This is a genomic window from Duganella sp. CF402, assembly GCF_900109645.1.
Classification (GTDB): domain Bacteria; phylum Pseudomonadota; class Gammaproteobacteria; order Burkholderiales; family Burkholderiaceae_D; genus Rugamonas.
The window spans coordinates 1-57,671 of record NZ_FOBG01000007.1 but is presented as its reverse complement, the minus strand read 5'-3'; the positions used below and the strand labels follow the sequence as shown (position 1 = coordinate 57,671).

Here is a 57,671-nt window from a genome sequence, read left to right as displayed (position 1 = left end):
ATCGACGGCGTGATGTGCAGGTTGCGCCCTTCCAGCGGGAAGCTCTCCGCCAGGGCTTCGATGATTTTTTCCGCCACCTGCGCCGCTTCGTCGGCAGTGCGGATGCCCGGCACCAGCACCACGAATTCGTCGCCGCCCAGACGGGCCACAGTATCGCTGGCGCGCACTGCGCGGCACAAGCGGTTGGCCACTTCCTTCAGCAACTGGTCGCCGATCATGTGGCCGAGCGAATCGTTGATGGTCTTGAAGCGGTCAAGGTCGATGAACATCACGGCCAGTTTGCGCTCGGTGCGCTGCGCGGCCAGCATGGCGCGGTCCAGCCGGTCCGACAACAGCGCGCGATTCGGCAGGCCGGTCAGGCTGTCGTGATACGCCATGTGGTGCACGCGCGCCTCGGCCTGGCGGCGCTCGACAATCTCGCCCTGCAGCTGGGCGTTGGCGCCCGCCAGTTCGGCGGTGCGCTCCTGCACACGCAGCTCCAGTTCGTCGCGCGCGCGGGCCACGGCTTCGGCGGCTTCGCGCCGCGTGGTGATGTCATCCACCAGCCACACCGAACGGCCGCTGTTTTCTGCCAGATCGAACGGACGGCCCGACAGGCGCGCCCAGAAGGTGGTGCCGTCCTTGCGCACCAGTTCATATTCGGACACGTTGACCTGGCCGGCACGGAAGTCGCGGATGGTCTCGGCGCGCGCCTGCTCCCACGCTACCTTGTCGGCGTAGAAGGCCTGCACGCTCAGGTGATTCATCTCGCCCGGCCCATAGCCGAACAGCTCTTCCATCTTGCGGTTGCAACGCAGGTTGCGGCCGTTCTCGACCACCGAGATGCCCAGCACCGCGCTGTCGAGAATCGCCTGGTTTTCCAGCAGCGCGTTGCGCAGCGCTTCCTCCGCGCGTTTTTGTTCGGTGCGGTCTTCGATCACCCAGATGGTGCCGGCGGCCGGATCGTCCGGATTGACCACGTAGCCGATCAGCTGCGCCCACAGGATGGTGTCGTCGGCGCGGCGCATCTCGATCTCGGTCTGGAACGGCTTGCCGATCGAGAGGAAAGGATAGGCCTCGGCGCCGAGGCGTTCGTATGCCTCCTGCGACGGATACAGCGCGCGGCCCGGCAGGCCCAGGCCGGAATCGCCGGTGTAGCGGAACATCTCGGCAAAGCCGCGGTTGTAGCGCGTGATGACGCGGTTCTTGGTGAACAGGATGCTCATCGAGGCGTTGGTCATGATGGCCTCGACCTCCATCTGCGTCTGCAGCGAGTGCGTCACGTCTTCCAGGATCCAGATGGTGCCGCCGCCGCGATGCTGGTCGTCCACCGCGCGGGCGCGCACGCGGCACCAGAACAAGCTGCCATCCTTGCGCCGGAATTCGTAGGCGTCTTTTTCAAAAGGCTGGCCCGCACCAAGCGTCGGCCCGGCGTCCTTGCCGAAGTCCTCGTAATGCTGCTGCGACTGGAACAATATGACCGACGGCTGCCCTTCCATCTCGCCCGGCGCAAAACCGAACATCTCCGCCATACGCGCGTTACAGCTCAACATCACCTGCGCCTTGGTAAACAGGATGCCGACCGATGCGTTATCGAGAATCGCCTTTTGCTCCAGCAGCATGCGGCGCAGTTTTTCCTCGTCCAGCCGGTGCTCGTTGATGTCCTCCATGATCCACATATTGCCGTCGGCAGTATGCATCGGATCGATGGCGCGGCCGAACAGACGGGCCCAGAACAGCGTGCCATCCTTGCGACGCACCTGGATCTCGGTGGTGTAGGACTGGCCCTGCGACAGTTTCGGCCCAGCCTCCTGTCCCAGCTTGATGAAGTCCGCCTCACTCGGATAGATCATCACACTGGATGCGCCTTCCAGTTCGTGGCGGCTGTAGCCCAGCATTTCGGCGCAGCGGATATTACATTCGAGGATGACGCCGTCCTTGCTGAACAAGATGCCGACCGCCGCGTTCTCGAGGATGGCCTGCTGCTCGAGCAGTGTCTTGCGCAGCGCGCGCTGGCCGCGCTGGACTTCGGTGATGTCGTGGAAGACGATGGTTACGCCCTCCACATCGGCAGACGGCGGCAGCGGCTTGGACCAGGCTTGCACCGAGACGTACTGGCCGTCGGCACAGGTCAGGCAGCTGTCCCAGCGCTCCGTATGGTGCAGGCTGTCCAAACTGGCGGCGCGCACATGGCGTGCAAACAGATCTCCGACCGGACCGCCGCATGGATCGACGCCCAGTAAATCTGTCAGTTCGGAATTCGCGGCCAGCACCATGCCATCCGCGCTGCAAGCGCAGGCAGGCACGCCGATCAGCGCAAGCGCGTCGGCTACAAAATCCGGAGTGGTGGACACACGATACCTAGGCAACATAGTTGGCAGATGATAAACCACATTATCTGCCGCCGCTATTAAAGCCTGTTCGGCGCACTCCTAAAAACGACAATGCCCGGCGTACCGGGCATCATCGTATCACTTAACGTTTTTCTATCAGTGGGCGGTAGCGCCGGCCGCGCCGATACCGGTTTCGGAGCGCATCTGCTGCGCTTCAAAGCCGGCGCGGTCGATGCGCGCGCGGCCGCTCTTGTCCAGCAGCGAGAACACCACAATGCATAGGAAGGCCAGCGGCATCGAGAAGATGGCCGGCGAGGCATACGGGAACAGCGCGTCCGCGTGACCCAGCACGTCCACCCACACCGACTTCGACACCAGCGTCAGGCCGACCGCAGTGATCAACCCGACAAAGCCGCCGATGGTGGCGCCGCGCGTGGTGCAGTCCTTCCACAGCACGGACATGAACAGCACCGGGAAGTTGGCCGACGCCGCAATCGCGAATGCCAGCGACACCATGAAGGCGATATTCTGCTTCTCGAACACGATGCCCAGCACCACGGCGACGATGCCGAGGATGATGGTGGTGATCTTCGACACTTTCAGTTCGCTGCCGGCGGCTGGCTTGCCCTTCTTGATGACGGTGGCGTACAAGTCGTGCGACACGGCCGACGCGCCGGACAGGGTCAGGCCGGCAACCACGGCGAGGATGGTGGCGAAGGCCACGGCCGAGATAAAGCCGAGGAACACGTTGCCGCCGACGGCTTTGGCCAGGTGCACCGCCGCCATGTTGTTACCACCCAGGAGCTTGCCCGCTGCGTCCTTGAATTCCGGATTGGTGCTCACCAAAACGATGGCGCCGAAGCCGATGATGAAAGTCAGTACGTAGAAATATGCAATCCACGTCGTGGCCCAGAACACCGACTTGCGCGCTTCCTTCGCGCTAGGCACGGTGAAGAAACGCATCAGGATGTGCGGAAGGCCGGCGGTGCCGAACATCAGCGCCATGCCGAACGAGATCGCCGAGACAGGATCCTTGATGAAGGTGCCTGGACCCATGATGGCGTCCTTCTTCGCATGCAGTTCCACCGATTTGGCGAACAGCGCCTCAGGGCTGAAGTTGAACTGCGCCAGTACCGCGAATGCCATGAAGCTGGCGCCGCCCAGCAGCATCACCGCCTTGATGATCTGCACCCAGGTGGTAGCGGTCATGCCGCCGAACAGCACGTAGATCATCATCAGCGTACCGACCAGCACCACCGCGATCCAGTACTCAAGGCCGAACAGCAGTTTGATCAGCTGGCCAGCGCCGACCATCTGCGCGATCAGGTAGAACGCCACCACCACCAGCGTGCCGGAAGCCGAGAAGATGCGGATCGGCTGCTGCTTGAAGCGATAGGCCGCCACGTCGGCGAAGGTGAAGCGGCCCAGGTTGCGCAAGCGCTCCGCCATCAGGAAGGTGATGATGGGCCAGCCGACCAGGAAGCCGATGGCGTAGATCAGGCCATCGTAACCGTTGAGGAACACCGAGGCGGAGATGCCGAGGAAGGATGCCGCCGACATGAAGTCACCGGCGATGGCCAGGCCGTTCTGGAAGCCGGTGATGCCGCCGCCGGCGGTGTAGAAGTCCGACGCGGAGCGCGTCTTCGCCGCCGCCCACTTGGTGACGAACAGCGTGAAGATCACGAAGGCTGCGAACATGATGATCGCGGTCCAGTTGGTTGGCTGCTTGTCGGCCTGGCCGAGGTCACCGCCCGCCGCAAATGCCGCGCCGCTGGCGGCCAGCAGCATCAGTGCTGCTGCCTTGCGCTTGGCGGCGTTCATGCTTTCACCTTTTCTTGAATGGCGTGGGTCAGTTCGTCGTAGCGGCTGTTGGCACGGCGCACGTACACGCCGGTGACCAGCACCGTGAACACGATCACGAACAGGCCAATCGGCATGCCCCAGGTCATGACGCCGTCGCCGGTTTTCTTGGCGAGGAATTCTTTGTCGAATGCGATCAGCAGGATGTAGCCGTAGTAGACCAGCATCATGAGCGCGGTGAGCGCCCAGCCGAAACGGGAGCGCGATTTGACCAACTGATGATAGTTGGGATCGCGCTTGATTTTTTGTACGAGGTCGTCGTGCATGGTGTGTCTCCTTTTATAGTGAGGCCAGAATAAAGCCGGAGACTTACCGCTTGCTTACGCGCGCAATTAATTTTGCAGCACCCGCTCGATCTGCTGCAACGATGATGGATCTTCGATCGACGTGAGGTCGCCGGGACTGCGGCCTTCGCAGATCGCCTGTATCGAGCGGCGCAGCAGCTTGCCCGAGCGCGTCTTCGGCAATTGCGTGACGAAGTACACGCGCGCAGGCCGCGCCACCGCGCCGAGCTGGCGGTCCACCACGGCCATCACGTCCTGCTCGCTGGTGGCGGCGTTGGCGTCTTTAAGAATCGCAAACGCCACGGCCACCTGCCCTTTGACCTTGTCCTCCACGCCGACCACCGCAACCTCGGATACATTCGGATGACTGGTGATGGATTCCTCGATCTCGCGCGTGCCGAGGCGATGGCCGGCGACGTTAATTACATCATCGGTGCGGCCGAGGATGAAGTAATAGCCGTCCGCATCGCGCACGCCCCAGTCGAAGGTGGAGTACAGCATCTTGCCGTTCGATTCGGTCCAATATGTGTCGACGAAGCGCTGGTCGTCGCCGTACACGGTTTGCATGCAGCCCGGCGGTAGCGGGCCTTCGATCATTACCACGCCTTTTTCATTTGCGCCGCATTCCACGCCGGTGGATTCGTTCACCAGCTTGACTTTGTAGCCGTACATCGCCACGCCGGGACTGCCCAGCCGCGTCGGCGCATCCTCGATGCCCTTGGCGATGGAGAGGATGGGCCAGCCGGTTTCGGTCTGCCAGTAGTTGTCGATAATCGGCACGCCGAGTTCTCCGGCGATCCAGCTGGACGTGGTTTCATCGAGAGGTTCGCCGGCCAGGTACAGCGCCTTGAGCGAAGACTTGTCATGCTTGCGCATGAACTCCGGCGCCTGCTTGCGCAGCACGCGGATCGCGGTCGGCGCGGAGAACATGCGCGTGACCTTGTGCTTCTCGACGATGCTCCACCAGATGCCGGGATCAGGACAGAGCGGCGTGCCTTCGTACATGACGGTGGCCATGCCTGCGATCAGCGGACCGTAGACGATGTAGGAATGCCCCACCACCCAGCCGATATCGGAAGTGGCAAAGAACGTTTCACCGGCCTGGGCGCAGAAGTTATGCTTCATCGATGCCGCCAGCGCCACCGCGTAACCGCCGACGTCGCGCTGCACGCCTTTCGGCTTGCCAGTAGTGCCGGAGGTGTAGAGGATGTAGGATGGCTCGCTCGATTCCAGCCATTCGACCGGCACTTGCGCAGCGAGGTGCGAGGCACGCAGCGCAGCGTAGTCCACATCACGCCCTGCCACACGCTCCATCGGCGCCAGCCCGCGATCGACCAGCAGCACGCGCGCCGGCTTGGCGGACGACAGCGTGATTGCTTCATCGAGCAGCGGCTTGTAGGGAATCGCCTTGCCGTTGCGCGAGCCGGCATCGGCCGACACGATCAGCACCGGCTTGGCATCGTCGATGCGGCTGGCGAGGCTGTTGGCGGCAAAGCCGCCGAACACCACCGAGTGCACCGCGCCGATGCGGGCACAGGCCAGCATGGCGAATGCCGCTTCGGCGATCATCGGCATGTAGATCAGCACACGGTCGCCCTTGCGCACGCCGAGCGATTGCATCATCGCCGCGAAACGCTGGACTTCTGCGTGTAGCTCTTTGAAGGAGTAGCTGCGCTCCGTGTTGGTTTCGGTGGAGATGGCGATCAACGCAGGCTTGTCGCCTTGGGTCGCACACCAGCGGTCCACCGCGTTGTAACACAGGTTGGTCCGGCCGCCCACGAACCAGCGGGCGAACGGCGGCCGGGAGTAATCCAGCACCTGCGTGAACGGCGTATTCCAATCGATGAGCGCAGCTTCGTCTTGCCAGAACTGTTCGGGCGCGACGATAGAGCGCTGATAAAAATCAGCGTACCTCATGTCTCCTCCATTTTTTTCTGCTTAAGCGGGTACGCGTACCCAGCCTTCCATCAGTACCCGCGCGCTGCGGCTCATTACCGCTTTTGTCACGCTCCATTCGCCATTCTGCTGTACCGCCTCCGCGCCGACCCGCAAGGTGCCGGATGGATGGCCGAAGCGCACAGCACCGCGCTCGCCGCCGCCCGCCGCCCGGTTCACCAGCGTGCCGGGAATGGCGGCCGCCGTACCGATAGCCACCGCAGCGGTGCCCATCATGGCGTGATGCAGCTTGCCCATTGATAGCGCGCGTACCAGCAGATCCACATCGCCCGCCGCCACTGGCTTGCCGCTGGACGAGGTGTACGCCTTCGGCGGCGCCACAAACGCCACCTTCGGCGTGTGCTGACGCGTCGCCGCCTCGCTCAGGTCCTTGATGAGCCCCATGCGCAGCGCACCGTGGGCGCGGATGGTTTCGAACATCGCCAGCGCCTTGGCGTCGCCGTTGATCGCGTCCTGCAGTTCCGTGCCGGTGTAGCCGATGGCGTCGGCGTTGATGAAGATGGTCGGAATACCGGCGTTAATCATCGTCGCTTTCAGCGTGCCAACGCCGGGAACATCCAGATCGTCCACCAGTTGGCCGGTCGGGAACATCGAACCGCCTGCGCCCTCCTCGTCCGCCGCCGGGTCCATGAATTCCAGTTGCACTTCGGCCGCCGGGAAGGTCACGCCATCGAGTTCGAAGTCGCCGGTTTCCTGCACTTCGCCGTTGGTCATGGGGATGTGCGCAATGATGGTCTTGCCGATGTTGGCTTGCCACACACGCACCACCGCCACGCCGTCGCGCGGGACACGTGCGGCATCGACCAGGCCGCCGCTGATGGCGAACGCGCCCACCGCTGCGGACAGGTTGCCGCAGTTGCCGCTCCAATCCACGAAGGCCTTGTCGATGGAGACCTGGCCGAACAAATAGTCCACATCATGATCAGCCCGCGTGCTCTTCGCCAGGATCACCGTCTTGCTGGTGCTGGACGTTGCGCCACCCATGCCGTCGATCTGCTTGCCGTATGGGTCAGGACTGCCGATTACGCGCAGCAGCAGCTGGTCGCGCGCAGCGCCCGGCTGCTGCGCCGCTTCCGGCAAGTCCTGCAAGCGGAAGAACACACCCTTACTGGTGCCGCCACGCATATAGGTGGCGGGGATTTTGATTTGCGGTTGGTGGCTCATCACGCTGCCTTTGCCGATTCAAGGAAGTCCTGCGCGAAGCGTTGCAGCACGCCGCCTGCTTCGTAGATCGATACATCTTCCGACGAATCGAGGCGGCAGGTCACCGGCACTTCCACGCGCTCGCCGTTGCGGCGATTGATCACCAGCGTCAGCGTGCCGCGCGGTGTGCGCTCGCCGATCACGTCGAAAGTCTCGGTGCCATCGATGCCCAGCGTCAGGCGGTTCACGCCCGGCTGGAACTCCAGCGGCAGCACGCCCATACCCACCAGGTTGGTGCGGTGGATGCGCTCGAAGCCTTCAGCCACGATCACTTCAACGCCCGCCAGGCGCACGCCCTTGGCCGCCCAGTCGCGCGACGAACCCTGGCCATAGTCGGCGCCGGCGATCACGATCAGCGGCTGCTTGCGCTCCATGTAAGTCTCAATGGCTTCCCACATGCGCGTCACTTTGCCTTCCGGCTCGATGCGCGCCAGAGAACCGGCTTTCACCTTGCCGTCCGCATCGCGCACCATCTCGTTCTTCAGCGTTGGATTGGCGAAGGTGGCGCGTTGCGCGGTCAGGTGGTCGCCACGGTGGGTGGCGTAGGAGTTGAAGTCCTCTTCCGGCAAGCCCATTTTGTGCAGGTATTCGCCGGCCGCCGAATCCATCATAATCGCGTTCGATGGCGACAGATGGTCGGTGGTGATGTTATCGCCCAGCACAGCCAGCGCGCGCATGCCTTTCAGCGTGCGTTCGCCTGCCAGCGCGCCTTCCCAGTACGGCGGACGGCGGATGTAGGTCGATTGCGGACGCCAGTCGTACAGCGGTTCGGCGCGTTCCGCCTCGCCTTCGCTGCGCGCGAACATCGGGATGTAGACTTTGCGGAACTGCTCCGGCTTGACCGACGACGCCACGATAGCGTCGATTTCCTCGTCGCTCGGCCACAGATCCTTCAACGTGATAGCTTTGCCGCTGGCGTCATGGCCCAGCACATCCTTCTCGATATCGAAGCGGATGGTGCCGGCGATGGCATAGGCCACCACCAACGGCGGCGATGCCAGAAAGGCCTGCTTGGCGTATGGGTGGATACGGCCGTCGAAGTTGCGGTTGCCCGACAGGACGGCGGTCGCGTACAGGTCGCGCTCCACCACTTCTTTTTGAATCACCGGATCCAGCGCACCGGACATGCCGTTGCACGAGGTGCAGGCATACGCCACCACGCCGAAGCCCAGCTTTTCCAGCTCCGGCATCAGGCCCGCTTCTTCGAGGTACAACGTAACGGCCTTGGAGCCAGGCGCCAGCGAGGTCTTGACCCACTGCTTGCGCAGCAGGCCGGCTTTGTTGGCGTTACGCGCCAGCAGGCCGGCGGCGATCATGTTGCGCGGATTATTGGTGTTGGTGCAGCTGGTGATGGCGGCGATGATGACCGCGCCGTCCGGCATCTTGCCCGGTTCATTTTCCACTACACCCGAAATGCCGCGCGCAGCCAGCTCGCTGGTCGGCACGCGCTTGTGCGGGTTGGACGGACCGGCGATATTGCGCACCACGGTCGACAGGTCGAACTTCAGCACGCGCTCGTATTCCGCAGCCTTCAGGCTGTCCGACCACAGGCCGGTGTGTTTGGCGTACTGCTCGACCAGCGCTACCAGCGCGTCGTCGCGGCCGGTCAGGCGGAGATACTTGATGGTTTGCTCGTCGATGGAGAACATCGCGGCGGTGGCGCCGAATTCCGGCGCCATATTGGAGATGGTGGCGCGGTCGCCCAGCGTCAGCGCGGTGGCGCCTTCGCCGTAGAATTCCAGATAGGCCGACACCACTTTTTCCTTGCGCAGGAATTCAGTCAGCGCCAGCACGGTGTCGGTGGCGGTGATGCCCGGCTGCGGCTTGCCGCTCAGTTCAACGCCGATGATGTCCGGGAGGCGCATCCACGAGGCGCGGCCCAGCATCACGGTTTCCGCTTCCAGGCCGCCGACGCCGATGGCGATCACGCCCAGCGCATCGACCATCGGCGTGTGCGAGTCGGTGCCGACCAGCGTGTCCGGATAGGCCACGCCGTCCATCACCTGAATCACTGGCGACATGCGTTCCAGATTAATCTGGTGCAGGATGCCGTTACCCGGCGGGATCACGTCCACGTTCTGGAAGGCTTTCTTGGTCCAGTCGATGAAGTGGAAGCGGTCTTCGTTGCGGCGATCTTCAATCGCGCGGTTCTTTTCGAAGGCTTGCGGATCGAAGCCGCCGCATTCCACCGCCAGCGAGTGATCGACCACCAGCTGGGTCGGCACCACCGGATTGACCAGCGCAGGGTCGCCGCCCTGCTGGGCGATGGCGTCGCGCAGGCCGGCCAGGTCGACCAGCGCGGTCTGGCCGAGAATGTCGTGGCACACCACGCGGGCCGGGAACCACGGGAAGTCGAGGTCGCGCTTGCGTTCGATCAGCTGCGACAGCGACGCGTTGAGCGCCGCCGGGTCGCAGCGGCGCACCAGGTTTTCCGCCAATACGCGCGAGGTGTACGGCAGCTTGGCCCAGGCGCCTGGCTGGATCGCATCGACCGCTTCACGCGCGTCGAAGTAGTCTAGCTGGGTGCCCGGCAGGGCTTTACGGAATTGGGTGTTCATGATTATTTACGGTCCTTGATCGGGACAAATTTCAGGTCTTCAGGACCGACGTAGTTGGCGCTTGGGCGAATGATCTTGTTGTCGATGCGCTGCTCGATGATGTGCGCCGACCAGCCGGAGGTGCGCGAGATGACGAACAGCGGCGTGAACATCGCGGTCGGCACACCCATCATGTGGTACGACACGGCGGAGAACCAGTCCAGGTTCGGGAACATCTTTTTGATTTCCCACATCACCGACTCAAGGCGCTCGGCGATATCGAACATCTTGGTCGAACCGGCTTCTGCGGACAGCTGGCGCGCCACTTCCTTGATGACCACATTGCGCGGATCAGACACTGTGTACACCGGGTGGCCGAAGCCGATCACCACTTCCTTGTTGGCGACACGGTTGCGGATATCGGCTTCCGCTTCGTCCGGATTGTCGTAGCGTTTCTGGATTTCGAAGGCGACTTCGTTGGCGCCGCCGTGTTTCGGACCGCGCAGCGCGCCGATCGCGCCGGTGATGGCCGAGTGGATATCCGAACCGGTGCCCGAGATCACGCGGCTGGTGAAGGTCGATGCGTTGAATTCGTGCTCCGCGTACAGGATCAGCGAGGTGTGCATCGCACGCACCCACGAGTCACGCGGCTTCTCGCCGTGCAGCAGGTGCAGGAAGTGGCCGCCGATCGAGTCGTCGTCGGTCTCCACTTCGATGCGCCTGCCGTTATGGCTGAAGTGATACCAGTACAGGAGCATGGAACCGAAGGAAGCCATCAGGCGGTCGGCGATGTCGCGCGCACCTGGGGTGTTGTGGTCATCTTTTTCCGGCAGCACGCAGCCCAACACCGAAACGCCGGTACGCATCACGTCCATCGGGTGCGCAGATGCTGGCAATGCTTCCAGTGCCGACTTCACTGCCTGCGGCAGGCCACGCAGCGATTTCAGTTTGGCCTTGTAACCCTTCAGTTCCGATGTGGTTGGCAGTTTGCCGTGAACCAGCAGGTAGGCGATTTCCTCGAACTCGCAGGTGGTGGCGACATCGAGGATGTCGTAGCCGCGATAGTGCAGATCATTGCCGGTTTTGCCGACGGAGCACAGTGCGGTATTACCTGCGGCGACGCCCGACAGGGCTACGGATTTTTTTGGTTTGAAGGTGGTAGCTTCGGTCATTTCGTTATCTCCAGTGTTGCGTCGTTCCGGCGAAGGCCGGGACCCATAGAACGCGTGAGCGCATACTCAGCATGGATTCCGGCCTGCGCCGGAATGACGTGTGGTTATTTTTTCTGTGCGGCGAACAGTGCGTCCAGCTTCTGTTCAAAATCGTGATAGTTGATGCGTTCGTAGAGTTCCGCGCGGGTCTGCATGGTGTCGACCACGTTCTGCTGCGTGCCATCGCGGCGAATCGCGCCGTAGACATTTTCAGCAGCCTTGTTCATGGCGCGGAAGGCGGACAGCGGATACAGCACCAGTCCCACATCGGCGCTGCGCAATTCGTCCACGGTGAACAGCGGGGTCGAACCGAATTCGGTGATGTTGGCCAGCACCGGCACTTTGACGGCGGCGGCGAATTTTTTGTACATATCGAGGCTGATCATCGCTTCCGGGAAGATCATGTCGGCGCCGGCTTCCACGCAGGCGACGGCGCGTTCGATGGCGGCGTCCAGGCCTTCCACTGCCAGCGCGTCGGTGCGGGCCATGATGACGAATTGGTCGTCGGTGCGGGCGTCAACGGCGGCGCTGATGCGGTCCACCATCTCTTGTTTCGGCACGATCTCCTTGCCCGGGCGGTGGCCGCAGCGCTTCGCGCCGACCTGGTCTTCGATGTGCATGGCGGCGGCGCCGAACTTGATCATCGACTTGACGGTGCGCGCCACGTTGAAGGCCGAGGCGCCGAAGCCGGTGTCGACGTCGACCAGCAGTGGCAGGTCGCACACGTCGGTGATGCGGCGCACGTCGGTCAGCACGTCGTCGAGGTTGGAGATGCCGAGGTCCGGCAGGCCGAGCGAACCCGCCGCCACGCCGCCGCCCGACAGGTAGATCGCCTTGAAGCCGGCGCGCTTGGCCAGCAGGGCGTGGTTGGCGTTGATGGCGCCAACCACCTGCAATGGGGATTCTTCCTGGACGGCTTTGCGGAACGCGGCGCCTGCGGAGTAGTGAGTCATGTTGGGGCCTTTCGATGTTGCGTTGAAGTTGGGCTCTCTAGTGCAAGGGCTGTGCCAGAAGAACAAACTATACAAATCAATCACTTACGTATGGCATCGCGTTTCATTATGAAACACTGAAACGCATTTGCACTATAATTGAAACATGCGACATTCCACGCCCCTGCCCTTCGACGCCAACGACAAACCGGTAATCTGGACGGTTTCCGTCTCGCGCCTGTCCGATCTGTTCCGCGATATCACGCTGGAATACGACAGCCTGGCGACCATTGAGCCGATCAATCTCGGCTTCGACGAAGCAGCCAAACACATACGCGAACGCCTGGCCACCGAGCGTTGCGACGCGGTGATCTCGGCCGGTTCGAACGCGGCTTATCTGAAAGGCCGCTTGTCGGTGCCGGTGGTGATTGCGAAGTTCAGCGGGCTGGATGTGATGCAGGCGCTGGCGCGCGCACGGCGCGTGTCGGACCGCATCGGCATCATCACCTACCAGGAGCGCTTGTCTGAGCTGGCTGAGTTTTCCAGCACCTTCGGCTTCGACGTGGCGCAGCGCACTTACGTCACCGAGGAAGATGCGCGCGCGCAGATCAATGATTTGAAAGCGGCCGGCATCAAGGCGATCGTCGGCGCGGGTTTGATTACGGACCTTGCCGAGGAAGCGGGACTGACCGGCGTGTTCGTCTACTCGGCCGCCTCGATCCGCCATGCGTTTGACGATGCGCTGGAGATGGCGCGTTTGACGCAGCTGGAATCGAACCGCAGTCGCGCGCGCGGCGCAGTGGTAACGGACACGCTGCGCGCCAAGCATGGCATCAACGATTTGCGGGGCGATTCAGCGGCGATGGAGACGGTGCGGCAGTCGGTGGTGCTGTATGCGAAATCGCCGGCGACCGTGCTGATACAAGGCGAAACCGGATGCGGCAAGGAGCTGGTGGCGCAAGCCATTCATCGCGAGGCGCCGCGCACCTTGGGGCAGAACCGGCCATTCGTGGCGGTGAACTGCGGCGCGATTGCGGAATCGCTGCTGGAATCGGAATTGTTCGGCCATGAGGAAGGCGCGTTCACCGGCGCGCGGCGTGGCGGGCATGCAGGCTTGTTTGAAGCGGCCAATCGCGGCACGCTGTTCCTCGACGAGATCGGCGAGATGCCGCTGACGCTACAAACGCGCCTGCTCCGGGTGCTGGAGGAGCGCGAAGTGGTGCGAGTAGGCGGCACGCGGCCGATACCGGTCAACGTGCGCATCATCAGCGCCACCCACTGCGACCTTGAACAGCGCGTGCGTGAGGGCCGCTTCCGCGCGGACCTGTTCTATCGATTGGCGGTACTGCGCCTCAGGCTGCCGCCACTGCGCGCGCGCGCCGAGGACGTGCTGCCGCTGGCGGAATGGTCGCTGAAGAATGCGCTGGCGTCGCTGGGCGCGCGGCCGCATCCGAATTTGCACGCCGAGATGACAGCCTGCGCACCGCTGCTGCAGCGCTACGACTGGCCCGGCAACGTACGCGAACTGCGCAACCTGACCGAGCGGCTGGCCCTGTTCCTCGCCGCCGAACCGCTGCAAGCGCTGACACCCGCCTTCGTCCTCAGCGTCGCCCCCGAACTCGCCGCCCGTCCCATCGCCGACGCCCCCGTCGGCATGGAGTTGGCGAAGCCCGCGCCAACCGAGCGCGTATCCGAGGTACTGGCCCGCTTCGGCGGCCGCCGCGACGCCGCCGCCGATTACCTCGGCATCAGCCGCACCACCCTCTGGCGCAAGCTCAAAGCCGAGGGCTGACTACCGCTCATCACGGCGGCGAAACCGTTCATCCCAAAGCCGTCGCCGCTGGTACGGGGCGGCGATAGCATGGCGCCACTTCATCACCAACGGAGAACGCCATGCTGAAAAAAGTCATCGCCACTATCGCCGCCGCACTGGCACTGGGCCACGCTGCGGCCGCCGAGCATCCTGCCTTCAAGGTCGACGTCATCGGCAAAGGTGCACCGATCATACTGATTCCCGGCCTCGGTTCATCCGGCGAAGTGTGGAACGGCACCGTGCAACGCTACTGCGGCAACCACCAGTGCCACGTGCTGACGCTGGCCGGTTTCGCCGGCGTGCCGGCCATCGACAGCCCGCTGATCGCCACCACCGAGCAGCAACTGAGCGGCTACATCACCGAACAAAAACTCGACCGCCCGACCGTCATCGGCCATAGCCTCGGTGGTTTCCTCGGCATGAAGCTGGCGTCCGACCACCCTGCGCAGGTCGGCCGTCTGGTCATCGTCGATACCATGCCCGCACTAATGGCGGCGCGCATGCCCGGCACCACAGCTGCGCAGATGAAGGAGATCGCCGAGAGTATGCGTACCCGCATGCAGGCGCAAACGCCGGAAGCCATGCTCGCCGTCACGCAGCAATCGTTGCGCACCATGATCAGCAAGCAGGAAGACATAGACCGCGCCATGAACTGGGCCAGGCAATCCGATCGCACCACCATCATCAATTCGATGGCCGAGATGACCGCCGAAGACCTGCGTCCGGGCCTGGCCCGCATCACCGCTCCCACGCTGGTGCTGGGCAGCTGGATCGCCTACAAGGACTACGGCAACAAGGACAGTTTCATCCAGATGTACCAGCAGCAGTACCAGCAACTGCCCAAGGTGCAGGTGGAGCTGGCCGACAACGCACGCCACTTCATCATGTACGACGATCCGGCTTGGATGTATGATCGCATTGATAACTTCCTCAACTAAGCCATGAAACAACACCGCCCTCTCATCGCGCGCTTGAACTGGTACTGGATCTTCCAGCTGGCCGGCTGGGGCTTCCTTCCGCTGTTCGCCACCATCACCGGCGCGACGCGCATGCCAGGCCTGATCTGGGTGATGTGGTGGGGAGCGGGCAGCGGCATCATCATCTCCGATCTGTGGCACCGGTTTATCAAGCGCCGCTCACTCAACGGACAGCCTGTGAGCTGGAAGACGGTGCTGTGCGGCGTGCTTGCGCTGGGCACGATCCATACCTTCGTGCAGTACCTTGGCTTCCTGGTGTTCGTGGCATCGATGGTGTCTCGTGGCTTCGGCTGGGTGCCCGGCGCGCTGGTGTCATGGCTGGCGATTTACCTGGTGTGGAATATCTTCTACATGGCGGTGCAGTCGCTGCGCCGCGCCAATCGCGCCGAGGCGGAATCTCTGCGGCTTGAAGTCGCCGCCAAGGATGCGGAGCTGCGCGCCCTGCAGGCGCAGGTCAACCCGCACTTCTTCTTCAACAGCATGAACAGCGTGCGTGCGCTGATTTATGAAGAGCCGGAAGCCGCCGCGCAAATGATCGACCAGCTGGCCAGCGTGATGCGCTATGCGCTGCAATCGGGTCATCACGATACGGTGCCGCTGTCGGCGGAGATCGAAGCGGTACAGGCTTATCTCGCCATCGAGAAGATCCGCTTTGAGGAGCGCATGCGGGTCAGCGTTGAAATCGGCGTCGGACTGGAACAGGTGCGCATTCCGCCGATGGCTTTGCAAACGCTGGTGGAGAACGCGGTCAAGTACGGCGTCGAGACCAGTCCCACCGGCAGCGACATCCGCATCCGCGCGCAGCGCATGGACGATGGGGCGGTACATATCGAAATCGCCAATCTCGGCGCGATCGTGCCGTTTGCGCATTCCACCAAGGTGGGACTGGTCAACACGCGCAAGCGGCTGGCGCTGGCCTTGGGATCCAATGCGCAGCTGGACCTGTCTGAAAACAGTGGCTGGGTACGCGCCACGCTGACCTTGCCGGAGGCCGCGTAATGCGCGCGCTACTGATCGACGACGAACGCCTCGCGCGCGCCGAGTTGCGGCGCCTGCTGGCGGCGCATCCTGAAGTGGAAATCGTGGGTGAAGCGATCAATGCCGCCGATGGCGTGCAGCAGATCCACGCTCTCAAGCCGGACCTGATTTTCCTCGATGTGCAAATGCCAGGCGGCTCCGGCTTCGACATGCTGGCCGCGCTGGAGGAAGCGCCGGAAGTGATCTTCACCACCGCTTTCGATCAATACGCGCTGCAAGCGTTCGAAGTCAATGCGCTCGATTATCTGCAGAAGCCGATACAGGCAGCGCGCATGGCCTCGGCCCTGCAACGCTGCGCCGCGCGACATCACCGCGAGGCGGCATCCACCGCAAGCAAAAAACTGTTCATCAAGGACGGCGAGCGATGCTGGTTCGTCGCGCTGGAAAACATCCGCCTGTTTGAATCCGATGGCAACTACACGCGCGTCTACTTCGACCAGCATCAACCGCTGATGCTGCGCTCCCTGAACCAACTGGAAGAAAAGCTCGATCCATCGCGCTTCTTCCGGGCCAGCCGCCGCCACATCGTCAACCTCGACCACGTGGAGCAAGCCGCGCCCAACGACGCCGGGGGCCTCGACCTCACCCTGCGCGACCAAGTAGCCATCGAAGTCTCCCGCCGCCGCGCCCCGCAATTCAAAGCGCTGACATCCTTCTAGCCACGCAAGGCCTCCGCTGGCGGCAGGCGCATGGCGGTGCGGGTGTGGCGGGTGATGGCGATAAGGGCGACGGCCAGAGTTAGCAGCAGCGCCAAGGCCAGGGTCCAGTAGCCGATAGGGGCACGTTCGATGTAGTTGCTCAGGTGGCGCTCGATCAGCAGCAGTGCTACCGGCAGGCTGATGACCGCGGCGACCAGGATCAACGTGCCGGTTTCGCGGATGACCAGCAGGCCGATGTCGGTGCGGCGCGCGCCGTGCAGCTTGCGCAGGACGATTTCGCGCGCGCGGCGCTGCACGGTGTTGGCCGACAAGGCGTAGGTGCCGAAAGCGGCGATGGCCAATGCGATGGTGGTTGCCACCGCCAGCAGCCTGGCCATGCGGGCGTCTTCGGCGTAGTGCGCCTCCAGCACGTCCGCCGCGCGGTAGATCTTGGGGATCGCATCGGGGAAGTAGCTGGGCCACAGGGCTTGCGCGGCACGCTCGACTTCCGCTGGCGCACCCGCCGCACGCACACTCAGCACCATTCCGTTTTTCCCCAGTGCGTAGGCCGTGGCGCTCGGCGGCTCGCGCAGCGAACGGAATCGCAGCTCCGGCGCGATGCCGACGATACGCGCGCTGATGACGGCATTGTCGAACGCGTTGAAGGTTACGGTCTGCCCCACCGCCTGCTCGGCGCTGGCGAAACCCAGCGCGCGCGCGGCGACGGCATTCAGTACGATCGTGGTCGCATCGTCGTCCTTGTCCACGGCCGACTGGAACAAGCTCCCTGCTGCCGGCGCGATGCCATACAGTTCAAAGAAGTTGGCGCTGACGGTTTTCATTTCCATCGACGCGGACACGCCGCCGGGCCGCTTGAGCATGCGCGTCCACAGCCAGTCCAGACGACCTACCGGATCCTCGGAGATCGCCACACCTGCCACACCGGGTTGCGCCTGCAAGGCGGATATGAAGCGGCGCGCTTTGTCTTCATCGCGCACATGGCCCGGCATATCGACCACCACCAGCGGCGACGGATCGAAGCCCGGCGCAGCCCGCATCGCATATTCGGTCTGCCATGCGACGGCGATGGTCACGCTGGCCAGGCCCATTGCTGAGGCGATCTGCACCACCGTCAGCGCGCGCCGCCAATGCATGCTGCCGCGCGATTCGCTATCCGGCCGCCCCGCAAGCACTTGCGTCGGATGCACGCGCAGCGCGATCCATGCTGGATACGCCGCAGTCAAAGCACCCAGCAGCGCGCCGATGCCGAACGCCAGCGCGATATTCAGCGGCGAAAACAATCCATCCAGCTGACGATTGACCAGTTGCGAAAATACCGGCAGCGCCAGCCACGCCAGCAACAGCCCAAGCACGGTCGCCGCCGTCGCCAGCAGCACCGACTCCAGCAGGAATTGCAGCACGATCTGCGGCACGCCCGCGCCCAGCACTTTACGCAGTGCGATTTCGCGTTGGCGGCGCAGCACGCGCACCGTGGTCAGGTTGACGTAGTTGATCGCCGCCAGCAGCAGGATCAGCGCCGCCAGCACCGCCAGCCCGGCGACGACGCCCGGACTGGCGCGGTCACCCGGCAGCGCAATAAAGCTGTTGACCACTTTGTCGTCGAAGTAGGCGTCGCGCAGCGGCGTAATGGCCAGTTCAATCGCCTTGCGCTGGCCGAGCCGCTCGTGCACGTCGGGCGGAAACTGGTTCAGCGACGGTGCCTTGTCCACCGCCTGCTGCAAGCGATCAAGGACCGCCGGCAGCGAGGCGCCGGGCTTCAGGCGCAGCAAGGTCTTGGCCATCCAGCCATGTTCACCGGTCAGCATTTCGTGGCGGATGTCAGGCTCCACCACCGCGCCGTTCACGCCAAATAGAATCTCGAATGGGATGGTGGTATTGGCCGGCGGCGACGGCACCACGGCGCCGACCTGCATGGTGTGTCCTTCCGCCGTGATGGTGCGGCCTAGCGCATCGCGCGTGCCGAACAGGCGTAGCGCGCCGGACTCGGTGATGACGAAACGATCCGGCCGCTCCAACGCCGTCGCCATGTCGCCTTGCAGCGCACGAATACCCAGCAGCGAGGGGAAGCCAGGCAGCACGATCAGGCTGCGCACCGTCATCAGCTGGCGGCCGGCGCGCACCGTCAGCGGCGTAATCTCGGGACGCGCGGGAATGTAGCTGGTGGCGTCGGCCACGCCCGGCGTCTGCTGTGCGGTCTCGCGTAAGAACATCGGCGCGATATCGAACAAGGGCGACGAAGGCTCGACATTGAAGTGGTGCTTCACCACGTAGACCTGCTCTACTTCCGGCACGTGGCTGTCGTACGCCATCGAGTAGCGCACAAAGCCCAGCAGCAGCAAGGTCGCCGCCAGGCCGATGCCGAGACTCAGTATCGCGGTCAGTGTGTAAGCAGGTTCCTGTACCAGTGTGCGCCAGCCGATGCGTAAATCCATGTGTTCAATTCCGTGATGAAGTTATCGCATCAAACTGCAACATCCATGCCACGCACTTTACCGCGCTGCTTTGTCCGGAACTGAACGAAGGTGGTGTTCAATTCCGGACAGTACATCACTTGGCCTTGATCGGGAAGGCCGGATGCGCAGGACGCACCGGCGGATTCTTCACCAGTTCGGCCTTGATGACTTCAATCGCTTTTTCCAGTTGCGGATCGCGGCCGGCGATCACGTCGGCCGGATTCTGATCCACCTCGATATCCGGCGCCACGCCTTCGTTCTCCACACCCCAGCCCTTGTCGCGGGTCCAGAAAGCCAGGTTAGGCGCGGTGATGTTCCCGCCATCCATCAGCACCGGGAAGCCGAGAATGCCAACCAGCCCGCCCCACGTGCGCTTGCCGATCAGCGGTCCCATTTGGTTTTGACGGAACATCCACGGCAGCAGGTCGCCGCCGGAGCCTGCGGTTTCGTCGATCAGCATCGCGCGCGGTCCCTGGATCGAGGCCGACGGCGTCTTCATGTCCGCGCCATAGCGCATGGTCCACCAGGCGATTTCCTTCTTCTGCAAAATCTCAAGGTAGTAATCGGCCACGCTGCCACCGCCGTTGAAACGCTCGTCGATGATGACCGCATCCTTGTCGGCCTGCGGGAAGAAGTAACGCTTGAAATAGGTGTGGCCCAGCGTTGCCGTATTCGGCACGTAGACGTAGGCGACCCGGCCGCCCGTAGCCGCGTTGACCTTGCGGATATTCCCTTCGATCCAATCGCGGTTGCGCAGCGCGTCTTCAGTGGCAACCGGCACCACGGTGATGGTGCGCGATTTGCTGCCGTCCGCATTCGGGCCAACCGTGATGTCGATGGCTTTGTTGGCGGTGTTCTCGAAAGCGCTATACAGATTGGTCGGCGCGTGCAGCGGACGGCCATCCACCGCCAGCAAATACTCGCCGGCCTTGACGTTGAGCCCAGGCTCCGTCAGCGGCGCGCGCAGAGCCGGGTTCCAATTCAGGCCGCCGTAGATTTTCTTGAAGCGGTAACGGCCTTCGTTCACCTCATAGTCCGCGCCGAGCAGGCCGCCCGGCACCGGCTTGGCCTCGGTGAAGAAATCACCGCCACCGCCGCGATGGTGGCCGACACCCAGTTCGCTGCACAGCCACTGGATCAGGCGATTCAGGTCCGCACGGCTGGACAGCTCCGGCAGGAACTGCGCGTACTTGGCGCGCATCTTGTTCCAGTCGGCGCCGTGCATGCCGGGATCATAGAAGTAGTCGCGGTTGATGCGCCACGCTTCGTTGAAGATCTGCGCCCATTCCGCACGCGGCTCGGCGCGCACTTCGATGGCTTCGACCTTGATCTTGCCTTCGCCTGGCGTCAGCGTCTTGGCGCTGGCGCTGCCCATCGCCCATGCTTCCTTCAATCGGTACAGCAGCTTCTTGCCATCGGCGGAAACCTCGAACTGGTCGGCTTCCGGCAGCAAGGTTTCGGCCTTGCGGTCCTTCAGGTCGAAGCGCTGGATGGCTTTCTTGCCGTCGTTCTGGCGCAGGAAGAAGATCTGACCAGCCTCCCCGGCCTGCAGGTCGGACAATTCAGCCCCAGGTATCGGCAGATCGACGATGCGGGTGTCGATGCCGTCAAAATCAATGGAGATCGGAGCGACCGGTGCGACGGTGACTTTAGGGTCGTCGCGGCCCGTCTTCGGATCGACCTTCGGCGCTTCCGGCTTGGCCGCTGCGGCGGCAACCGGCGTGACCGGTGGCACCTTCTCTTCGTCGCTCTCCTTGATCAGCGGGGATGGCAGGTCGCGCCGCAGCGTCGCCATCCAGATGGTGCGCGTGACACGGTTATCCTCGTTCTGCTGCGAGAACCAGTTATTGCTCGGCCCCGCGTTGGTCGAGGCGAAGAAGTACAGGTACTTGCCGCTCTTGTCGAACACCGGATCAACCACGTCGGACAAGCCATCCGTCACCTGCCACGACTTGTTCTGCTCCAGCGAATAGATGTAGGCGCTGCGCGTATAGGTCATCGAACCGAGCGCGTAGGCGATCCAGCGCGAGTCCGGCGACCACGCCGGTTGCAGCGTGACTTCCGGCGCATACAGCGGCTCCGAGGCGATTTTCTTGATCGCGCCCGAAGCCACATCCAGCACGTACAGCGTCCACGAATTGTCGATGTAGGCGATCTTCTTGCTGTCCGGCGACCACGCTGAATTCTGATAGAAGCCGGAGCCGTTCAATTTGTACTTGCGCGGCTCGCCCTTGCCGTCCTGCGCGCGAATGTGCAGCGCGTATTCACCGGATTCGTCTGAGAAGTACGCCACCGAGCGGCCATCGGGCGACCAGATGGGCGAGCGCTCATGCACGGCCGAGGTCTGCGTCAGGTTGCGCACATCGCCTTTATCCGCAGGGATGGTGACGACCTCGCCACGGAATTCATACGCCACGCGCGCGCCCGATGGCGAGATCGACGCATTGCGGATGTACTTGGCGCCGCTGACCCAGCGTGGGCGCGACAACCCAAGGTCGGCATTCACGCCGATGGTCAGCTTGCGCGCCTGCCCGCTGCTCAGGTCCAGCGCATGCAGGTAGCCGGCCTGCTCGTAGACGATGCGGCTGCCGGAGGCCGAGACGTTCAGCACCGGGAAGTCTTTGTGCTGCGTCAGCGCGCGCACCACCTTGGTCTTGACGTCGTAGGCGTACAGATTGAATTCGCCGTCGCGGTCAGAGCGGAAGTAGATGGTGTCGCCGATCCACACCGGGTCGACATCGTTGGAACCTCCGGCCGGCTGCGGAATCTGCAGCACCGCTTTATCACCGCGATTAAACAGCCACAGGATGGAATGCGTACCGCCACGATAATGCTTCCACTGCATGAAGGCTGGCGAGAACGGATTGTAGACGATCTGCTTGCCGTCCGGCGACCACGTGGCACGCGCGGCGTTCGGCACTTCCAGCTGGGTCTCAACGCCGCCGTCCACCGGCACGGTGAACAATTTGCGGAAGCGGTTGTTGAAGGCCGCACGCGGCGATGTGAACATCACCGCCTTGCCATCCGGCGTGAAGGCCTGCGCCACGTCCGCACCCGGATGCCAGGTCAGGCGTTTCGGCACGCCGCCTTCAACCGGCAGCAGGTAGACGTCGGTATTGCCGTCCACCTGCGCGCTGTAGGCGATCAGTTTTCCATCGGGAGAAAACACCGGGTTCGATTTCTCGCCCGGATCGGAGGTGAGGCGGCGCGGCGCGCTGCCGTCGGCATTCGCCAGCCACACATCACCTGCGTAGATAAACGCAAGGTGATGCGCGGACAGCGCCGGCTCGGTCAACATGCGGGTATCGCTGGTGTTGGGCAGCGCCAGCACCGGGGCGCTGACACTCATTGCCAGCAGAGCGCTCGCAATCACTCGCTTCATACAGCCTCCTTATTTTCGTGCAGGGATCGCCTGCGGTTGATATGGCTTGACTGGTTTCTCTTTCAGGGTCTTGTCCAGCAATTGCAGCGCCACTTCCAGCTGACGGTCCTGTCCCTGATAGGTGGCGTGCGGCAGGTTGTCCACCACCACGTCCGGCGACACGCCCACGCCTTCGATCAGCCACTGGCCGTCTTCGGTGTTGAACTGCCCCATCTCCGCCACGCGCGCCATGCCGTTGTCGCTCAAGCGGTTGTTATCCGACAGCCAGACGCCCGCACCGGCGGTGCGCTTGCCAACCAGCGGCGCGAGACCCAGCGACTTGATGCCGGCCGCGAAAGTCTCGCCGTCCGAGTAGGTGTATTCGTCGATCAGCACCACCAGGTGGCCACGGAAGGTGTTCTGCATATTCGGCGACGGCGCCACGCCCGGCGGCGCCCAGAACGCCCATGCCTTGCGCAGCAGCTTCTCAATGATCCAGCTATCGATGTTGCCGCCGTTATTGCGGCGCACGTCGATGATCAGGCCCTCGCGGTTCACATTGGCGTAGAAATCGCGCGCGAACGAGGCGATGTCGTTCGGTCCCATCGCGCGCAGGTGCAGGTAGCCGATGCGGCCCTTGGACGCAGCGTCCACCTGCTGCGCGCGCGATTGCTCCCAGTCGCTGTAGCGCAGCGCGGCCTGTTTGGTCATATTCACTGGCAGCACAATCACCTGGCGCGATTCGGCTTTGCGCTTCACTTGCAGCAGCACTTGTTTGTCGGCTTGATTGAGCAACAGGTCGGCGATGTCACGTGCTTCCAGCACCGGCTTGCCGTTGACCGCGGTGATGATGTCGCCCTCTTTCACATCAACGCCAGCTTGCGCCAGCGGGCCGCGTTGCGACGGCAGTTCCGGTTCGCTGGTGTAAATGTGATCGACGCGATAGCCCTCGGCGGTGCGCGACAGCAGCGCGCCCAGGCCGGCCGGCGTGCCTTCCGGCGCCGAACGGCGGATATCGCCGGGACGAATCTGCGAGTGCAGCGCGCCCACTTCGCTGATCATCATGCCCAGCACATCGTCCAGCTCCGCGCGGTCGGTCACGCGCTCCACCAGCGGCGCGTATTTGGCGCGCACGGCCGGCCAGTCGGCGCCGCGCATCTTCACGTCATACAGGAAGTCGCGGTGCATGCGCCATGCGTCGTTGAACATCTGCTTCCATTCGAGGCGCGGATTGGAGGTGAAGGTCCAGTCGTCCACCTTGATCTTGGCCTTGGTGACATCGCCCGGCGCCTTGGCGCCGGCGTCCACCACCAGCATGTCGCCAGGACCGCTGGCGAAGGTGCGGTAGTAGACGCGCTTGCGATCCAGCGATAGGTCGTACTCGCGCACGCCGGCCACAAACACTTCGGGCTGCGGACCGTTGCTGGCGATGGCCAGTGTTTTCAAATTGGCCTTGCCATCGTTGCCGTCGGCATCAAGGAAGTACAGGCGCTTGTCGTCCATTTGCAGTGCGCGGTAGTTACCGGCGGTCAGCGGCACCTCGTACAAGCGCTCCGCCAGACCGGCGTAGACCACGGCCGGCAGGCTCTTGCCGGCGGCCTTGGCTGCGTCTTTCGTTGTGCTCTTGGCGACCGCCTTCTCCGCCGCTTTTTCCGCTGCCTGCTCGGTCGCGCCTTCGGCCGGCTTATCGCCCGGCTTGCTCAGTTCATCGTCCGGCTTGAACGGGAAACGGTTGTCCGGCTGCAGCGCCAGCGCGTAGACGCCGGTGCGCTTGTCGAATACCGGGCCCATATTGCGGTCGCCCCACGGCGAGCCGTTCGCCAGCTGGAAGTTGCGGGCCGAAAGGAAGTACAGCCACTTGCCGTCCGGCGAGAACACCGGCGCGCGCGAAGTGTAGCGGTCGCTGGTGACGAAGGCCAGCTGCTTGCTGTCGACGTTGTACAGGCCGATCTGGTTGCGCTGCTCGTTGCTGGCGGCGCGCACCAGCGCCAGGTTCTTGCTGTCCGGCGACCAGGCGATTTCATCGTAGTCGCCCAGGCCGACCTTGCCCGCATCGTCGATCACCATGTTGGCCTTGGTGGCCAGGTCCAGCAGCCAGAAGCGGCCCTTCTTGTCGGTGTGGCCCAGCCAGCGGCCGTCTGGCGACGGGTACAGCTGCCAGCGGTGGTTGTTGCCGTCCTTGGTCAGCTGTTCGCCCTTGCCGGAACCGTCGGCGGCGAATTTCCAGATTTCGTTTTCGCCGCTGCTGTCGACAATCGCATAGATGGCTTTGTCGTCGTGGCTGAACACGGCCTGGCGGGCGCGGGCGCCTTCCGGAATCGCGATCTCCACGCGGCGCTGGGCGCCGGTGCCGGCCACGCTGACGCGGCCGCGCGCGGTCAGCACGATGCGCTCGGTCTTGCCGGCGATTTGCACATTGGTCAGGCTCTCCAGCGGCGAGCGGATCTGGCGCGTGCGCTGCTGGTCGAAGTCGGACAGCAGGTCGATGGCCAGCGCTTCATTCCTGGCGCTGGACAGGTCCAGCACATGCAGGTCCGCGCCCAGCTGGTAGACGATGCGGCCGTCGCCCAGCGCGGCGTTGCGCACGTCCCAGTCCTTGTGCTGGGTCAGCTGGCGCGCGTCGCTGCCGTCGGCGGCCATCGTCCACAGATTGTCCGAGCCGCTACGGTCGCTGATGAAGTAGAGGCGGCCTTGCCACCACATCGGGCGCTTGTTGTTGCCATTGTCGGACGCCAGCAGTTGCACCGCTTCCGCCGTGCCGCCCAGCGCATAGCGCCACAGCTGCGCGTGCGCGCCGCCGCGATAGGCCTTGACGTTGTCGTTGGTCAGCGCCAGGCCGTTGCGGGTGAAGTACAGGGTCTTGCCGGCGTCGTCCAGCACCGCGTCGTTGGCGTCGGCCAGCGGGAACAGCTGGCGCTGCAAGCTGTCCGGCTTGACGGCCGCAATCACCAGGCTGCGGCCCGGCCCGGTGCCGCTGGCCATGCTGACCAGCACCTCGCCCTGGGCGCTCCAGCCCAGCACAGACACGGCGCCGTTTTCGAAGGTGATGCGCTTGGGCAGGCCGCCCGCCAGCGGCATCACGTGGGCTTCCTGCGCGCCTTCATACGAGGCCGAGAACGCCACCCAGCGGCCGTCGTGCGAGATGGCGGCGTTGGTTTCGGCCGAGGGATGGGTGGTCAGGCGCTGGGCCTGGCCGCCATGCGCGCCGGTCTTCCACAAGTCGCCTTCAGCGGTGAACATCACGGCGTCGCCACGGATGGCGGGATAGCGGTAGTAGGCGTCTGCGGCTTGCGCGGAGGACAGTACACCGGCGGACAACAACATCAGGATAAGCGGGCGAGGCAGGTTCATGGGACCGTGTCAAAAGTTGTCGAATGGATCGACAATTTTGGCACAGCTTGCACCGCCCGGGAAAATTATCGGCGTGGCATTCTACAAGTTTCATCCACGTGGCCAAACAGCACCACGCCGATGCTGCCGGTGGGCGCGTGCTCGTGACCGGCGCGCGACTGCAGCACTTCCACCGCCGTGAACTGTTGCGGCGCAAGCTGCACGTCATGCGCGCTGAGCACCAGCGCCTGCCGTTCGCCGGGCGCCAGCTCCAGCACCATGCTGCCCTCGCGCGTGCGCCGCATGGCCGGATCGGTGGCGCGGTGCAGCGTCAGTTGTTGCCGCCGCACCGGCACCGGCTCGGCACGCACCAGCCGCGCCATTTGCTGCAGCGCTTGCTCCGACACCGGCAGCACCGTCACCGCATACGCGCCGGCCTCGCGCGCCGGATTGCCGACCCAGAACACGAAGTCCTTGTTGCCCGCCACATTGAGCATGGCGGATTGCAAGTTGTACTGCGCCCAGTGGCGGTCGCTCATTGGCGATGCCGCTGCCGGGCCGGGGTCGGGCTCCGGCGGCGTGCAGCTGACATGCGCCAGCAGGCAGAAGTGCGGCGGGATGCTGGCCTGCTGTGGCGTCCACACCAGCGGCGGGAAGCTGGTCGGCCCCGTCACCGCCCTGCCCGGCACGGCCTTGCTGGCGCTCAGGATCAGCTGCGGGCTGGCAAAACCGGTGGCCGGGTCCGACCAGTACAGCTTGAGCTTGACCTGCGCGTTCGGCACGCCACGGTTGTCGACCTTGACCGTAATTTCCAGCGGCTCGTCCGGCAAGTAGGTGCCCGGCGGCGTGCTGTAGTTGACGCCCTGCACGTGGATGGACGGGCACAGCCAGCTGGTGACCGGCGGCAGCACCTTGGTCAGCGGCCGCTGCGAGGCGCGGCCCTCGTCGCCGTTGAAGTACGGGATCACCAGCCACTGGTGGGAGGTGTCGATATCGTCGTCGTGGTCCATGACGCCTCCTCAGGCTGCGGTTTGCGGATAGGCCAGCACCAGCTCGGGCACCGGGTCGTCGTTGATGGAGCCGGCTGCAATGTCCCAGCACTGATGGCCGCTGTCGCGGTCGGCATCCATGTCGCGGTTGAAGCTGTCGGTATCGCCGCGCGCGAGCTGTTCCCACAGCGACAGGCCGATGCGCACCGCACCGCTGACATAGCTGGCCGGCGTGGCCAGCATGGCGTGCGGCGGCGGCCCGCCCGCGCTGTGTTCGATCGGCGTGGTGGGCGGCACTTCGTAGCCGGCGTTGGGCTGGGCGCCGGCGCGGTGCGGGAACGGCGCCGAGGCCGGCGCGGCGTTGAATTGCGCATGCACCGGCTGCACCAGTTGCAAGTCGTTGGGGTAGATCAGTCCCAGCACGGCGAGGTAGTCGGCGGCATTGGAAAAGCTTTGCCACAGGTAGCTCTGCAATTGCTCCAGCACGTCGCAGATGTGGACCGCCTCGTTGGTGCCGGCAAACGCGTTCAGCGCCTGGCTGTTGGTGCCGGGCTGTGGATCGGGGAAGCTGGGATCTTTCTTGGGCGAGCCGCCGCCGCATATCGAGCCCAGCGTGAAGATGCACAGCAGGACGATGCCGATGGCGATCAGCGCGATCAACAGGCCTTCCCAGCAGGTCTTGCTCTTGGTTTCCTCGCTGTCGGCTTTGGAGGATGCGCCGCCGCCGGGCGGCGCGCTGCCACCGCTGGCCGGCTTGACGCCGGTGTCCAGCGGCGGATAAGCGTCCGGATTGGCGGCCTTGCGGATTTCCAGCGTGGCGCTCAACGGCGCTGGCGCCGGCGGCATGTCGAACATACCTAGCAGTTCGACGTGGCGCAGCAGGCGCTGGTAGCCCAGTTGCATATCCGGCAGCGGCGCGGTGATGTGCAAATCGTAGGTGGCCGCCAGCGTGTCGGACAACAGTTGGGCGATCTGTGGCGGTAAGTGCGGCGGCAAGGCCGGTGCGCCCCAGCGCAGCATTTGCGCCAGCTTCTTCAGCGGCGGCAGGCCAGGCCGGTGTTCGCGCAGCCAGGCGCCGCTGGCGTACTTGGCCAGCCGGTCGCGATACGGATGCGCGCGGCGCGGTCCTCCCACGGTGCGCGACTGGTAGGCGCTGCCCGCGACGTTGCCCCCATAGCCAGCCAGCGCGCCGAAGGCGAACGCCTGTGCCGCGCTGTCCTTGCCGGCTGCGGCGGCGAGATTGCGCACGAAGGCGTCGGTGCGGCGGGCGAGGAACAGGTCGCCCCAGTTCCAGTCCGGCGTTTTACGGTCTTCCTGGCGCGGATGGCGAGCCAGGTAGCGCGGCGGCGAGAACTGCGCCGGCAAGGCCATCGCGGCGTTGATGACTTCGGTGGCCCGCTGCTCCAGCCCGGTCAGCAGCGCGTTGGCCTGCTGGAACTTGGCCAGCGCATCCGGCGCACCGGGATTGGTCAGCGAGGATTCCAGCGCGGCGCGTGCGGTGCTGACGTCGTTGTAGATGTCCAGCCCGTCATGCCACAGGGCGGCGGCCGTTTCCAGCATGGCCAGTTCGCTGCCGTCGCTGGCGGCGTGGGCCAGCAGATGGTCGGTCAGCGCGCCGAGGCGGGCCAGGTCGCCGTCCTGCGCCAGCGCGTCCAGCGTGCGCGCCTGCGCCTTGTGCTCGTTGGGATTGCTGTAGGTGGCCAGCGCCAGCTGCGCACGCAATTCGTCCAGCACGGCCAGGTGGCCGAAATAATCGATCATCACATCCTCCGCAGCCGTATTGATGCCGATTCAATCTTGCGCTTGCGGGATGCGTCGGTATTGATTTAGATCATAAAAAACCAGATAAAAAAAACCCGCCGGGAGGCGGGTTTCAGATTCAGTCGACTTCGACGGTTTCCGGCGGCTGGCTCGGCGCCGCATCCGGCGGTTCCGGGAAGTCCAGCTTGACTACGTCCTTGTCGTCCAGGTCCACCACCACTTTGCCGCCGGTGACCAGGCGGCCGAACAGCAGTTCGTCGGCCAGCGCCTTGCGGATCATGTCCTGGATCAGGCGCGACATCGGACGCGCACCCATCAGCGGATCGAAACCCTTCTTGCCCAGGAAGGCGCGCAGCTTCTCGGTGAACACCGCTTCGACTTTCTTCTCGTGCAGTTGCTCTTCCAGCTGCATCAGGAACTTGTCGACCACGCGCAGGATGATTTCCTCGTCCAGCGCGCGGAAGCTGATGATGGCGTCCAGGCGGTTGCGGAACTCCGGCGTGAACATGCGCTTGATATCGCCCATCTCGTCGCCGGCCTGCTTGCTGGTGGTGAAGCCGATGGTCGACTTCTGCAGCGATTCGGCGCCCGCGTTGGTGGTCATGATGATGATCACGTTGCGGAAGTCCGCCTTGCGGCCGTTGTTGTCGGTCAGCGTGCCGTGGTCCATCACTTGCAGCAGGATGTTGAAAATGTCCGGGTGGGCTTTTTCAATCTCGTCCAGCAGCAGCACGGTGTGCGGCTTCTTGGTGATGGCTTCGGTCAGCAGGCCGCCCTGGTCGAAACCAACGTAGCCCGGCGGCGCGCCGATCATGCGCGACACGGCGTGACGCTCCATGTACTCCGACATGTCGAAACGCACCAGCTCGATGCCGAGGATGAACGCCAGCTGCTTGGCCACCTCGGTCTTGCCGACGCCGGTCGGACCGGAGAACAGGAAGGAGCCGATCGGCTTGTCGGTCTTGCCCAGGCCGGCACGCGCCATCTTGATGGCCGAGGCCAGCGCTTCGATCGCAGGATCCTGGCCGAACACCACGTTGCGCAGGTCGCGGTCGATGGTTTGCAGCTTGCTGCGGTCGTCCTGGTTGACGGTCTGCGGCGGGATGCGCGCGATCTTGGAGATGATGTCCTCGATCTCGGTCTTGCCGATGGTTTTCTTCTGCTTCGACTTCGGCAGGATGCGTTGGGCCGCACCGGCTTCGTCGATCACATCGATGGCCTTGTCCGGCAGGTGGCGGTCGTTGATGAAGCGGGCCGCCAGCTCAGCAGCGGTCGACAGCGCCGACGACGAATATTTCACGCCGTGGTGCTCTTCGAAGCGCGACTTCAGGCCGCGCAGGATCTGCACGGTCTGCTCGACGGTCGGTTCATTGACGTCCACTTTCTGGAAGCGGCGGCTCAGCGCGTGGTCCTTCTCGAACACGCCACGGAACTCGGTGTAGGTGGTCGCGCCGACACACTTCAGCTGGCCGTTGGCCAAGGCTGGTTTCAGCAGGTTGGACGCATCCAGCGTACCGCCCGACGCCGAACCGGCGCCGATGATGGTGTGGATCTCGTCGATGAACAGGATGCCGTTCGGATTGTCCTTGAGCTGTTTCAGGACCGCCTTCAGGCGCTGTTCAAAGTCGCCGCGATACTTGGTGCCGGCCAGCAGCGCGCCCATGTCCAGCGAATACACCACGGCATTCGACAGGATTTCCGGCACGTCGCCCTGGGTGATGCGGTAGGCCAGGCCTTCGGCGATGGCGGTCTTGCCGACGCCGGCTTCGCCCACCAGCAGCGGATTGTTCTTGCGGCGGCGGCACAGGATCTGGATCACGCGATCCACTTCCTCTTCGCGGCCGATCAGCGGATCGATCTTGCCGTCGGCGGCCGATTTGTTCAGGTTCTGGGTGAACTGGTCGAGCGGGCTTTCCTTGCTCTGGCCTTCGCCGGCCGGTGCGCCCTCTTCCACGCCTTCGGACGCCTTGGCGGTGTCCGACTGCTGGTCCTTGCGCACGCCGTGCGAAATGAAATTCACCACGTCCAGGCGGGTCACGCCCTGCTGGTGCAGGTAGTACACCGCGTGCGAATCTTTTTCGCCGAAGATGGCCACCAGCACATTAGCGCCGGTCACTTCCTTCTTGCCGTTGGAAGCCGACTGGACGTGCATGATGGCGCGCTGGATCACACGCTGGAAACCGAGCGTCGGCTGGGTATCGACCTCGCCCGTGCCTGGCACGGTCGGGGTATTGTCACCAATAAAGTTGGTGAGCGTTTTGCGCAGATCTTCAATGTTGACAGCGCATGCGCGCAACACTTCGGCGGCCGAAGGGTTGTCCAGCAAGGCCAGCAGCAAGTGCTCCACCGTGATGAATTCGTGGCGCGCCTGTCGGGCCTCGACAAACGCCATGTGCAAACTTACTTCCAATTCCTGCGCAATCATACTTCCTCCATCACGCACTGCAGGGGATGACCTGCCTTGCGCGCATGCGTTAAAACAAACTCCACTTTGGTACAGGCTATATCTTTCGAGAACACGCCGCACACGCCTTTGCCGTAGCGGTGCACACTAAGCATGATCTGCGTCGCGGTTTCGCGATCCTTGTTGAAATACTCCTGGATGATCGCGACCACAAATTCCATCGGGGTGTAGTCGTCATTCAGCAACGCCACCTGGTACAAAGGTGGCGGCTTCAGCGTTTGCCGCTCCAAGAGGGTTTCGGTATCTTGCTTGGTTGCCATACGCTTATATTCTAATGCTTTCGGGGTTGATGCAATGTGCATTTCGCTGCACATATCCAATTGTTTTCCATCTTACGCGCTTTCTCAACTTGCCGCAGATGGCACCCCTTTCCGCAAAATCAAGAGTTGCTTTTTCACCAATCCGTGGGAAAGTAGCAAAATGCCCACAAATCTGCTTGACTTTCAAATTTGGTCCGCTAACAATGCGTTATCGGCTGCGTGCAGAAATGTACATGTTGATAAGAAGTGGGCGTGAGGAGAGGGGCAAGAAGCTTCTTGCTTTTATGGCTCGTGTGATCTGTTTTAATTTAGAAAGTTCTTTTTATGGCAACTGGTACTGTTAAGTGGTTCAATGATTCCAAAGGTTTTGGCTTCATCACTCCAGATGACGGCGGTGAAGATTTGTTCGCTCACTTCTCCGCAATCAACATGAACGGTTTCAAGACCCTCAAAGAAGGTCAGAAAGTTCAGTTCGAAGTCACGCAAGGCCCTAAAGGCAAGCAAGCTTCCAACATCCAGTCGGCTTAATCGTTAAGCCCTGATGTGAAAAAACCCTGCCGCGCAGGGTTTTTTTTCGCCTCGACGCGCTCGATGCTGTTGTACAGCACCGACACTCGTCACTTACTGCATCTGCTCAATCATGACGTCACCGAAACCGGAGCACGAGACCTGGTTGGCGCCTTCCATCAGACGCGCGAAGTCGTAAGTGACGTTCTTGGAGGTGATCGCCTTTTCCATCGATTTGATGATCAGGTCGGCCGCTTCGGTCCAGCCCATGTGGCGTAACATCATCTCGGCCGACAGGATCATTGAACCCGGATTGACGTAGTTCTTGCCCGCATACTTGGGCGCAGTGCCGTGGGTGGCTTCAAACATGGCCACCGAGTCCGACAGGTTGGCGCCCGGCGCGATGCCGATACCGCCCACTTGCGCCGCCAGTGCGTCCGACACGTAGTCGCCATTCAGGTTGAGGGTGGCGATCACGCTGTATTCCATCGGACGCAGCAGGATCTGCTGCAGGAACGCGTCGGCGATCGAATCCTTGATGGTGATGTCGCGGCCGGTCTTCGGGTTCTTGAACTTGCACCACGGGCCGCCGTCGATCAGCTCGGCGCCGAATTCCTTTTGCGCCAGCGCATAGGCCCAGTCGCGGAAGCCGCCCTCGGTGTACTTCATGATATTGCCCTTGTGGACAATGGTCACCGATGGCTTGTCGTTGTCGATGGCGTACTGGATGGCCTTGCGCATCAGGCGCTCGGTGCCTTCCACCGACACCGGCTTGATGCCGATGGCCGAAGTCTCCGGGAAGCGGATCTTGTTGGCGCCCAGCTCATTGAGCAGGAAATCGATCAGCTTTTTCGCGCCTTCGCTGCCTTGGGTGTATTCGATGCCGGCGTAAATGTCTTCCGAGTTCTCGCGGAAGATCACCATATTGGTCTTTTCAGGCTCTTTCAGCGGCGACGGCACGCCGGTGAACCAGCGCACCGGGCGCAGGCAGACGTACAGGTCCAGCTGCTGGCGCAGCGCCACGTTGAGCGAACGGATGCCGCCGCCTACCGGCGTGGTCAGCGGGCCCTTGATCGACACCACGTAATCCTTCACCGCCGCCAGCGTTTCTTCCGGCAGCCACACGTCCGGACCGTAGACCTGGGTCGATTTTTCCCCCGCAAAGATCTCCATCCACTCGATTTTGCGGCGCTCGCCGTAGCATTTGGCCACCGCTGCATCGACCACCTTCAGCATCACCGGCGTGATGTCGCGGCCAGTACCATCGCCTTCGATATAGGGAATGATCGGGTTATCTGGTACATTCAGGGAAAAATCCGCATTGACGGTAATTTTCTGTCCGTCCGCCGGTACTTTGATATGTTGATACATCGTGGGGTTCTCCGTTGTCCAAGTCTTCTATAAGATATAAGACGGGTGTTTCGCATTATGCACGAGTATGTAACGGCGCGCCAAGGTTTTCAAGACTACACCACAATAGCTTTCAATAATGTCCTTAATCCTCTTCAATAAGCCTTTCCAGGTGCTGTGCCAGTTTTCCCCGCAGGATGGCAAGGCCACGCTGGCCGACCACCTGAACATCCCCAAGATCTACCCTGCCGGCCGGCTCGACTACGACAGCGAAGGCCTGATGCTGCTCACCGACGACGGCAAGCTGCAACACGCCATCGCCCACCCCGACCACAAGGCCGGCAAGACCTATCTGGTGCAGGTGGAAGGCATTCCCGACGACGACGCGATAGCCAAACTGCAAGCGCCGCTCAACCTCGGCGATTTCATCACCCAGCCGTGCAAAGCCATGCGCATCGCCGAACCTGAATGGCTGTGGCCGCGCAATCCGCCGATCCGCGAACGCGCCGGCCAGCCCACCAGCTGGCTGGCCATCACACTACAGGAAGGTAAGAACCGCCAGGTGCGGCGCATGACGGCGGCGGTCGGCCTGCCGACCCTGCGGCTGGTGCGCAGCGCCATCGGCAACATCTCGCTGGCAAGCCATCCGCTGATGCCGGGTGAGTGGATGCAAGTGTCGCCCAAAGACCTCAACGGCTAGCAATTCGACAACATCTGCCTTATTATCAGGCAGGTGGCGCCGCCACGCCTGGAGGATGCCATGCCTGCCGATTCGAGCGCCAGCGATTACACCGAAAGCCCCTACTATCTGCAGGCCGTGGCCGCGCTGGCCCGGCAGCAGACGGTCACCGCCCACGAAGACATCTACTGCGACACCGGCATGAAGCTGGTGGCCAAAGGCACCGAGCTGGGCGAAGAACAATTCCAGCGGCTGGCGCGCCACAAGCTCAACGAGCCGCTCGACAATATGCTGATCAGCGAGCGCGCCATCGACGCCGCCAGCCTGTCGATCGAAGCCGGCAAAATCCTCGAGCACGACCCGATCTACTCGCGCCTCGGCACCCGCAGCGGCGACCCGCTGGCCATCAAGCACGGGCTGGCCGCGCTCAAGCTGCCGGCGCCGCTGCTGATGCGGCTGACGGTGCAGCGCGAGCAGCGTCCGCACATGTTCCAGCATTCGCTGCGCACCGCCATGATCGCCTGCGCGCTGGCGCAGCGGCTGCGCTTGCCGCCGGCCGAGCGCCCGCTATTGCTGCTGGCCGCGTTGTGCCACGATCTCGGCGAGATGCACACCGACCCCACCCTGCTCGACAGCGGCCACGCCATCACGCCCGATGAGCGCCGCTACGTCCACGTGCACCCGCTAGCCAGCCACATGGTGCTGAACGCGATCAAGGATTTCCCGGCGGCGGCGCGCATCGCCGTGCTGCAGCACCATGAACGACTGGACGGCAGCGGTTATCCGAACGGCCTGCGCGCCGACAAGATCACGCCGCTGGCCAAGTTGCTGGCGGTGGCCGACGTGGCGGAAACCGTGATCCGCCGCTTCGACCTGCCACGGCTGGACATGCTGGCGCGCCTGCACTACCACCGTTTCGACCGCGCCGCCGGCAACGCCTTGCGCGACCTGATCCACGTCACGCCGGAGGACGCGCACCACACGCCACAGGAACAGCTGGAAGCGGCCACCAAACTGGCCCACCTGTCCGACGTGCTGCGCACCTGGTTCGCCCAGCGCGGCGTATTCGAGCACATGGTGGCGCCGGCCGACCCCGACCGCTCGCCGCTGGCCTTCCTGTTTGAGCGCATGAATACCATCCGCCAGCTGGTGCTGCAGGCCGGTTTCGATCCGGACCGCAGCGAGAGCATGCTGTATATCGCGCAGGATGACCCGGCGGTGCTGCTGGAACTGCGCACCATGCTCGATGAAATCGAATGGCTGCAGCAAGACCTGGCGATCGAGATCGACCGCCGCGCGACCGAGCTACAAAGCCTGCCCTCCAAGCCGCTGCAAGACTTGCTGGAACGGCTGCGGCCGCTCTAGCCGGACGCATTTACCAGGCGTACCAACGACAAAAGCCGCACTGGCAATGCCAGCGCGGCTTTTTTGCTTGGTCTTCCTAAGAAAGGAAAATTAAGCGGCCAGTGCTTTCAGGGCAGCGGCCAGACGGCTCTTGTGGCGAGCTGCCTTGTTTTTGTGGATGATCTTCTTGTCAGCGATGCTGTCGATGGTCGACACCGAAGCTTGGAAGATGGTGGTCGCAGCAGCTTTGTCGCCAGCCTGGATCGCTTTACGTACAGCTTTGATTGCGGTACGCAGGGTCGAACGCTGAGCCGAATTGTGAGCGTTTTGCTTAACTGCTTGACGAGCGCGTTTACGCGCTTGAGCGGTATTTGCCATGAAATTTCCTAAACAGGTAAATGATGCGTTTGCAAACGTTAATGTTTGGCAAACAGGTGCGTCCTAGGTTGCCATAAGAGCGAACCATGTGAGTCAAACTACTGCCTGCCAAACATTAATGTCTGCGCAACAGAATTTTGTACAGCCTGTGATTATAGCGATGTTTACTGGCAGGAGCAACTATAATCACGTCCCATGAACTTGCTTAAGACACTCTCCGCCATCTCCAGCATGACCATGCTGTCCCGGATCACCGGCCTCCTGCGTGAAACCCTGATTGCACGGGCCTTCGGCGCCAGCGCCCTGACCGACGCCTACGTGGTCGCTTTCCGCATTCCCAACCTGCTACGGCGCCTGTTTGCCGAGGGTGCCTTCTCGCAAGCCTTCGTGCCCATCCTGGCTGAATACAAGAACCAGCAGGGCCCGGAAGCCAGCAAGAAGCTGGTCGACCATGTGGCCAACACGCTGGTGTGGTCCACGTTGCTCGTCACGGTGATCGGCATTATAGCCTCGCCGCTGTTCATCTACGCGATTGCCAGCGGGCTGAAAGAGTTCGACGCGGCGGTGTGGATGACGCGCCTGATGTTCCCTTATATTAGCTTCATGGCCTTCGTGGCGATGGCCGGCGGCGTGCTCAATACCTGGCGCGAGTTCAAGATTCCCGCCTTCACGCCGGTACTGCTGAATATTTCTTCCATCCTGGCCTCGCTGTTTTTACAACAGCACCTGGCGCAGCCGATCTACGCGATGGCCATTGCCGTGTTCGTGGGCGGGGTGCTGCAGGTGGCGATCCAGATCCCGGCGCTGGTGCGCATCGGCATGCTGCCTTCGCTGTCGTGGAATCCGGCGGCCGGCCTGTCCGATCCCGGCGTGCGCCGCGTGCTGAAGAAAATGGGCCCGGCCGTGTTTGCCGTCTCGGCAGCGCAGATCAGCCTGATGATCAACACCAGCATCGCCTCGCAGCTGGCCAAGGGCAGCATTTCCTGGCTGTCGTATGCCGACCGCCTGATGGAATTCCCGACCGCCATGCTGGGCGTGGCGCTGGGCACCATCCTGCTGCCTAGCCTGTCCAAGGCCAAGGCCGATGGCGACCAGCAGGAATACTCGGGCCTGCTGGACTGGGGCCTGCGCCTGACCTTCCTGCTGGCGCTGCCGGCGGCGGTGGGCATGGCGGTGCTGGCCGAGCCGATGATCACCGCCCTGTTCCATTACGGCGCCTTCGACGACGAAGCGGCGGCGCAATCGGCGCGGCCGCTGATCGCCTACTGTGTCGGCCTGCTGGGCATCATCCTGGTCAAGACGCTGGCGCCGGCGTTCTACGCGCAGCAGGATATCCGCACCCCTGTGCGCATCGCCATCGGCGTGCTGATCGCCACCCAGCTGATGAACTTCCTGTTCGTGCCCTATCTGCAGGTGTCCGGGCTGGCGCTGTCGATCGGCATGGGAGCATGCCTGAACGCCGCCCTGCTGTACTGGGGCCTGCGCCGCAAGAATATCTACCGCCCGCAACCGGGTTGGCCGATGTTCTGCGTGAAACTGGTGATCGCCTGCGGCCTGATGGGCGCTGCCGCCTGGTTCGGCGCCCAGCAAATCGATTGGATCGGCCTCAAGCAGCATGCCTTCCTGCGCCTGGGCGCCCTGCTGCTGCTGATTGGCGTGTGCGGCGCGGTCTACTTTGCCGCCCTGCTGGGCATGGGCTTCCGCCTGCGCGACTTCAAGCGCATCGCGCGCTAAGCGCAGCAAACGCAGGACGAAAAAAAAACCCGCCGAGGCGGGTTTTTTATATTGCAAACAGCGATTAGGCTGCGTTTTTGGCTTTGCGGCGAGCAATCGCGCCTACCAGGCCCAGGCCGCCCAGCAGCATGGCGTAGGTGGTTGGCTCTGGAACAGCGGTAACCGAGTAGGTACCGGTGTAGCTAGCGCCAGCCAGCGCGGAGCCGCCCAGGTTCAGCACGAATGGTGCCAGACCGGTCAGTTCCGAAGCGACGAAGCGCAGTTTGCCAACCGACCATACGTCGGCAGTAATGCCGTTCAGGTTCGACGAGGTGTCGAAGGTCAGTTTTTGACCGGTCACGCTGATTGCCACTTCGTACGTGCCTGGAGTAGCCACGCTGAAGGTGATAACGTCCAAGCCACCCGACAGCAGGCCGTCGCCGATGAATGCGTCCCAGTTATGCGATGCGCCGTCGGCGATCACATTGACGGTCTGATCACCAGCGTAAGCGCTGAGGGAAGCAGCAGCCAGAACCGCGCCTGCGGCGAGAGATTTCAATTTCATATGATTTTCCTTAATCAAACGAATTGTGGCTGCCTTGCGCCAACCACGGAGGTTAATGGGAGTACTGCTGAGATGAATCATAACATAAACATATTAATTGTGATTGTAAATTTTTTATTTTTAATTTCTATTTTGTAACATTTTTTGCATCGCAAAATAAATCGTCCGCGCCGCACCATTTTGAGCAAGCGTTTCACTCATTTTGTGCGGGTTTTTCCGGCTCCGGGGGCGGTGGTTGTTCAGCGGTAGGAGCGGGCTCTTCAGAGGGAGGCGGCGGTGCTGGCGCCTCCTCCTCATGCACCACGGGCGCGGTCATGTTTGGTGCACCCGAATCCGATGGCGCCGGGCTGGTATTTTGTTGTAAGTGAGCTACGGTTTGCCCAGGTGGGGCGGCAGCCTCTATCGCGAATTTCCAATCAGAAATATGACTCTTGCCCTCAAATCCAGAATAACGTGCGGGGAAGTTGCCGATTTTCACAGGTTTTGCATCGGATAGACTGAACACCGCCAACACTCCGATTTTATCGCCACGGTAGACGATGCCCCACTCCGATTTTCCAGTCATGGGGTCGACAAAAATCTTGCGCAAATGGCGGCGCGTGCCTGGGAAACGGGGGTCTTTCAGCAGATCTTGCAGCGACGGCGGCTGCGGCGGCATGCCTTGCGGCGTCGCATCGGCGTAGCTTTTCAGGGCATCACTGAAGGCGGCGCCGATGTCGAGCAACTCCTGCTCCGCCCTGCTGCGCTGCAATACCGATCCCAGCTTGATGGCCGAAGCCGCCACCAGACCGACGATGGCGACCACGATAATCAGGCTTACGTAGGTAAATCCCCGCACATGTTTATTGCGGTGCGGGAGACGGCACAATGTTGACGCTTCGGCCATATCACCAATCGGCGTAAGGCTTGCCGCTACGATCATTGCCGGGCGCGCCGCTGTGGATGTTGTAGACGGCGCCCTTGGTGCTGTCCTCCGGCGGGACGATGAGCCAGGTGGCGTCGCTTTCGGTGATCGGGTCGTATGGCAGCGCGCGCAAGTAGTGTTTTTCAACCAACTGTTCCAGCGAATCCGGGTAGCGGCCGGTGTCGCCGTAGTATTGGTCCAGCACCTGCCGCACGTTGCGCAGGTTATCGGCCAGCACTACTTCTTTCGACTTGTCGATGCTGGGGAAGTAGCGCGGCACCGCCAGCGTCAGCATCAGGGCAACAATACCCAGCACCACCAGCAATTCGATCAGCGTGAATCCTTTGCGTTTCATGGTCACCACTTTTTGTATGGTACGCCGTTCAGGCCGGATTTTTCGCTCAGGCTGTAGACGTCGTAGACGTCCTCGCCTTCCCTTGGCTGGTCCGGCTCGCTGGCGTAGCTGCGCTTGCCCCAGGTTTGCGCGTCGGCCAGCGTGCCGTCGGTATTGAAGGGATCGCGCGGCACGCGGCGCAGGAAGTAGATTTTGGTGTGGCGCGGGCTTTGCAGGTCCGGCACGCCCTCGGCCAGCAGTTCCAGCGTCTTGGGATAGCCGCTGGCGGCCAGCGTCTTGGTGATGCGGCCCTGGTCGTAGGCTTGCTTGTAGGCGTCCAGCGCGTGGCGGATGTCGCGTAGCGCCTCGCGCAAGTCCTGCTCCTGGCGGCGCTGCACCACCACTTGCGCGGTCGGAATCACCAGGGCACTCAGCAAGCCGAGGATGGCCAGCGTCACCAGCAATTCGATCAGGGTGAAACCGCGCGCGCGCATCGTCATGTCCCGCTTACTGCTGTAGTGGTTGCGGTTGCGGCTGCGGCGACGGCTCGGCCGCAGGCTGCGGTACCGTTTGCGGCTGGGCCACCGGCGCCTGCGGCTGCGCGGCTGGCGGCAGCGCCGGAGCCGGAGCCGGCTGCGCGGCGGCAGGCGCCACCGGTGCGCGCGGCGTCAGGTCCGGACGGCGCCGGAAGCTCGCCTCGGTGCCCGCCGAGAATTCCGAGGCCGACGCTTCCGGACGCTGCAGGTTGCGAATCAGGTGCGGCGTAATCGACAGCACAATCTCGGTCTTCTGGTTGTCGTCACGCTGGCTGCCAAACAGGCGGCTAACGATAGGCAGCTCGCTGAAACCCGGCACCTTGTTGGACGAATTGCGTTCCTCGTTGTTGATCAGGCCCGCCAGCACCTGGTTCTCGCCGTCCTTCAGCTGCAGCATGGTGGTCGCCTCGCGCGTGCCCAGCTGGTAGGCGGTGGTGCCGTTCTTGGTGGTGATGGTGTTCACCAGATTGCTGACCTGAAGTTCGAGACGTATCGCCACTTCGTTATTCAGATAGATGGTCGGCTCCGCCTTCAGCGTCAGGCCGACGTCGACATAGGTCACGGAATCGCTGGCGAAACCGCCCACGCCCGACGACACGGTAGACGTAATCACTGGCAGCTTGTCGCCGATGACGATCTTGGCCTTCTCCTTGTTACGCACGCGGATGCGCGGATTGGCCAGCAAGTTGGAGTCAGACGCGTTCTTGTTGGCGTTGATGGTCAGCTGCGTTCCCGTCACGGCGATGGTGCGCTGGTTGAGGTTATTCAAATCGCGGATTGTAATCGGGCTGCTGTTGGAACTGGACAGCACCGAGAAGCCCATCGAAGTGGGCCAAGCCACGCCGAGGTCCTGCAGGCTGGAACGCTTCACCTCCAGGATCTCCACCTCCAGCATCACCTCCGCCTCCGGCGCATCCTGCAGCGAAATTAAACGCTCGGCCAGGCGGATGGCTTCCGGCGTATCGCGCACGATGATGAGGTTGAGCTTTTCATCCACCACGATATCGCGCGACTTGAGAATGGTCTTGAGCGTATTGGCCACCAGCTTGGCCTCGGCGTTTGCCAGGAAGAAGGTCTTGACCGTCATCTCCTGGTATTCCTTCAGTTTGGCCGCCACGTTCGGATACACGAGAATGGTGTTGGCGTCCATGACCTGCTGTTCCAGCTGATTGGTCAGCAGCAGGAAGTAGATCGCCGATTCGACGGTGCTGTTCTTCAGCAGCACGGTGGTTTTCTGGTCGGTCTTCACATCCTTGTCGAACACGAAGTTGAGGCCCGAGCGGCGCGCGATCACGTCGAACACCTGCTTCAGCGGCGCGTCGCGGAACTCGATGGTGATCGGCTGCTTGTAGGCCTTCGACAGCCCGGTCTCCACCACCGGCGGCGCGCTCTTCTCGGTGGCCTCGCGCAGCATCAGGCGCGCTTTTTCGTGATTCGGCGATTCGGTCAGGATGGCGTTGAGGTTTTTCTTCGCCAGCTCGAACTCGTTCTTGTTGATGTGCTGCGCGGCCGCTTCCAGCATCCTGGCCTGACGGCTGTCACGCTCCAGCGTGCGCAAGCCGGCGACCGCGCGCTCGTTCTGGCCATCGATGGCCAGCACACGGCGGAAGCCCTGCTCCGCCGGCGCCATGCGGCCCTCTGCCTGGTCGCGCTCCGCCGTTTCCAGCAAGCGCTGGACGGCGCGGTCGCGCGCACCGATATAGGCGGTGCGATATTGCGCGTTGCCGGGATCGGCCTTCACCGCCTCCTGATATTTGGCCAGGCCAGCTTCCACCTGGTTCTTCGCGATCAGGTCATTGCCGTCGCGGTAGGCCATTTGCGCGGCGCAGCCGCTCAGCAGGATGGCCAGCGCGGCGCCGCTGCCTAGTTTCTTCAGGGTGGCCATCACTCAAGAGCTCCAATATTGATCTGTTGTTGCTGATTCAAAGGCAAATACGTCACCGACATCAGTGGCGGCATGATCTTCTCCACGCGGTAGGTGCCGTCGATGACGGTTTGCACGCGCACCGAATAAGTCTTGTCGCCGCGCGCGAGGAACACCTCCCAGGCGCCGTCGGCCAGCGCCTTGCCGATGTAGGTGAACGGCATGGGCGGCGCCATCGGCGGTGGCGGCGGCGTGTTCGATGGCGGCGGTGGTGGCGGCGGCGGCGGATTCCAGTTCTGCCCCATGAACACGCCCTCGCCGGAGGCAAACGTCGCATCGCCTGCTTCGCCCACCAGCTGCGCGCGCGGCACCAGCGCGAGGATGATGGTGTCGCCCGGCGCGGCGTCCTTGCCGGGGACGCGCGTCGTGGCCACGGTTGCCTGTGACGGAGATGGCGACGGCGACGATGCAGCGCCAGCGCCACGTTCGGCGCGCGCCACCGGCTCGGCAATGTCGCTGGACGGCGAGTTATCGCCAAACAGCACCAGCCCTGCCGCGCCCACTAGCGCCAGCGCCATCACGATCTGGTATGGCTTCATGGCTCGGCATCCTTCAGGTACAAGGTGAAGCGCAGGCGCGCTTCCACCGTGGGATCGGCGATGGTGTCGCGGCGGAAGCCCACTTCGTCCAGCGAGGCATACGGCATCGAGCGCAAGGCTTGCATGGCGAACTGCCAGATCGATTGATACGCGCCCTTCACCGGCAGGATGATCTGGTAGGTGCTGACACGGCTCGCCTTGTCGTAAGCCGCTTTGTACTCGCCCTGATTGAGCGTGAGGCCGGACTTGGCGGCGAGGTCGAACAGCACTTTGACCTGCTGCTCGGCGTAGCGCTTCTCGCCCAGCGCGTCGTAGAACGCAGCCAGATTCTGATTGGCGGACGGCGGTGGCGGCGGCGCCACCAGCGTGGATGGCGCGGGCAAAGGCTGGGCCATCACCTGCGCTTGCGCGGTGCGCTTCGGCAGCAACCACGCCCATGACGCGGCGCCGGCAGCGCACAGCGCGATCGCCACGCAAGCCGGCACGCCGATCCGCGTTGCGGCGATGCGGGCGCGCAGCAGCAGCGCAGGCACATTCACGGCCGCGTTCACATTGTTCATCGTGCCCGCCATGTCGCCTCCAGCTGGAATCGCAACGGCCGGTTCGGATCGGCGTCGTTGATTTCATGGCGGGTCAGGACCACGCCGCTGAAGCTGTCCTGGTCTTTCAGCGCGGCGACGTAATCGATCATATCGTCGCTGGTCTTGGTTTCGGCGGTGATGCGCAGGATGCGCTTGCGCGGATCGGGCTCCATCGCCACCAGCGCCACGGTGCGAGGCGTGGCGGCCAGCACCGCGTCCTGCAGCTCGCGCCACGGCAGGTTCAATTGCAGGATGGCGCCGTTGACGAAAGTGGCCTGCGCTTCGGGGATGGCGACGCGCGCCACTTCCGCCGCCGGACGAGCCGACAGCCTGGCCACGCGCTCCTGCAAATGCTGGAGTTGATGCTCGCGCTCGCGGCGTTGTTCGGCCAGTTGCCAGCCGCCGACCGCCGCTGCGGCGCACAGCAGCACGCCCACGCCGGCCAGCGCCAGCACGGCGGGATGGATGTGGAACAAGGTGCGGCGCACGCTGCGCGGCGCGAAGTCGATTTTCATTGCGCGGTTACCAAAATTCACGCGGAGCTCCCGGTCAGGGCGCTGCACGGAATGTGCGCGGCGTTGGTCACCGGCGCAGTCCACGCGGCGGGCACATTGCCGTTCACTTGCAGCAGCTGCGGCGCTTCCATGTCCAGCAACAACGCTTCGCGTTGCAGGGTTTGCGTCAGCCAGTAATGATCGGCGCCGTGCGGAATCGGCAGCGGACGGATGGCGCGCAGGCTTTTGCCATCGGCTTCGGTGGCGGCCAGCGTCAGCAGGCTGTCGTGTACATGGCCGAACCATGCGCCCTGCTTCAGTCCACGACGGCTGCGGTTCCATGCATTGACGAAGCGCGGCTCAATGGCGACGACTGCCAGCTTGCCGTCCTGCGCCACGGCGCCCAGCAGCGCCAGCAAGGCACGCGGCACGGCGGCGGCGAAGAATGGCTGCGCTGCGTCCCAGTCCGCAGAGACCTGCCATGCGGACGGCGGTTCGCCGTACAGTGACTGGAAGCGCAGGCCTGCCGCAGCTTCAAGATCGGCCATGCGCGCTGCGCCGGCTGGCGGCGTCACGCGCCACATGCGGGTCAATTCATCGGCCAGCACGAAGCTGACCGGCCAGCCGGCGACGTCCAATTCGCCCAGCAGCGCGCGCAAGGCGTTGGCGATGGCGTCGAACGGATGCTCGCCGGATGGCGTGATCTGCTGCGACGCCAGCGTTTGCGGCGCGACGGCGGCGCGGCCGGGCAAGCGCCAGCCGCCCACGCGCTGCACGCTCACCGCATGCGGCGCGACGTCGATGCGCAACGATAGGCCAATGGTTCTACGCATGCAAGGTCACCCGTTTAATTTCTGTCAGCGTGGTGCCGCCGCGCTTGACCAGTTCCAGCGCGGCCTGGCGCAGGCTGCGCGTGCCGTTGTCGTAGGCCGCCTGCTTGATCTGGCGGATCGGCCGCTTGTCGACGATCAGTTCCCGGATCTCGTCGTTCAGCGTGAGGATCTCGGCGATCGAACGGCGGCCCTTGTAACCGGTGCCGCGACAATCGCCGCAGCCCTTGCCCTGCATGAAGCGGTAGTCGTAGACGTCGGCGCGCGTCATGCCGACGCTGGCCAGTTCGTGGTCGTCCGGCGTGTACTCGGTGGCGCAGTGCGGGCAGTTGGTGCGGATCAGGCGCTGCGCCCAGATGCCGTTCAGCGCCGACACGAACGCGTAGGGATCGATGCCCATGTGGGTGAAACGGCCGAATACGTCGAACACATTATTGGCGTGCACGGTGGTCAGCACCAGGTGGCCCGTCAGCGCCGACTGCACGGCAATTTCCGCCGTCTCGCGGTCGCGGATTTCGCCGACCATGATTTTGTCCGGGTCGTGGCGCAGGATGGAGCGCAGCCCCTTCGCAAACGTCAGGCCCTTTTTCTCATTGACCGGGATTTGCAGGATGCCGGGCAGCTGGTATTCCACCGGATCTTCAATCGTGATGATTTTCTCGCGGCCGTTGTGGATCTCGGTCAGCGCCGCGTACAGCGTGGTGGTCTTGCCGGAGCCGGTCGGGCCGGTCACCAGCAGCATGCCGTAGGCTTCCTGCGCCAGCGTCCGCAGCGTCGACAGCGACGGCGCATCGAAGCCCAGCGCTTCCAGCGTCAGCGAGCCATAGGCTTCGATCATGGCGCGCTTGTCGAGAATACGGATCACCGCATCTTCGCCATGAATACTCGGCATGATCGATACCCGCAAATCGATCTCGCGCGAATTGGCTTCGACGCGGAAGCTGCCATCCTGCGGGACGCGGCGCTCGGCGATGTCCAGTTCCGCCAGCACCTTCAGGCGCGAGATGATCTGCTCCGCCACATCGACGCCGTTGACCGAGGTGGCGTGATCGAGCACGCCGTCCACGCGGTACTTCACCGCCAGGCCGCCGGCTGTGCTTTCAAGGTGGATGTCGGAGGCGCCGGCTTTCAGCGCATCGTACAAAGTCGAGTTGACCAGGCGGACCGCCGGGCTGGCGCCTTCCGACACCGAGGCAAACGACAGCACTGCCGCCGTCTTGCCGTCGCGCCGTCCCTCGCTGGCGCCGGGCAGCAGCGAGTCGGTGGCGCGTGCGGATTCTTCCTGCTTCGACAAATAAGCTTGAATGTCGGCTTGCAGCGCCAGCCGCGTGGCCAGCGGTGCCTGCGGCGTGGCGCGCGCCTGCGTGCCGAGCCAGGTCTGCAAATCGAGATCGAAGGGATCGGCGATCACGCCCACCACCACGCCGTCGTGCCCGCGCAGCAGCACGCAATGACGCGCCATCGCCTGCGACAGCGGCAGCAAGTCCCACGCCGGCTCGTAGGCCAGCATGTCGACCGTCTCCAGCACCGCCATGCCGAACGGCTGCGCCAGCGCATGCACCAGCTCACGCGGCTCGGCGCCGGTCAGCCCTTCAAGTTCTTCCACCAAAGTACGCTTGGATTGCTGGCGCAGGTGGCGCGCGCGCGCCAGCAAGCTGGTATCGATCTGCGTCACGACATATCTCCCGCCAGATCGAAGATCGGCATATACAGCAGCACCACGATGGCGCCGACCACCAGCCCGATGGCCGCCATCAGCAGTGGTTCAAACGTGCGTGTGAAGCGTTCGATCCAGCGGCTGATTTCGCCGTCGTAGAACGCCGCCGACTGGGTCAGCATCGGTCCCATGTCGCCGGTGCGCTCGCCCACGCGCAGCATGCGCAGCGAGATCGGCGTGGTCAGATGCGCGGCCTCGAACGCGGTCGACAGCGGCAGGCCCGATTCCACGGCGGCGCGCGCGGTTTGCAGGTTGGCGCGCATCGCCGGCGACACCATGCCCTGCACCGTTTCAATCGCGTGCACGATGGTGATGCCGCCCTCGCTCAACATGCCGAGCGTGAGGTACAGCCGCGATAACTCATAAATCCGCACCCGCTCGCCGATGCCGGGCAGCTTGCCCAGCAAGCGCGCCATGCCGCCGCTGGCCAGCAGCTGGCGCACACCCAGCACCAGCGCGCCCAGCACGGCGGCGATCCCGGCCAGCAGCAGCGTGGTGTGCGATCCGGCGAACTGGCCCCAGTTCAGCATCTGCTGCGACAGCCACGGCAGGTTGCGGCCGGCGCCCTGGTACACCTCGGCGAAGCGCGGCACCACGTAGCCGATCAGGAACAGGCTCACACCGCCGCCGACCAGCAGCAGGATGCACGGATAAATCGCGGCCGACACCAGCTTGGCGCGCACCAGGTCAATGCGCTGCTGGTAGTCGATGAAACGGGAAAGAGAACGCGGCAGGTCCGAGGTGCCCTCGGCCGCCTTGACGATACCGACATACAGCGGCGGGAACAAGTCCGGCTGCTCGGCCAGCACGGCGGAAAAACGCTGGCCTTCGCGCAGCCCGGCCAGCAGCCGTTCCAGCACGCCGCGTGTCGCCGGGTTGGTCTCCTTTTCCAGCAAGGCTTCCAGCCCTTCGACAATGCCAAGGCCGGCGGTCAGCAGCGCCAGCAACTCCTGGCTGAACAACACCAGCGAGAGCGCGCGGCGCTTGCCGCCACGGCCCGGCAGGCCGCTGCGCTTAGGCGTGATCGAACTGACGAACAAGCCGCGCGCCTCGACCTGACGGCGCGCGTCTGCCTCATCCCGCCCATCGATCACCAGATGGGAGATGACCATATCGGCCGACAAGGTGCGCACGTCGAACTGCATGGGGAGGGAAAGGCTTAGCGCGAATTGATGTCGGCGTCCTCGCCGGTGCCGCCCGGCTGGCCGTCGCGGCCTTCCGAGGTGATGATGTACTCAGCGCCCGCTTCCGGACCTTTGTATTTGTAGGCGTGGCCCCACGGATCCGGCGGGATGCCTTTTTTCAGGTACGGCCCGTTCCACTTGGCGCCGGCGTTGTTGGGCGCCGCCACCAGCGCGCCGAGGCCCTCTTCGGTGCTCGGATAGCGGCCGACGTCGAGGCGGTAGGTGTCGAGCGCTTTTTCAAACGCCTCGATCTGCGCCTTGGCGATGGTGACTTCGGATTTGCCCAGCTGGGCGAAGTATTTCGGCCCCACGTAAGCGGCCAGCAAACCAATGATGACGATCACCACCAGCAGTTCCAGCAGGGTAAAGCCGGCTGCCTTGCGCGCGCCATTTTTTACGACATCCATCCCAACAACTCCTCTGCGATTTAGCTGCCGACTCAAAGCCAGAGGCTACCACGCGGTTTGTATCTATGACAATCTTTTCTTGCTATTCAGGCCGCGCGGGCCAGCGTTTGCAACGGTTGCTCGAACAGATGCAGCGCCATGCCGCGCGCGATCGCCTGGGCGCGGTTGGACACGCCCAGCAGGCGGTACACCCGCTGCAGGTGGTTTTTCACCGTCAGGCCACTGATGCCGAGAATCAGGCCGATTTCCTCGTTGCTCTTGCCTTCCCTCACCCAGTGCAGGATTTCCGCCTCGCGCGCGCTGACCGGCCGCGCCAGCGTGCCGGCCCGGGCCTGCGCCTGCTGGCGGTTGATGCGCTGCAAACTCATGTGCAGGTAGGGCAACAACAGCTCGAGGAAGTAGGCCTGGCGCGGACGCGGCCGGTGCGGCAGGCCGAACAGCGCGAAGAAGGTGGAGCCGCCCGGCAGTCGTTCGCTGGCGTGCACCAGCAGGTTTTCCAGCCCCAGTTCGCGCAGCTCGCCCTGGAACGGCGCCAGCCCGTGGCCGGCCTTGAGCGGATCGGCGCCGGGGCCCGCATCCAGCATGGCCGGCAGGCGGCCGCCCTGGCGGCAATGGCGCGCCAGCCGCAAGGCCAGTCCGTCTTCGCGATGGCTGAGGCGGTCCAGCAGGCCCGCATCCAGCACCGTGCTGTGCAGGCATTCCACGTGTTGCAGCTCATCGTGCGCGCCGAACTGCAGGCACACCATCAGCTGGTGCGGCAGCAGCGCCTGCAACTGGCCCTGGGTCCACAGGAAGAACTGGCGCGCGTCCTGCACCGGCAGCGCGGCTTCGATGGCGTGCAGCAGGTATTCCTGCTCCAGCTTGCTGAGGATGACCAGCTGTTCCACGCTCACGCCTGCGCCGCGACAAAGCGGTAGCCGCTGCCGCGCACGGTTTCGATGCGCTGCTGGTAGCCGCTCGGCTGCAAGGCGCTGCGCAGGCGGCCGACATGGGTGTCGACGGTGCGCTCGTCGAGGTAGGCGGCGCTGCCCCACACCTGGTCCAGCAGCTGGGCGCGGGTGTGCACACGCTCCGGATGGCTCATCAGGTAGTTGAGCAGCTTGAATTCGACCCGGCCCAGCGCCAGTTCGCGGGCGCCGGCGGTGACGCGCTGGGTGCACGGATCGAGCCGCAGGCCGGCCAGTTGCACCGGCGCCTCGGCCGCCATCACCGACTGCCAGCGGCGCAGCAGGCAATGCACGCGCGCCACCATCTCGCGCGGGCTGAAGGGTTTGGTCATGTAATCGTCGGCGCCGGCTTCCAGCGCCATGATCTTGTCCGGCTCGCCGCAGCGGGCGGTCACCATCATGATCGGCAAGGTGCGCGTGCGCGATTGCGCGCGCAGGCGGCGCACCAGCGACAGCCCGGACTGGCCCGGCAGGTTCCAGTCCAGCAGCACCATGTCGGGCAGGCTGTCTTCCAGCATCAGCATGGCGCTTTCGGCGTCGGCCGCGCGGCTGACCCGATGGCCGGCCATGCCCAGGTTAAGGGCGATCAGCTCTTGTATCGCGGGCGTGCATTCAATGACGAGGATGTGAGCGGCTGGCATAGCGTTTCCCTGTAAAGAAAACACTATGCAATAAGCAATCTGGCTTTACTAATATGATTTCGCTGGCGGATTCAGATTTTAAAAATATAAATCCGCCAGTTCTTCTGCGATTAAGCCTGCTGGCGACGGCGCATGAAGCCCAGCAGTGCCAGGCCGCCGGCCAGCATGGCCCAAGTCGATGGCTCAGGCACCGGCGCGGTCACGGTTGGAATGGTGTTGACCAGTGGCGTAGCCGCCACAGCGCCCGCGTTTGCCGTCACGCCGGCGGTCCAGTTCAGCTGCACCAGCGAGCCGGACGGGTCCGACGTACCGAGGTAGGCGTTGGCGTCGGCGTTCATCAGCGCCACCGAGAACACCGAACCGCCCGAGGTCTGGGCCGGGTCGGCGTCGCCGCTGAAGCTGACGTTGAAACCGACCTTGCCGCCGCTGAAGCTCACCGCGTGGAACAGGTCGTTCCAGCCGCCCGGGTCGTCGTTGGCGATGGTGTAGCCGCCGGCCAGCGAGCCGCTGACGCTGCCGGCCAGCTGGGCGCTGCTGCTGTCGCCAAAGCCGATGAAGTCAGTCAGCGTGACCGAGGCCAGCGCGGTGCCGGCGTTGCCCGGATTGAACTGGATGTCGATCCAGCCGTCGCCGCCAAACGTCGAGGTGTCGAACTCGACGTGGTAGGTGGCGGCCGACGCCAGGCTGGCGCATGCGGCCAGGGCCAGCGCCAGCAGGCTGCGGCGCAAAGTGATGGAGGTGTTAAACATGGTCGTGATCCTTACTTAAAAAGTGCCGCTGTAGACTTGGGTGGTGTAGGTGATCGCTGCGGTGCCGGTCTTGGTGAAGGCCACCGGCACGGTCAGCGTGGCGCCTGCCGCCAGGCTGCTGGTGTTGGCCGTCAGGTACGGCACGCCGCTGCGGTTGCCGCTGGCGTTGACCAGCACCACGCCGCTCGGCAGGCCGCCCAGCGACACCTGCAGCGGGCCGGTGATGGCCGCGCCGCTGGTGTTGGTGATGCTCAGGGTGCCGCTCCACTGGCCGCTCAGGCGCGCGTAGGTCAGGCCCGAGCTCACCGTTTTGACGCTGCTGCTGACGTCGGTGTACGGCGCTTGCAGGTTGAGGCTGATCACCACCGGGTCGTGGTCCGAGGCGCGGTATGGCGCGCTGGTGTACTTGTCCTGCGGCTTGGCGTCGGTGTTGTAGTCCAGCACGGTCGGCTCGTCGGCGTTGTTATGCCATTCGGCCGCATCCACCACCTGCGGGCTCAGCGCGGCGCTGGCCAGCGCGTGGTCGAGGTAGCCCGCTTCGCCGTTGAACACGAACGAGTACGGCATGTTGCCGCTGCCGCGCACGAAGCGCTCCAGCTGGTTGACGTAGCCGGCGGCGGTGATGGCGGCGATCGGGTCTTCCTGGCCGTAGGAGTTGAAGTCGCCGATCAGCAGCACCTTGGCGTCGCCGGCGGCGGCCACCACTTGCGGTACGAAGGCGCCGGTCAGGCGGTTGGCCTGCTGGATACGGGTGGCGTTCCAGCAGCTCTGGCTGTCGCCCTGGTCGGCGTCGGCGCCGCTGGTCGGGCAGCTGCCCTTGGATTTCAAGTGATTCACCACCAGCGAGAACTTGGCGCCGTTGTTGGCCTTGAAGGTCTGCGCCATCGGCGGCCGGTTGTTGATGGCGTCGCCGTCGGACAGCGCGCCGCCCACCAGCGTCAGCGCCGACGGCTTGTAGATCATGGCCACGCGGATGGCGTCGGTGCCGGTGGCGTTCGGCTTCGGCACCACGGCGTAGGTCTTGATGCCGGTGCCCGGCGAGATCGCTTCGTTCAGTGCGTCAACCAGCTTGGTGACGGTGTACTCGCCGCTGTTCTGGATTTCCATCAGGCCGTAGACGTCGGCGTTGATGGCTTTCAGCTCGCCGACAATCTTGGCGGTCTGGCGGTTGAACTCGTTCAGGTTGTCGGCGCCACGGCAGTTGGACTTGGACACGCTGGTGCCCAGCGAGCAGCCCTGGCCGGTAGCGCCGGTCACGTCGGTGCCGTCGGTGAAGGTGGTGAAGTAGTTCAGCACGTTGGCGCTGGCCACCTTGATGTTGCCGCTCGCCAGCGCCGGCGGTTCGGCGCGCGGATTATCGTGCGAGAACACCGGGGCCACGGTCGGCTGCAGCTTGAAGCCGGCGCCGCCACCGCCCTTGGCGCCGAAGTCGACCACGCCGGTCAGGTCGGACACGGTGTCGCCGGCGCGCAGCGAGCCGTCTGCGCCCAGGTAAGGAATGGTGGTCGGGGTGACGAAGATGCCGTCGTCCAGCACGATCTGGTTGAGCTGGTTGGCGGCCGCTTGCGCGATGGCTTCCGCCGTGCCTGGGCGGTAGCGGTTGGAGGCGATTTCCAGGCGGCCCGAGGACAGCGTGATTTCGCCACGGGTGCCGAGGAATTCCAGCTGCGACAGGGTCAGCGGGCTGCTGAAGCGCACCAGCATGCCTTCCACGCGGCCGAGGTTGGCGTGCGGCAGCTGGATGTTGGTCGGGGCGATGCTGACGCCGCCGGCCAGCTTGGCGATCGCGCTCACGCTTTGCATCTCGGTGTAGGAACGGGTGGCGCCGGTCGGTGTGTACTCGGTGATGCTGCCGGTGATGCGGATGCGGTCGCCGACCTGCACGGTGCCGATGTTGGCGGCGGTGGTGAAGATGAACAGGCCGTCCGAGGTCAGCGGATTGCCGTCGCCCGCCTCGTCCTGGATGAAGAAGCCGGAGCCGACCTTGGCGGTCACCACGCCCTCGGTGGTCTGCACGGTGCCGGCGTACGGGCTGGCGTCGCCCTCGCCCTGGATTTGCGGAATGCTGTGGGTGACAGCGGCCGGCGCGGCCACGCTGACGCTGATGGCGCAGCTGGTTTCCTGCGCCTGGTCGTTGCCGAACTTGACGGTCACCGGATAGGTGCCGGCCGCTACGCTGGCGGCGATGCTCAGGCTGGCGGTGGCGGTGCCGCCCGCGCCCGAGGCGGCCAGGAAGTTAATCAGGCTGATGCCGGGCACCGCGCTCGAGGTGATCACCGCGCTGTTGACGGTGCCGTCGCTGTCGGTGGCGCTCAGGTCGGCGCTGCCGTCGACGCCGGCGGCCAGCGCCAGGTTGGCCGGGCACGTGGCGACGATGGCCGGAGCCGGCGGTGCGCCGCACACGTTGAAGGCGCTGGCGGTGTTGCGCGGGGTCGGCGCGCCGATGGCGAAGTCGGCGCTGTTGTTGTCGGTGTCGGTGCAGCCGCCGTTGGCGCGCAGTGCGCCGGTGGTGTTGCTGAGGACGGCAGTAGCCGTGCCCTCGGCGTAGTTGGCGCCGCCGAAGCCGATCAGGTCGACAAAGGTGCCGGCGGCCGGCGAGGCGCTGGCCAGCGCGGTGGTGTTGCTCACCAGCGCCACCTTGCCGGCGGTGCCGCTCATGGCGATGGTGGCGGCCGCGTCCGGGGTCGGCAGCGCGGTGGTGCCGCCGGCGCCCGGCCCTTCCTGCACCAGGTAGTACTGGCCCGGCTTGAGCTTCAGGCCGTTCAGCTTGGTCACCTGCCAGCTGGTGCCCGTCGCGCTGGCGTATTGCACGCTCCAGCCGGTCAGGTCGACGTCGGCGCTGCCACGGTTGAACAGTTCGATGAAGTCGTTCTTGTAGGTGGCGCCGCTATTGCCGCCGCCGCCATACACCTGGCTGATGACCACCGACGAATCGGCAAACGCAGGCGCCGCCAGGGCGCCCAGCAGTGCGGCAGCCATCGCGGTGCGCGCTGGCGGAGGGAGGAGTTTTTTCATGGCCTGTCCTGAAATATTAACAAAATGGTTTTGAAACTTGCATTTTGCATATTACGGGGCAGTCATGACGCCATCATGACGGGACGTTAGTCCGAACAGACTAAAGCTGTGATGTAACTCAAAGGTAGCGCGCGTACACCTGCTGATATTGCCCGGCGATGGCGGCCGCGCCATAGGCCAGGCTGGCCTCGCGCGCCTTGGCCGCCCAGCTGGCGTGGTCGCGGCGCAGCGCCGGCAGCAAGTCCGCCAGGCTGGCGTACAAGGCGTCGGCGCTGACTTCCGGCAGCACCAGTCCGGCGCCGGGCGCCACCAGTTCCGGCATGCCGCCGACCGGCGTCACCACCACTGGCTTGCCGAAGGACATGGATTCAATCACCACCCGGCCCAGCGGTTCATTCCATACCGACGGCGCCACCGTCACATCCACGCGCGGGAAAAAGGTGGGGGGATTCACATGGCCGAGAAAATCGACCGGCAAGCCTTCGGCCTGGCGGCGCAGTTCGGCCACATAGTCGGGATGGCCTTCGCCGCCGATCAGCAGGCGCAAAGCGCCCTGGCTGGCGTCCGCGTGCAGGCGGCGGAACGCCTGCAGCAGCAACTCCACGCCTTTCGCCGGCACCAGCCGGCCGATGAAGCCCAGCACCAGTTCGGCGCCGGGCGCGCGCAGCTCGGGCGCGGCCGGGCCGTCATATGAATTGTAGATAACCGACGCCGGTACGCCGTCGAAATAGTCGTTTTGCTGATGGCGCTCCAGCATGAAACGGCTGATGCCCACCACATGCTGGATCCGCTGCGACACCATGCGGCGCGGCCAGGCAAACGGCGCGCAGCTGCCGCAAGGGCGCGCGCAACTGTGCTCGCCCTTCATCATCGTGGTACGCGGGCACTGCAGATAGAAATCGCGCGTGGTGTGCACCACCGGCAGGCCCAGCGCATGCGCTGCGGACCAGGCCGCAACGGAAAAACCGGACAGGTTATTGGTGTGCAGCACTTGCGCGCCGCTGGCTTTCAGCGTCGCGCGCACATCGGCGCGTGCGCCGAGGTTATAGCTGTCGCGCGCATGCCATACCAGGCGCGACACAGCGCCCACATCGCCACCCACCTCGGACGGCAAATAGGCGTTGCGGATCGACAGGCGCCGGATGTTGACGCCGTTGTGACTTTGCGGCGCGGCGGCCGCGTCGCCCAGCGCCAGCACGGTGACCTCGTGCCCTAGGCCCACCAGGCCTTCGGCCAGGATGCGCACCGAGCGTTCGGCGCCGCCCCGCTCCTCCGGGTAGTAGTAGGAATTGAGCAGGGCGATCTTCATGCGGTCATGCGCGCTGGTAGACGTCTTCAAAGCGCACGATGTCATCCTCGCCCAGATAGCTGCCCGACTGCACCTCGATCAGGTGCAGCGGCAGCTTGCCCGGATTTTCCAGGCGGTGGGTCATGCCGATCGGGATGTAGGTCGATTCGTTCTCGGTCAACAGCGTCACCTTGTCGCCGCAGGTCACGCTGGCCGTGCCGCTGACCACGATCCAGTGCTCGGCGCGGTGATGGTGCATCTGCAGCGACAACTTACCGCCCGGATTGACCGTGATGCGCTTGACCTGGAAACGCTCGCCCAGGTCGATGCCTTCGTAGCAGCCCCACGGACGGTACACCTTGGTGTGGTGCACGTGCTCGGTGCGCTGCTGCTGCTTCAGATGGTCCACCACCTGCTTGACGCGCTGCACCTGGTCGCGGTGCGCCACCAGTACCGCGTCGTCGGTTTCCACCACGACCAGGTCTTTCACGCCGATCAACGCCACCATGCGGCGCTCGGCGCGCACCAGCGAATTGCTCACGCCGTCCAGGTAGACGTCGCCACGCACCGCGTTGCCGTGCTCGTCATGCGGCTGCACGTCGTGCAGCGCCGACCATGAACCAACGTCGCTCCAGCCGATGTCGGCCGGCACCACCACTGCGCGGCGGGTGTGCTCCATCACCGCATAGTCGATCGAGTCCGACGGCGAGGCCGCGAACTGCTGTTCATGCAGGCGGCAGAAATCGAGGTCGCTGTAACCTTCGCGCACCGCCGCTTCGGCAGCGCCGGCAATGGCTGGGCTGTGCACCGCCAGCTCGTCCAGGTAGGCCTTGGCGCGGAACAGGAACATGCCGCTGTTCCAGTAGTAGCCGCCATCGGCCACGAAGCCGCGCGCGGTGTCGGCGTTTGGTTTTTCAACGAAGCGCTCGACCTGGTAGGCGCCGCTGGCCGCCACGGCGGCGCCACGGCGGATGTAGCCATAGCCGGTTTCCGGCGCGGTCGGCACGATGCCGAAGGTGGCCAGCGCGCCGTCGGCCACCGCCTGCGCGGCCAGCCGCACGGCCGCCTCGAAGGCGCCCGGCTGCTCGATCACGTGGTCGGCCGGCAGCACCAGCATGACCGCGTCAGGGTCTCGCGCCAGCAGGAAGTGGGCGGCGGCAGCCACCGCCGGCGCGGTATTGCGGCCGGCCGGTTCCAGCAAGATGCCCAGCGGCGCCACGCCGATTTCACGCAGCTGCTCGGCCACCAGGAAGCGGTGTTCATTGCCGCACACGATCAGCGGCGCCTGCACATCGGCCCAGCCGTGGCAGCGCAGCACGGTTTCCTGCAGCATGGTCTGGCCCGAAATCAGCGGCAGCAGTTGCTTCGGCAGCGCGGCACGGGACAGTGGCCACAGACGGGTGCCGGCGCCGCCGGACAGAATCACTGGATAAATTTTCATACGACGCTACTCTCTTTTTCTTCGTTTTCCAAGCCGTTTTCAGAACGGCGCTTGTTACGGCGATCACGCGCATTGGTCCATTCGTCCGGATTGTACTCGGACACATGGCGCATCTCGCCGGCGCGGTTGACACTGTAATCTTTGAAGACAATCATCTCTTCAAGCCTTACATTGTGTAACACCCGCGTGTACTCGAACAGCACGCTGCGCTCTACGGTGGCGCCGCTGCAAATATGGCTGCCATGACCAATCCAGGTCGGGCCGATAATGGTGCTGCCAGCCTCAATTTTACAGCCAGAGCCGATATACACCGGCCCTTCGATGGTGGTGCCTTCCCAGTCGATGCTGGTGTTCAGGCCGCTCCAGATGCCATCTGCCAGCTGGATGCCGGGTACGTCCATGTGAGCCACTTCGCCCATCATCACGCTTTGCGACACTTCCCAATAGTCCTTGACGCTGCCGATGTCGATCCAGCTGAAGCTGCGCTTCTGGGCATAGAACGGCAAGCCCTTCTCCACCAGCAGCGGGAACAGGTCGGAACCAATGTCGAACACGTCCCCACTCGGGATCAGGTCCAGCACTTCCGGCTCGAAAATATAGATGCCGGTGCTGGCGCAGTTCGACAAGGCCTCGGCCTGGGCCGGTTTTTCCTGGAAGGCCGTGATGCGGCCGTCCTTGTCGCTGACCACCACGCCGTAGCTTTCCACCTTATCCCACGGCACCTCGCGGGTGATCACGGTGGCCAGCGCGCCCTTGCGGCGGTGCTCAAACAAGGCCGACTTGATGTCCAGGTTGATGACGGCATCGCCGCACAGCACGATGGTGGTGTCGTCGAAGAAGCCGCCAAATTCCTGGATCTTCTTCATGCCGCCAGCCGAGCCCAGCGGCTGAGGCACCACTTCACCGCTGTCCGTGGTATAGCCCTCGAAGGAATAACCAATCTGCACGCCATACTGGTGGCCCTCACCAAAATAGTCCTCGATCTTCTCGTGCAGATAACTGACGTTGCACATGATCTCGGTGACGCCGTACTTGGCCAGGTGCTCAATCAGGTAGGCCATCACCGGCTTGCCGAGAATGGGGATCATGGGCTTGGGCAGATCGTAGGTCAAAGGGCGCACTCGCGTCCCCTTGCCCGCTGCTAATATCATTGCTTTCATGCTGGTCTTCCTGTGATGGAGAAATCCGTCACCCGCCGCATTAACGGCGGCCGATGGCGAAATATTCCAGGCCGTGTTGGCGCACCTGAGCCGGCTGGTACAGATTGCGGCCGTCGAAGATCACCGGCTGGCGCAGCGCTGCCTTGATCTGCTCGAAATTCGGCACGCGGAATTCCTTCCATTCGGTGACGATGACCAGCGCATCAGCCTCTTGCAGCGCCGCCATCTGCGTATCGACGTAGCGCAGGCGCTGGTCGTCGCCGAAGATGCGGCGCGACTCGTCCATCGCCACCGGATCGTAGGCCGTCAACGTGGCGCCCATTTCCCACAAGCCCTCGATCACCACCCGGCTCGAGGCCGCGCGCATGTCATCGGTGTTCGGCTTGAAGGCCAGGCCCCACAGCGCGAAATGCTTGCCGCGCAGGTCGCTGCCAAAGCGGCTGCGGATCTTCTGCAGCAGCAGGTGCTTTTGCGCCTCGTTGGCCTCCTCCACCGCGTTCAGCACGCGCACCGGCGAGTCGTTCTCTTCCGCCGTGCGGATCAGCGCCTGCACGTCTTTCGGGAAGCACGAGCCGCCGTAGCCGCAGCCTGGATACAGGAAGTGGAAGCCGATGCGCGGGTCGGAACCGATGCCCACGCGGACCTGCTCGATATCGGCGCCCAGCTTGTCGGCCAGATTGGCCAGCTCGTTCATGAACGAGATGCGGGTGGCCAGCATGGCGTTGGCGGCGTACTTGGTCAGCTCGGCCGAGCGCACGTCCATCACGATCACGCGGTCGTGGTTGCGGATGAACGGCGCGTACAGTTCGCGCATCAGCGCGATGCCGCGCTCGTCGTCGGCGCCCACCACCACGCGGTCGGGACGCATGAAGTCTTCGACCGCCGCGCCTTCTTTCAGGAATTCCGGATTCGACACCACCGAGTACGGCAGCGCCAGCTCGCGCTTTGCCAATTCCTCGGCAATCGCCGCGCGCACCTTGTCGGCCGTGCCCACCGGCACCGTCGACTTGTCGATCACGACCTTGTATTCGGTCATGTGACGAC

At 63.8% G+C, this 57,671-nt stretch carries 45 protein-coding genes (1 of these 45 running past the window's edge); 8 read left to right on the top strand and 37 right to left on the bottom strand.

Going from position 1 to position 57,671, the window contains the following annotated elements; translation table 11 throughout:
* The 8 genes from BMZ70_RS27540 to prpB all read right to left on the bottom strand — a co-directional run.
* Positions 1–2,333, bottom strand: the 5' portion of a protein-coding gene (locus tag BMZ70_RS27540; protein ID WP_307184535.1) for a bifunctional diguanylate cyclase/phosphodiesterase. 907 nt of this gene lie to the left of the window's left edge; only the first 2,333 of its 3,240 coding nucleotides appear in the window; the start codon lies at positions 2,331–2,333; its stop codon lies off the left edge, out of view.
* 135 nt (positions 2,334–2,468) lie between these two features.
* Positions 2,469–4,133 (bottom strand): cation acetate symporter, encoded by a 1,665-nt coding sequence (locus tag BMZ70_RS27535; protein ID WP_092281621.1) that lies wholly within the window; start codon positions 4,131–4,133, stop codon positions 2,469–2,471.
* A complete protein-coding gene (locus BMZ70_RS27530) occupies positions 4,130–4,438 on the bottom strand; it encodes a DUF485 domain-containing protein (RefSeq protein ID WP_092281619.1) in 309 nt (102 codons plus the stop codon). Before BMZ70_RS27530 ends, BMZ70_RS27535 begins: the two co-directional genes overlap by 4 nt.
* A gap of 66 nt (positions 4,439–4,504) precedes the next feature.
* Entirely contained in the window at positions 4,505–6,373 is a 1,869-nt protein-coding gene (locus BMZ70_RS27525) for a propionate--CoA ligase (protein ID WP_092281617.1), read from the bottom strand.
* Positions 6,374–6,394: 21 nt separating this feature from the next.
* Positions 6,395–7,576 carry a 2-methylaconitate cis-trans isomerase PrpF gene (prpF, locus tag BMZ70_RS27520; RefSeq protein WP_092281615.1) on the bottom strand — a complete coding sequence of 394 codons (1,182 nt, stop codon included), beginning with the start codon at positions 7,574–7,576 and terminating at the stop codon, positions 6,395–6,397.
* On the bottom strand, positions 7,576–10,173 hold the full coding sequence (gene acnD / locus BMZ70_RS27515; protein ID WP_092281613.1) for a Fe/S-dependent 2-methylisocitrate dehydratase AcnD: 2,598 nt from the start codon (positions 10,171–10,173) through the stop codon (positions 7,576–7,578). The genes prpF and acnD overlap by 1 nt, the downstream gene beginning before the upstream one ends.
* A gap of 2 nt (positions 10,174–10,175) precedes the next feature.
* Positions 10,176–11,324 carry a bifunctional 2-methylcitrate synthase/citrate synthase gene (prpC, locus tag BMZ70_RS27510; protein ID WP_092281611.1) on the bottom strand — a complete coding sequence of 383 codons (1,149 nt, stop codon included), beginning with the start codon at positions 11,322–11,324 and terminating at the stop codon, positions 10,176–10,178.
* Positions 11,325–11,428: 104 nt separating this feature from the next.
* Entirely contained in the window at positions 11,429–12,316 is an 888-nt protein-coding gene (gene prpB / locus BMZ70_RS27505) for a methylisocitrate lyase (protein WP_092281609.1), read from the bottom strand.
* Positions 12,317–12,461: 145 nt separating this feature from the next.
* Here prpB and prpR point away from each other — a divergent pair, with 145 nt between their 5' ends.
* The 4 genes from prpR to BMZ70_RS27485 all read left to right on the top strand — a co-directional run bounded on the left by prpR (position 12,462) and on the right by BMZ70_RS27485 (position 16,782).
* Positions 12,462–14,087, top strand: coding sequence for a propionate catabolism operon regulatory protein PrpR (gene prpR, locus BMZ70_RS27500; protein ID WP_092281607.1), 1,626 nt, complete (start codon positions 12,462–12,464; stop codon positions 14,085–14,087).
* A 101-nt stretch (positions 14,088–14,188) separates the two neighbouring features.
* Entirely contained in the window at positions 14,189–15,046 is an 858-nt protein-coding gene (locus tag BMZ70_RS27495) for an alpha/beta fold hydrolase (protein WP_092281605.1), read from the top strand.
* A 3-nt stretch (positions 15,047–15,049) separates the two neighbouring features.
* Positions 15,050–16,084, top strand: a complete 1,035-nt coding sequence (locus BMZ70_RS27490) for a sensor histidine kinase (RefSeq protein WP_092281603.1) — start codon at positions 15,050–15,052, stop codon at positions 16,082–16,084.
* Positions 16,084–16,782 carry a LytR/AlgR family response regulator transcription factor gene (locus tag BMZ70_RS27485; RefSeq protein WP_092281601.1) on the top strand — a complete coding sequence of 233 codons (699 nt, stop codon included), beginning with the start codon at positions 16,084–16,086 and terminating at the stop codon, positions 16,780–16,782. The genes BMZ70_RS27490 and BMZ70_RS27485 overlap by 1 nt, the downstream gene beginning before the upstream one ends.
* Here the strand turns inward: BMZ70_RS27485 and BMZ70_RS27480 are convergent.
* From BMZ70_RS27480 to clpS, 7 genes are all read right to left on the bottom strand, one after another.
* Positions 16,779–19,214 (bottom strand): FtsX-like permease family protein, encoded by a 2,436-nt coding sequence (locus tag BMZ70_RS27480; RefSeq protein WP_229205620.1) that lies wholly within the window; start codon positions 19,212–19,214, stop codon positions 16,779–16,781. The genes BMZ70_RS27485 and BMZ70_RS27480 overlap by 4 nt on opposite strands.
* Positions 19,215–19,329: 115 nt before the next feature.
* A complete protein-coding gene (locus tag BMZ70_RS27475) occupies positions 19,330–22,617 on the bottom strand; it encodes a S41 family peptidase (protein WP_092281597.1) in 3,288 nt (1,095 codons plus the stop codon).
* Between the two features lie 9 nt (positions 22,618–22,626).
* Positions 22,627–25,947: a S41 family peptidase gene (locus BMZ70_RS27470; RefSeq protein WP_229205619.1), complete on the bottom strand. Its 3,321-nt coding sequence runs from the start codon at positions 25,945–25,947 to the stop codon at positions 22,627–22,629.
* A 65-nt stretch (positions 25,948–26,012) separates the two neighbouring features.
* Positions 26,013–26,936 carry a hypothetical protein gene (locus tag BMZ70_RS28510; protein WP_092281593.1) on the bottom strand — a complete coding sequence of 308 codons (924 nt, stop codon included), beginning with the start codon at positions 26,934–26,936 and terminating at the stop codon, positions 26,013–26,015.
* Positions 26,937–26,945: 9 nt separating this feature from the next.
* On the bottom strand, positions 26,946–28,676 hold the full coding sequence (locus tag BMZ70_RS27460; RefSeq protein WP_092281591.1) for a hypothetical protein: 1,731 nt from the start codon (positions 28,674–28,676) through the stop codon (positions 26,946–26,948).
* A gap of 118 nt (positions 28,677–28,794) precedes the next feature.
* The gene (gene clpA / locus BMZ70_RS27455) at positions 28,795–31,101 is read right to left on the bottom strand and encodes an ATP-dependent Clp protease ATP-binding subunit ClpA (protein ID WP_092281589.1); all 2,307 of its coding nucleotides are present in this window, start codon (positions 31,099–31,101) and stop codon (positions 28,795–28,797) included.
* Entirely contained in the window at positions 31,098–31,400 is a 303-nt protein-coding gene (gene clpS / locus BMZ70_RS27450) for an ATP-dependent Clp protease adapter ClpS (protein WP_092281587.1), read from the bottom strand. Before clpS ends, clpA begins: the two co-directional genes overlap by 4 nt.
* 324 nt (positions 31,401–31,724) lie before the next feature.
* Here clpS and BMZ70_RS27445 point away from each other — a divergent pair, with 324 nt between their 5' ends.
* On the top strand, positions 31,725–31,928 hold the full coding sequence (locus BMZ70_RS27445) for a transcription antiterminator/RNA stability regulator CspE (RefSeq protein ID WP_008446468.1): 204 nt from the start codon (positions 31,725–31,727) through the stop codon (positions 31,926–31,928).
* Positions 31,929–32,021: 93 nt separating this feature from the next.
* Here BMZ70_RS27445 and icd read toward each other — a convergent pair whose 3' ends face one another.
* Complete coding sequence (icd, locus tag BMZ70_RS27440; RefSeq protein WP_092281585.1) at positions 32,022–33,278, bottom strand: NADP-dependent isocitrate dehydrogenase; 1,257 nt, start codon at positions 33,276–33,278, stop codon at positions 32,022–32,024.
* A 118-nt stretch (positions 33,279–33,396) separates the two neighbouring features.
* Here icd and BMZ70_RS27435 point away from each other — a divergent pair, with 118 nt between their 5' ends.
* Both BMZ70_RS27435 and BMZ70_RS27430 read left to right on the top strand, forming a co-directional pair.
* The gene (locus tag BMZ70_RS27435) at positions 33,397–33,957 is read left to right on the top strand and encodes a pseudouridine synthase (RefSeq protein ID WP_092281583.1); all 561 of its coding nucleotides are present in this window, start codon (positions 33,397–33,399) and stop codon (positions 33,955–33,957) included.
* A gap of 60 nt (positions 33,958–34,017) precedes the next feature.
* Positions 34,018–35,301 (top strand): HD-GYP domain-containing protein, encoded by a 1,284-nt coding sequence (locus BMZ70_RS27430; RefSeq protein ID WP_092281581.1) that lies wholly within the window; start codon positions 34,018–34,020, stop codon positions 35,299–35,301.
* A gap of 90 nt (positions 35,302–35,391) precedes the next feature.
* On the opposite strand, the gene rpsT is transcribed toward BMZ70_RS27430, so the two are convergent.
* A complete protein-coding gene (gene rpsT / locus BMZ70_RS27425) occupies positions 35,392–35,658 on the bottom strand; it encodes a 30S ribosomal protein S20 (protein ID WP_092281579.1) in 267 nt (88 codons plus the stop codon).
* Positions 35,659–35,853: 195 nt separating this feature from the next.
* On the opposite strand from rpsT, the gene murJ reads away from it, so the two are divergent.
* On the top strand, positions 35,854–37,392 hold the full coding sequence (gene murJ / locus BMZ70_RS27420) for a murein biosynthesis integral membrane protein MurJ (RefSeq protein ID WP_092281577.1): 1,539 nt from the start codon (positions 35,854–35,856) through the stop codon (positions 37,390–37,392).
* A 64-nt stretch (positions 37,393–37,456) separates the two neighbouring features.
* On the opposite strand, the gene BMZ70_RS27415 is transcribed toward murJ, so the two are convergent.
* The 20 genes from BMZ70_RS27415 to BMZ70_RS27320 form a co-directional block, all read right to left on the bottom strand.
* Positions 37,457–37,936 (bottom strand): FxDxF family PEP-CTERM protein, encoded by a 480-nt coding sequence (locus BMZ70_RS27415; protein ID WP_092281575.1) that lies wholly within the window; start codon positions 37,934–37,936, stop codon positions 37,457–37,459.
* Positions 37,937–38,129: 193 nt separating this feature from the next.
* Entirely contained in the window at positions 38,130–38,858 is a 729-nt protein-coding gene (locus BMZ70_RS27410) for a type II secretion system protein (RefSeq protein WP_307184526.1), read from the bottom strand.
* The gene (locus BMZ70_RS27405; RefSeq protein ID WP_092281571.1) at positions 38,824–39,195 is read right to left on the bottom strand and encodes a type II secretion system protein; all 372 of its coding nucleotides are present in this window, start codon (positions 39,193–39,195) and stop codon (positions 38,824–38,826) included. Before BMZ70_RS27405 ends, BMZ70_RS27410 begins: the two co-directional genes overlap by 35 nt.
* Positions 39,196–39,197: 2 nt before the next feature.
* Positions 39,198–39,674: a type II secretion system protein gene (locus tag BMZ70_RS27400; protein WP_092281569.1), complete on the bottom strand. Its 477-nt coding sequence runs from the start codon at positions 39,672–39,674 to the stop codon at positions 39,198–39,200.
* Between the two features lie 7 nt (positions 39,675–39,681).
* Positions 39,682–41,595, bottom strand: a complete 1,914-nt coding sequence (locus BMZ70_RS27395; RefSeq protein WP_092281567.1) for a secretin N-terminal domain-containing protein — start codon at positions 41,593–41,595, stop codon at positions 39,682–39,684.
* Positions 41,595–42,173 carry a hypothetical protein gene (locus BMZ70_RS27390; protein WP_092281565.1) on the bottom strand — a complete coding sequence of 193 codons (579 nt, stop codon included), beginning with the start codon at positions 42,171–42,173 and terminating at the stop codon, positions 41,595–41,597. Before BMZ70_RS27390 ends, BMZ70_RS27395 begins: the two co-directional genes overlap by 1 nt.
* The gene (locus BMZ70_RS27385) at positions 42,170–42,745 is read right to left on the bottom strand and encodes a hypothetical protein (protein ID WP_092281563.1); all 576 of its coding nucleotides are present in this window, start codon (positions 42,743–42,745) and stop codon (positions 42,170–42,172) included. The genes BMZ70_RS27390 and BMZ70_RS27385 overlap by 4 nt, the downstream gene beginning before the upstream one ends.
* Positions 42,730–43,269 (bottom strand): hypothetical protein, encoded by a 540-nt coding sequence (locus BMZ70_RS27380; RefSeq protein WP_092281561.1) that lies wholly within the window; start codon positions 43,267–43,269, stop codon positions 42,730–42,732. The genes BMZ70_RS27385 and BMZ70_RS27380 overlap by 16 nt, the downstream gene beginning before the upstream one ends.
* Before the next feature lie 17 nt (positions 43,270–43,286).
* A complete protein-coding gene (locus tag BMZ70_RS27375; RefSeq protein WP_092281559.1) occupies positions 43,287–44,081 on the bottom strand; it encodes a hypothetical protein in 795 nt (264 codons plus the stop codon).
* Positions 44,074–45,753 carry a GspE/PulE family protein gene (locus tag BMZ70_RS27370; RefSeq protein ID WP_092281557.1) on the bottom strand — a complete coding sequence of 560 codons (1,680 nt, stop codon included), beginning with the start codon at positions 45,751–45,753 and terminating at the stop codon, positions 44,074–44,076. Before BMZ70_RS27370 ends, BMZ70_RS27375 begins: the two co-directional genes overlap by 8 nt.
* Positions 45,750–46,940, bottom strand: a complete 1,191-nt coding sequence (locus BMZ70_RS27365) for a type II secretion system F family protein (RefSeq protein ID WP_092281555.1) — start codon at positions 46,938–46,940, stop codon at positions 45,750–45,752. The genes BMZ70_RS27370 and BMZ70_RS27365 overlap by 4 nt, the downstream gene beginning before the upstream one ends.
* Positions 46,941–46,954: 14 nt before the next feature.
* Positions 46,955–47,386, bottom strand: coding sequence for a type II secretion system major pseudopilin GspG (gspG, locus tag BMZ70_RS27360; RefSeq protein WP_092281553.1), 432 nt, complete (start codon positions 47,384–47,386; stop codon positions 46,955–46,957).
* A gap of 86 nt (positions 47,387–47,472) precedes the next feature.
* Complete coding sequence (gene epsA / locus BMZ70_RS27355) at positions 47,473–48,273, bottom strand: XrtB/PEP-CTERM-associated transcriptional regulator EpsA (protein WP_092281661.1); 801 nt, start codon at positions 48,271–48,273, stop codon at positions 47,473–47,475.
* Between the two features lie 2 nt (positions 48,274–48,275).
* Positions 48,276–48,974, bottom strand: coding sequence for a winged helix-turn-helix domain-containing protein (locus BMZ70_RS27350; RefSeq protein ID WP_092281551.1), 699 nt, complete (start codon positions 48,972–48,974; stop codon positions 48,276–48,278).
* Positions 48,975–49,084: 110 nt separating this feature from the next.
* The gene (locus tag BMZ70_RS27345) at positions 49,085–49,723 is read right to left on the bottom strand and encodes an NF038129 family PEP-CTERM protein (protein WP_092281549.1); all 639 of its coding nucleotides are present in this window, start codon (positions 49,721–49,723) and stop codon (positions 49,085–49,087) included.
* A 15-nt stretch (positions 49,724–49,738) separates the two neighbouring features.
* Entirely contained in the window at positions 49,739–52,738 is a 3,000-nt protein-coding gene (locus BMZ70_RS27340) for an ExeM/NucH family extracellular endonuclease (protein ID WP_092281547.1), read from the bottom strand.
* A 118-nt stretch (positions 52,739–52,856) separates the two neighbouring features.
* Positions 52,857–54,077 (bottom strand): glycosyltransferase family 4 protein, encoded by a 1,221-nt coding sequence (locus BMZ70_RS27335; protein ID WP_165403625.1) that lies wholly within the window; start codon positions 54,075–54,077, stop codon positions 52,857–52,859.
* Positions 54,052–55,467, bottom strand: coding sequence for a mannose-1-phosphate guanylyltransferase/mannose-6-phosphate isomerase (locus BMZ70_RS27330; protein ID WP_092281543.1), 1,416 nt, complete (start codon positions 55,465–55,467; stop codon positions 54,052–54,054). Before BMZ70_RS27330 ends, BMZ70_RS27335 begins: the two co-directional genes overlap by 26 nt.
* The gene (locus BMZ70_RS27325; RefSeq protein WP_092281541.1) at positions 55,464–56,627 is read right to left on the bottom strand and encodes a nucleotidyltransferase family protein; all 1,164 of its coding nucleotides are present in this window, start codon (positions 56,625–56,627) and stop codon (positions 55,464–55,466) included. Before BMZ70_RS27325 ends, BMZ70_RS27330 begins: the two co-directional genes overlap by 4 nt.
* A gap of 40 nt (positions 56,628–56,667) precedes the next feature.
* The coding region (locus BMZ70_RS27320) for a UDP-glucose dehydrogenase family protein (RefSeq protein WP_139212913.1) at positions 56,668–57,671 on the bottom strand (1,004 nt) is incomplete at its 5' end.

Excerpts from the sequence above, each read along its gene's own strand:
- BMZ70_RS27535 (WP_092281621.1), bottom strand. The coding sequence starts at position 4,133 with ATGAACGCCGCCAAGCGCAAGGCAGCAGCACTGATGCTGCTGGCCGCC.
- BMZ70_RS27530 (WP_092281619.1), bottom strand. The coding sequence starts at position 4,438 with ATGCACGACGACCTCGTACAAAAAATCAAGCGCGATCCCAACTATCAT.
- BMZ70_RS27525 (WP_092281617.1), bottom strand. The coding sequence starts at position 6,373 with ATGAGGTACGCTGATTTTTATCAGCGCTCTATCGTCGCGCCCGAACAG.
- prpF (WP_092281615.1), bottom strand. The coding sequence starts at position 7,576 with ATGAGCCACCAACCGCAAATCAAAATCCCCGCCACCTATATGCGTGGC.
- acnD (WP_092281613.1), bottom strand. The coding sequence starts at position 10,173 with ATGAACACCCAATTCCGTAAAGCCCTGCCGGGCACCCAGCTAGACTAC.
- prpC (WP_092281611.1), bottom strand. The coding sequence starts at position 11,324 with ATGACCGAAGCTACCACCTTCAAACCAAAAAAATCCGTAGCCCTGTCG.
- prpB (WP_092281609.1), bottom strand. The coding sequence starts at position 12,316 with ATGACTCACTACTCCGCAGGCGCCGCGTTCCGCAAAGCCGTCCAGGAA.
- prpR (WP_092281607.1), top strand. The coding sequence starts at position 12,462 with ATGCGACATTCCACGCCCCTGCCCTTCGACGCCAACGACAAACCGGTA.
- BMZ70_RS27495 (WP_092281605.1), top strand. The coding sequence starts at position 14,189 with ATGCTGAAAAAAGTCATCGCCACTATCGCCGCCGCACTGGCACTGGGC.
- BMZ70_RS27490 (WP_092281603.1), top strand. The coding sequence starts at position 15,050 with ATGAAACAACACCGCCCTCTCATCGCGCGCTTGAACTGGTACTGGATC.
- BMZ70_RS27485 (WP_092281601.1), top strand. The coding sequence starts at position 16,084 with ATGCGCGCGCTACTGATCGACGACGAACGCCTCGCGCGCGCCGAGTTG.
- BMZ70_RS27480 (WP_229205620.1), bottom strand. The coding sequence starts at position 19,214 with ATGGATTTACGCATCGGCTGGCGCACACTGGTACAGGAACCTGCTTAC.
- BMZ70_RS27475 (WP_092281597.1), bottom strand. The coding sequence starts at position 22,617 with ATGAAGCGAGTGATTGCGAGCGCTCTGCTGGCAATGAGTGTCAGCGCC.
- BMZ70_RS27470 (WP_229205619.1), bottom strand. The coding sequence starts at position 25,947 with ATGAACCTGCCTCGCCCGCTTATCCTGATGTTGTTGTCCGCCGGTGTA.
- BMZ70_RS28510 (WP_092281593.1), bottom strand. The coding sequence starts at position 26,936 with ATGGACCACGACGACGATATCGACACCTCCCACCAGTGGCTGGTGATC.
- BMZ70_RS27460 (WP_092281591.1), bottom strand. The coding sequence starts at position 28,676 with ATGATCGATTATTTCGGCCACCTGGCCGTGCTGGACGAATTGCGTGCG.
- clpA (WP_092281589.1), bottom strand. The coding sequence starts at position 31,101 with ATGATTGCGCAGGAATTGGAAGTAAGTTTGCACATGGCGTTTGTCGAG.
- clpS (WP_092281587.1), bottom strand. The coding sequence starts at position 31,400 with ATGGCAACCAAGCAAGATACCGAAACCCTCTTGGAGCGGCAAACGCTG.
- BMZ70_RS27445 (WP_008446468.1), top strand. The coding sequence starts at position 31,725 with ATGGCAACTGGTACTGTTAAGTGGTTCAATGATTCCAAAGGTTTTGGC.
- icd (WP_092281585.1), bottom strand. The coding sequence starts at position 33,278 with ATGTATCAACATATCAAAGTACCGGCGGACGGACAGAAAATTACCGTC.
- BMZ70_RS27435 (WP_092281583.1), top strand. The coding sequence starts at position 33,397 with ATGTCCTTAATCCTCTTCAATAAGCCTTTCCAGGTGCTGTGCCAGTTT.
- BMZ70_RS27430 (WP_092281581.1), top strand. The coding sequence starts at position 34,018 with ATGCCTGCCGATTCGAGCGCCAGCGATTACACCGAAAGCCCCTACTAT.
- rpsT (WP_092281579.1), bottom strand. The coding sequence starts at position 35,658 with ATGGCAAATACCGCTCAAGCGCGTAAACGCGCTCGTCAAGCAGTTAAG.
- murJ (WP_092281577.1), top strand. The coding sequence starts at position 35,854 with ATGAACTTGCTTAAGACACTCTCCGCCATCTCCAGCATGACCATGCTG.
- BMZ70_RS27415 (WP_092281575.1), bottom strand. The coding sequence starts at position 37,936 with ATGAAATTGAAATCTCTCGCCGCAGGCGCGGTTCTGGCTGCTGCTTCC.
- BMZ70_RS27410 (WP_307184526.1), bottom strand. The coding sequence starts at position 38,858 with ATGATCGTAGCGGCAAGCCTTACGCCGATTGGTGATATGGCCGAAGCG.
- BMZ70_RS27405 (WP_092281571.1), bottom strand. The coding sequence starts at position 39,195 with ATGAAACGCAAAGGATTCACGCTGATCGAATTGCTGGTGGTGCTGGGT.
- BMZ70_RS27400 (WP_092281569.1), bottom strand. The coding sequence starts at position 39,674 with ATGACGATGCGCGCGCGCGGTTTCACCCTGATCGAATTGCTGGTGACG.
- BMZ70_RS27395 (WP_092281567.1), bottom strand. The coding sequence starts at position 41,595 with ATGGCCACCCTGAAGAAACTAGGCAGCGGCGCCGCGCTGGCCATCCTG.
- BMZ70_RS27390 (WP_092281565.1), bottom strand. The coding sequence starts at position 42,173 with ATGAAGCCATACCAGATCGTGATGGCGCTGGCGCTAGTGGGCGCGGCA.
- BMZ70_RS27385 (WP_092281563.1), bottom strand. The coding sequence starts at position 42,745 with ATGGCGGGCACGATGAACAATGTGAACGCGGCCGTGAATGTGCCTGCG.
- BMZ70_RS27380 (WP_092281561.1), bottom strand. The coding sequence starts at position 43,269 with ATGAAAATCGACTTCGCGCCGCGCAGCGTGCGCCGCACCTTGTTCCAC.
- BMZ70_RS27375 (WP_092281559.1), bottom strand. The coding sequence starts at position 44,081 with ATGCGTAGAACCATTGGCCTATCGTTGCGCATCGACGTCGCGCCGCAT.
- BMZ70_RS27365 (WP_092281555.1), bottom strand. The coding sequence starts at position 46,940 with ATGCAGTTCGACGTGCGCACCTTGTCGGCCGATATGGTCATCTCCCAT.
- gspG (WP_092281553.1), bottom strand. The coding sequence starts at position 47,386 with ATGGATGTCGTAAAAAATGGCGCGCGCAAGGCAGCCGGCTTTACCCTG.
- BMZ70_RS27350 (WP_092281551.1), bottom strand. The coding sequence starts at position 48,974 with ATGCCAGCCGCTCACATCCTCGTCATTGAATGCACGCCCGCGATACAA.
- BMZ70_RS27345 (WP_092281549.1), bottom strand. The coding sequence starts at position 49,723 with ATGTTTAACACCTCCATCACTTTGCGCCGCAGCCTGCTGGCGCTGGCC.
- BMZ70_RS27340 (WP_092281547.1), bottom strand. The coding sequence starts at position 52,738 with ATGAAAAAACTCCTCCCTCCGCCAGCGCGCACCGCGATGGCTGCCGCA.
- BMZ70_RS27330 (WP_092281543.1), bottom strand. The coding sequence starts at position 55,467 with ATGAAAATTTATCCAGTGATTCTGTCCGGCGGCGCCGGCACCCGTCTG.
- BMZ70_RS27325 (WP_092281541.1), bottom strand. The coding sequence starts at position 56,627 with ATGAAAGCAATGATATTAGCAGCGGGCAAGGGGACGCGAGTGCGCCCT.